This window comes from Vibrio sp. SCSIO 43009 (assembly GCF_023716525.1).
Classification (GTDB): domain Bacteria; phylum Pseudomonadota; class Gammaproteobacteria; order Enterobacterales; family Vibrionaceae; genus Vibrio; species Vibrio alginolyticus.
In genome coordinates, this window is sequence record NZ_CP071842.1 from 2,363,695 (window position 1) to 2,421,365 (window position 57,671).

Genomic DNA, 57,671 nt, shown 5'->3' on the forward strand with positions numbered 1-57,671 from the left:
TTCCCTTTTTGCAGAGAAACCAATAGAGATACTTATAGACTCCAAATCACTACATAATTTGCCTTTCACGTCTATTCTACTGAGCTCTCTCATTGCTCTAGTTAACTCGGCTTGCGTAGGATAACCCAGCAATATGAACTCATCCCCTCCAATTCGATAACATCTTCCCGACCAGACATAATGAATTTTTAGCGCCAGTAGTTGTAAAACTTCGTCCCCAGCGCGATGCCCATAAGTGTCATTGATTCGTTTGAAATGATTAATGTCTAAGTAAAGTATGGATAGATCTTTGTTTACTCCTTTTCGATACTTTACTTGCAACGCACGACGATTCCTTAACCCTGTTAAGTTGTCAGTGTTCGATTGACGGTAAAGATAAAGCGAAACACAAATAGCAAACAATAATACAAAGATAAACACAGCTTGTGTTTGCGTCGCTAATCGAATCTCATATTCAAGTGCGGTACGCCAATCTGGACGTACATCGTACTGAGCAATGATCTTATCAACTTCTAACATCGCTATCGCTCGACTGAAGAAAGGCGCAAGCATGGCTCCTTTTTCATTCGCGACCAATCCAACAGAGAGTTGTGACTCATAAAACTCGCCAATAGCGGTATCCTGCTCTATCGGAACCAATTCACTGAGACGTAAAAAATGATTGAGCATCGCCGTATCCATCGGAATGTAATCGACTTCTTCATTTAGTAGCCCCTGAATGAGCTCTTGTTGGGTACGATAACGTTTGAGTTCTTTTAGCGGTAACAGTTGCGTCATCATTTGATCGAAAAAGTCATCCTTAACTACGCCAATCCGCTCAGATATCAACTGTGAAACATGAGAGTATGTGCTCGGTTTGTAACCTAAACGCTTGACCATCACCGATGCTGGCGCGTAATGGGGCTTTGGAAAGTAGCTAAATGCGCGCCGCTCACGGCTGACCGTTAACGGCGCCAAAATTTCGAAATTACCTTGGATAAACTCATGGTACATAGAACCCCAGCTTTCACCAGGCTCACTAATGATCAAGCAGTTTAAAGCCAAGATCTCACAGCTTCTCAGGACTACATCAGCCGTCATCCCTTCGACACTACCATCTGCGTTGTATACAACATATGGAAAGATAGATTCGAGCTTAATCCGTATTGGTTCATTAAAATCAAGGGGCAATAAACGAATAGAATCACGCAACGCTGCTCGCCTTAATTCAAATTGATACTGGGAAATTTCTTCGCGAAGCTGCTTTTGCACCGCTTCCCCGTGAATAAACGTAGCGAACGTGTCCAACTCCTCAAGATGATGATCTTTTTTACTGATGATGGATACGGGCTTTATCGAAATCTGATCATTGAGCATCTTGGCGTCAAACCCCTCCATCAGCATCGGCTTGAGCTGGTTAATGGCATCGACAACGCCGTCCACAGCACCTGAACGTAGCAGTGTTACTGCTTGTTCATGACCTTGATAAGAGATCTGTTCTAGACCAGGGTAGTGTTGTTTAAGTAATTGGGCATAAACTGTATCTTTGGGGACGCCAACACGCGAAATATCACTCAACGTCGAATCTTTTAAGCCAAAGAGGTAGGTATATTCGATATTTGTTGGGCGGGAATAACTAAAACGTTGAGCACGTTCTTGTGTGTAAGTGATATTCGCAGCAAAGTCCGCTTCCCCATTCGCTACTGAATTTAGAATGGCATCAAAGCTGGAGTAGTTCACGTATTGAACGGTAAAGCCAAACTCCTTTGAAGCAGCATTGAAAAGAACACGAGTGACGACATCATCCGCTTCAGTCGCGACTTTATAATGAGCAATTAAAGGGGCTTCGGCTTTTACATTCAAACTCAAGAGGCAACATGCAAAAAGCAACAGTGTTCGAGCAAAAGTTGTCATGACAAACTTATCTTAAATCAACCACTTATATTGTGGTTATTATTATTGGAAGTGTAGTAAATATGAAATGAAGAACATATACTAATCTCCATTTTGTTCCACAACCAATTCGATACTCTGCCGCACATGTCACTTTTTACCTGACTAAAAACTCATAATTCAGCCTGTTCATCGCTACTACGTAAAATATAGTCAGTCATCCAAGCCGTCCCTAACAAACAGATCCAAACCACGAAAACAGGGTTTGGCACATCCGTGGTCGGGCTGACGACTAAAGCGGCAAAACCCACAGTCGGCAATGTCCAACATAATAATTTGCTCCAACGAATGGTATGTTGAAGCTTCGCAAGTGCTTCCATTGACGCTAACATTCCCGTCAAACTTAACGCCATAAGAACGGCGTACGGTAGGCCTGCAATCCACAATGGGAGCAACAAAAACAACGGCCACCAGCTGTGTTTATTGGATGGCGTCCAATGCGCAGCCGACCACCACATCGCCATAACCGCAATGGTTTGAACCACTGTAACCCAAGCAGAACCATCCAGCTTACCGCCTTGCTGTGTGACCATAAGACCAACTTGCAGTGTAAGTACAATAAGACCAGCGGTGAGCAACACACCTAAAGAGCTTCTACGAGAAAATACCACCATTAAAAGTGGGAAAAGGATCAAAACACCAACCGACAAAGCAATTGGCTGCATTGAGAGTGTCGCACCAAAAGCCATCATCGCGCCCAGTAATACTAAGCCAGCGAACCCACCTTGTGGCAGAACCCACAGCGCGGGGATCATAAGTGCAAGAACGGGAATGTCACCCTCGCTCAAACTCATCGCCCGAACGCAGACAACAGCGAGTAAGGTCGTAACGAAAAATTGAAGTGTCGATAAAATCATAGCGCCTCCTGGCTTCCCCACCTACTTGGTAACTCAACGGCAAAAACTGGGATTGAAAGTCGTTGAGAGGGTCTAGATTCAAGCTTAGCTTGCGTTTGCTTCATGCTGTTTAAGGCTCATCAACCAACGACACTAAAGAACAGAAAATGTAATTCTTCAAAGTGAGTCGCTGACAACACAAGGGTTAAGAACCGTTAGCAATATACAAGTCCAATGGTTTACCATTCCTTAGTAATCCAAAATAGACACTTTTGAGTATGGACCAATTTTTAGCGCAAATCTTTGCTGTAATTCACCAAATTCCAAAAGGAAAAGTCTCCACCTATGGGGAAATTGCAAAAATGGCCGGTTATCCGGGCTATGCGAGACATGTTGGTAAAGCACTGGGTAACCTACCAGAAGACAGCAAACTCCCCTGGTTTAGAGTGGTAAATAGCCAAGGAAAAATATCTTTAAAAGGCAGAGACTTAGAGCGACAAAAAAAGAAATTAGAAGCAGAAGGGATTGAAGTCTCGGAAGTTGGCAAAACTTCACTTAAAAAATACAAATGGCAGCCTTAAGCTGCCATTTTTTGTTCTCAGTACGTCGTATTAACGTGTTCCAACTAGACGAATATCTAATTGGTGAGTTTGTGCTTCATCTGTAATAACACCGTTATGTGTGTCGCTGATAAAACGCAGCTTTCCATCTACCTCAATGCGAGCACGAACGCTGTAACGATGGTTTGGTTTGATTTCATTGCTGTCGTAACTCAACTCAAAAGAAAGAGGAACTTGCTTACCTTCTGTTTCGAATGTCTGTTTCGCCAACACTTTTGCTGGCGCATCCGCCAAGGACACATCTTCTAACGCAATAGTAACCACTGCGTTTGGTGGCAAGGCAATCCGCTCGCGATAAGCCACTGTACCTGTAATCGTCTTCATTGACGCCTCTGTAGATTCCATTTCTGTATTTTGAGAAGTTTGGCAACCCACTAACGCAGCCCCAAAGAGTAGAGAAGTAACAAGTAGTAGTGTTTTTTTCATATATTCCTCGAAAAGAGCATTAAACCGAAGCAATTATAGGTGTGGAATATAAAACTGTCTGCTTCCTGTCATTTTATTTGACAATAGTTTGACTGAGTTAGAATTTATCAAACAATTGATTTTGTTTCATAATTGGAACAATACTATTTCTAAGTTACTCAATAGTTCTTAACTATGCCACTTCACAAGAGTGAGGCTGTTGAGGTAACTTGGAATGAAAGACAACGGTGAGGAGACACAATGAGTAAACCACTACGAGAATTGCTCAGCCTACTACAACTCGAAAAATTAGAAGAAGGCTTGTTTCGTGGCCAAAGTGAAAACCTAGGTTTGCCTCAAGTTTATGGCGGTCAAGTAATTGGGCAAGCACTTTCTGCTGCGCGCTACACCGTTGAAGAAACACGCACGGTACACTCCTTCCATAGCTATTTTTTGTACCCTGGCGATCCAGAAAAACCTATTATTTATGACGTAGAAAATCTGAGAGATGGCCGTAGCTTTAGCACTAGACGCGTAAAAGCAATTCAAAATGGACGCCCTATTTTTTACCTAACCGCATCCTACCATGGCGATCAACCTGGGTTTGATCATCAAAAAGAAATGCCAGATATCCCTGGTCCAGAAAACTTTGCCTCAGAGAGTGAGCTCGCAAGCCATATTGCAGAATTTCTACCCAAACGCTTACGCAAAACATTTTGCGGGGAAAAGCCAATCGAAACTCGCCCCGTTACGGTTATCAACCCTTTGAAGCCCAAAAAAGCAGAACCCAAACAGTACCTTTGGATTCGTGCTAATGGTGAAATGCCAGAGAATCAGCTAATTCACCAGTACCTTCTGGCCTACGCATCCGATTGGGGATTCCTTGTGACAGCAATGCATCCACATGAAGTCTCATTAATGACGCCTAACTTTCAAGTGGCCACCATTGACCACTCTATCTGGTTCCATCGTACGTTTAAGATGGATGAATGGCTTCTATATGCGATAGAGAGCCCAACGGCGAGCAATACTCGTGGGTTGGTCCGAGGCGAAATATACAACCAGCAAGGTCACTTAGTGGCGACCGCCGTGCAAGAAGGGGTGATGCGCTACACGAAATAGCTCGTGTTCGTTACACGAAAAAAGGAGTGCTGTTCCGCACTCCTTTTTTAATGGGTATCAAACGATGATTAATTTGGTTGATACTTCATGTTAACAACCGACCATTCGTAAAGTGATTTCGGGTAACCATATTCGCCTTTCCCGTAAATGACATTTGGGTCGGCATAGAATCCACCTTTATTCGTTGCTAAAAATTCACGAACCCCACGACGGTAAGTAATCACAGGTGCTACTAACTCATACTCTACCTTTTCCATCTTCGAGTCATCAATTATTAAGAACCGAGTCATACGAATCGTGCTGCCGTTGGTGCAGTACCCTGGGTCATCATAGTCAATTGCTTCAAAAGGCTTGAGATCATCTTCGAACAGCTCTGATGCACATCCATCAAATCGAGCTAAGTGTACCCACGCTCCTTTTATTAGAGTTTGGTCATCGTTACCCACCGGCTTGAATGCAAGTAGTGCAATCTTACCTTTGCCGTATAATTTCAATTCTTCGTCCGTTGGCTCACGCACTGAACGAACGTTCATCAAACCAAACTCACTTTCTTCTAAGTTAGAAAACTCACGTGCATTTAGCGTGCTAAACAATACTGTTTGTTCAGTTTCAAGCAATGTATATTGATCCGCAACACCTTCATCTGCAAAGCTTAGATACAGCTGGACTTTCTTACTTTCCAACGCTTTGTAATCTCGAGATTCTCCTTCCGAAACGTCGAGAGAAATCCAACGTCTTTTTACTGGTGGGAGGTCAAGTAACGTCAGCTCTTCCTTATCAACATCTAATGAAGCGACTCCTTTAATTGTTGAGCTAGATATTTGATAGCTGCGGTTTCCTATTGGTGTACCAAAGTCTAGCTTAACCTTTTTAAATGGTTCAAATTCCACCTTCATTGTAGAAGCACTTAAACCAGGGTGATTCGCTTTGTTAATAGTGCCATTTACGACGATTGTTTTAGCTTTGTAGTTGCGCCCAGTAAGGGTAACCTCTAATTGGTACGTGCCTGCATGCAGGATTTTCAAACGCCCTGTATCAGGAGAAACTAGCTCGACCACAGGGTCTTTTTGGTTAATAAGACGGTAACTTGCCTTCGCAGTCCCACCACTCATCACTGGTGAGATAACACTACCAACGGAGAATTCTACCGTTGGGTAAGTAACCGATACAGGGTTTGTGCCTTGTTTAATCGTGACCGAGAAACTACTTTCACCCGGATCCACTTTGTCGTCCCCCGCATCCGAAACAATAATTTTTGTGCTACCCGCGTTAAGAATTTGCATGGCACCCGTTTGGCTGTTTAAGGAAACTACATCTGTTGCTGCGTTGTCTGCAAATCGGTACGTAACTTCCCCAACCGTACCAGAGATTTTCGGCGCAACAAATGTTTGGCCAACCTTCCAAATCTCTTCCACATCGGATTGAACTTCAATTCGGCTCGGCGCACTCAAAATTGTCACGTAGACTTTTTGATCAGGACCAACAGTATAATTCGCGCTCTCTTTTCTGCGCACAGTTAGCGTCGCTTTACCCGCTTTATACACATGGAGACGTCCTTCACTAAAACCACCGACAACATCTGGTGCGGTGTTATCTACAATCTCAATTTGCTCGTCAGCACTCAAACCAAAATCACGGTGAAGATCAAAACTGTATTTGTTGCTGTATACAACGTCATAATCGTGCGTTGCCATGGGTTGGCCTTCAGCCTTTGCAACTTTAATGACGACATTAAATTGAATAGGTTGGTAGAACTCCCCACCATCGTCTTCAAACTTAAGGTCGTACTCACCCGCAGTCACTACCTCCAACTTGCCGTCAGTCATTCGTAAGCCATTAGGTAAGCTGCTAACTAGATTTACGTTACCTTTTTGCCCTTTAAACGCCAGAGGGATTGAAAGATTTGGTTGATAGGTAAGCGGCATTTCAATGTCTTTTATAACGGGATGAGGCGCGCGATTAACTTCAAGATCAAAACGAGTTTTGCTTGCAGGATAATTACGCATGTCATGCTCGTAAATTTCCACTTCAGCAGCACCAACACCTTTGATCAGTAATGCTTCACCATTTTCAGTTTTAGCAACAACGTCTTCACCACGAATGATTCTCAGCTCATAGTCACCGTAGGCGTTCGTCACCTTAGGGAAAATTCGTCCACCTTCCTCATAAGTTGTGACGATATCCGCTGCCCTGATTTCTTGACGCTTACCTTGTTTTATATCCACAAAAAATTGCGCTGTTTGCTGTTTATCTAGAAACGCGTCGCTGTAAGTTGCAGTCGCTTCAACCGTTAATTGCCCAACATTATGAACAAGAAGCAAACCCGTTTCAGGGTCTAGCAACTCGGCCACCTTGCTGTCTGGTACGCTATTTATGATTTTGTAAGAAATACGTTGCGTTTGAGCTTTATCTAGACGCACTGGTTCTAACGTCAACCCTTCTCGATACTCGTCTTCAAGCAAAGCGAACTGTAATTGCCCCGGAGCTACTGCATGCAGTTTAACCGTAGCGCGAACTTGTTTCGGCAAGTAAAAGTCGTTACCTGAATCAGTAATCAGCACCGATGCCTGACCAACTGAACCTAATGAATATACCGAACCGTTCTCATCAACACGAATCAAGTTATGACCACTTTCTACCTCATAACTCAGTTCGCCTTTTTGGCCACGGACGATCAACGCTTTTCCTTCTGACTCAATCGCATTGAAATTCAGATCACTCACTGAAAGTTCAGTATTGATGCCTCGCTCTACAGTCACAGAAAATCTTGCTTCAGAAGATTCATAAGCAGAGCTACTATCTGTAGCAAGAATAGTCGCCGTTCCTGGGCGCAGAATTTGTAGTATTCCTGAGTCATTAATTTTCACGACATTTTGCGGATTAGAATCAATGACTTGGTAAGAAACCGACCCATGTACATTGCTCAGTTTTGCTTCAGTAACCGTTCCCACTCCTTCAAACTTCAATACCGTGTCTTCCACTTTTAATTGCGGACGGTTCTGCTTTGTTACCGTAGTTGGTGTCTTCGTATTGTTCGGCTTAGAGTCTCCCCCACCGCCACAGCCAGCGAGTAAAGCTGCGAGAAAAAGCAAATAGTAATTTCTGTTCATTTTTAGTAATACTTTGTTACATACAAGATGGAGCGATAATAATACGATGTTTTATTAATCACTATCCCCATTTTTGAGTACTTTATTAATTAAGTAATTGCTACTGTATTAATCCTAAAAACAAATACTCAAAAATAGCGACCAAATTACATGAAAACACAAAAAGCAAACGTTTAAATCAAACTCTTCCATTAATTTAGTAAAAATTAATATTCAATAAAATAAAACATGAAAAAGAAAGAGAAAAAATTTCGTTATTTTTTCTTTCATTATGATATATAGGATTAATGGACTGTAAAAACAAATGGTTAATGAAAAATAGAAGAGAGAATAAATATCGTTTATATTTATAAAATATCTGGTAGGAAATAGTTTTAAAAGCATAATCAAACTACCTTTTAACATTTAAAATACTAAAAGGTAGAATTAACATTAGATAGAATTCTTATAGGGCGAGTTATTTTAGGATTGGTAACTCTGTTGTGTATTTAATGGACTCCATAGCAAATGTTGAAGTCACATTAGATAGCCCTTTTACACTATTAACTAACCGCTTATAGAATTCGTCAAAACACTTCATATCTTTGACTAGTACTTTCATCATGTAGTCATACTCGCCAGCCATACGATAAAACTCCATTACCTCAGGAAAGTCACTCACAGTTGTAACAAAATGGTGATACCAACCTTCGGAATGATCAATCGTTTTTAACTGAACAAATGCAATGAAAGATAGCTCGAGCTTTTCTGCACTTAACAACGCCACGCGTTTTTCGATGTAGCCCTCTTCTTCCAACCTTTTCAAGCGCTTCCAGCATGGTGTTGTAGTAAGATTGACTCGCTCAGCCACGTCATTTAATGACAAGGTGCTGTCGGTTTGTAGTAAAGCAAGCAGCTGCTTATCTATTCGATCTAAACTCATTTCTATAAAACCCATAAAATGTAGAAAATTTTTCTACAGATATCTTTATTAAGAGTAACAATAGCAAAGTTTTTCTCGGAAATTATAGATAAATTATCCCTATCTAATACTTATCTATCGATTTCCCAAGGAGAGACGCCATGTGTACTGACCACAATTGGATCAACAATGCAGTGCGTAAAATTGAAGCAGACTTCCAACGTTCTGCTGATACTCACTTATTTAAACTCGAACTACCTTCTCTTGATGGTATCGATATCTATCTAAAAGATGAGAGTACGCACCCTACAGGCTCTCTTAAGCATCGATTGGCGCGCTCATTATTTCTTTACGCTATTTGTAATGGATGGATTGGTCCTGAAACCACTGTAATCGAGGCGTCCTCAGGCAGCACTGCCGTTTCGGAAGCGTATTTTGCGCGTTTACTTGGCTTACCGTTCATTGCCGTCATGCCGAAAACCACTGCACGTAAAAAGATCGAACAAATTGAATTTTACGGTGGTAAAGCGCACCTTGTTGAACGATCAGATCAGATTTATGACGAGTCTCGACGCTTGGCTCAAGAACTAAATGGTCACTACATGGACCAGTTTACTTATGCTGAACGCGCTACTGACTGGCGCGGTAACAACAACATCGCGAACTCTATCTTTAGCCAAATGGAGTTAGAAGATCACCCGATTCCTAGCTGGGTAGTGATGAGTCCTGGAACAGGCGGCACATCAGCAACCATTGGCCGTTTTATTCGTTACCAAAAATACGACACTAAGCTTTGCGTGGTAGACCCTGAAAACTCAGTGTTTTACGATGCTTTCCAGTCAGGAAATCACTCATTGAAAGGCGATACTGGCAGCAAAATTGAAGGTATCGGGCGACCACGTGTCGAACCAAGTTTTATTGCTGGTGTCATTGATGAAATGCGCAAAATTCCAGACGCAGCCAGTGTGGCAACCGCCCATTGGGTATCTCAGCTGATTGGGCGTAAAGTCGGCGCATCAACAGGCACCAATCTTTACGGTGTGCTGCAATTGGCTTGTGAGATGAAACAACTCGGTGAGAAGGGTTCTATCGTGACGCTTCTATGTGATTCTGGAGAGCGTTACCTAGATACGTATTATGACTTAACATGGGTAAAAGAGAACATCGGCGATATTCAACCTTACTTAGCTCAACTCGAAGTCATTCAAGCAAAAGGTTGCGTTGAGCCAGCTTGTTGCGGCTCAACTAACGCTTAACGTGCAAACTGGACTTTAAAAAACAGCCCAACTTCATGTGGGCTGTTTTTATCGCTGGGTTTTACTTTTTCTGGCGCGCTTCAAACGCAGCCAATTGTTCTGGCGTTGCCGCTGGTTGATGATTTTGTTTCCATTCATCGTAAGTCATGCCGTAAACACGTTCGCGAGCGTCATCAATATCTAAATCCAAACCGAGATTTTCAGCCTCAGATTTATACCATTTGCTAAAGCAGTTGCGACAGAAGCCCGCAAGGATCATCAGGTCGATGTTTTGTACGTCTTTGTTAGCATCTAAATGCGCCAATAAACGGCGAAATGTCGCCGCGTCTAACTTATCTTGTTCTTCTTGAGTCAAGTTTTTGTATTTGAATTCAGCCACTTTCCTTTCCTTCTCTCTTATTTAGCTAGCTTTCGTCACCATATCTAGTTAGTCGGTAGTCATGAGTAAGAAGTATGCTTTAGCGCAACAATTCCCATTCTAAAATCACTACCTTTGATAAAAGCTGATATGATAATTACCATCCATCCTATTGATTAAATTAACATTTAAACAAATCATTACAACGGTCTTTTACCAAGGTTATCGTCTAGTTATGAAAAACGCCATTCTATTATTGTCTGCCTTGACCATTAGCGTGCCAACTTTAGCTGCTCAAGAACAAGCTCATCAATCTTATTTTTATCTGGGTACTGGTAACGTTGGTTTTGATACACCGTATTTCGGCTCGGATAGAGACAATGAGTGGTCAACACCACATATCACAGTTGGCTGGGGTTACCATATAAACCAATACCTCGCGTTTGAAGGGGTTCTGCGCTATTCACAAAATGAACTTAAGAACGATGCTCTAAAAACTGACTTAGATCTTCACTATTACCAAGCAGGTATGTCTGCTGTTGTAACAAGTGATAACTTAGGCGATACGCCGCTGTCACTGTTTGGTCGCGTAACTGCGCTTGGCACTCAAGCTGAAATGTATGTTCCAAACGAACAAAAAGTCACAGATGATTCAGGCGCGCTATTCAACATCGGTGCTGGTGTCCATTGGGATATGAGCAAAGATATCTGGTTACGCGCAGAGTACATTTATAATGTCGCGGATATGGGTTTTGAAGATTTTTACGACAGCTACGAAGGTGTACAAATCAGCCTAGGGAAACGCTTCTAATCGAACGCTTCCGAGCTAACTTTAAACCGATAAAGAGAAGCCGAGGTTATTACCTCGGCTTTTATGTTTTAACGTTTGATTTAAGGGTGCGCTATACGGCCCTTCGTATCATGGCTAATTGCTTTGTTTAACTCTGCTTCTACATGACCTGGTGCTTGTGTTTTCGCCGAAATCAATCGGTACATTGCCGGGATAACAAACAAGGTCACCAATGTCGCAAACCCCATCCCGAAAAAGATTACCGAACCCACGGCAATACGGCTCTCATAACCCGCCCCTGTCGATACGATCAACGGAATTGCGCCAGCAAGTGTGGTAAACGCAGTCATCAAGATTGGACGTAGACGTCGCGCAGCTGCATCAATGATCGCTTTTTCAAACCCAACGCCACGATCACGTAGCTGATTGGCAAATTCTACGATCAAAATACCGTTTTTCGTCACCATACCAATCAACATGATCATGCCGATCTGGCTATAAATGTTCATACCTTGGCCCATAATAACTAAACCAAGGAAGCCACCAAATACACCCATCGGCACCGTAAACATGACCACTAACGGGTTTACGAAGCTTTCAAACTGAGCCGCCAACACGAGATACGCCACTAGCAGTGCCAATGCAAACACAACAGCAACACTCGCTTGGTTCTCTTTAAAGTCTTTCGACTCCCCCGAATAACTCACCGAAATGTCACCCGGTAAGTTGTCGATGGCTTCCTGGTCTAGGTAATCCAGCGCATCTCCTAATGTATAACCTTCCGACAGGTTGGCAGTAATAGTGATGGACTTCTGTTTGTTGTAGTGAGAAAGACGAATAGAGGCCGCCACTTCTTCAATTTTTGTGACCGCATCTAACGTCACTAGCTGACCGCTATTCGTGCGCAGATAAATCTGACTTAAATCTGCAGCATTATTAAAGCTATTTTCATCACCGCGAAGATACACATCGTACTCTTCGCCACGCTCAACATAAGTCGTTTCGCTTTTACCACCGAGCATGATTTCTAGGGTGTCAGAAATGTCTTGAACACTGACTCCTAGCTCTGCGGCACGCTGTCGGTCAACTGTAACCAATAACTCAGGCGTTTTTTCCGAGTAATCTATCTCTGCTCCTTCCATCATTGGTGATTCTTCTGCTTTGTTCTTTAGCATTTCAGCCCAAACAACGAGCTCATCGTAATCAGAGCCGCCTAATACGAACTGAACTGGCTCACTCGAACCACCTTGGAAACCTGGCATAAATGGGAACACTCGAACATCTGGGATACCTGCCAATTCTTTACGTACTTTGTTAAGGGCTTGCTGAGCCGTGATATCACGTTCGTTCCAATCTTCTAGAATCATGATCACAAAGCCTGTCTGGTCTCCTGCCTGGCCACCAAACGCTGGCGTTTGGATGCTGAATGACTTCAGATAACCTTGCCCTAGTAATGGCATCAATCGGTCTTCGACAATATCCATATTGGCTGACATACGATTGTATGACGTAGCATCTGCACCGCGCACAAACGCGAATATCACACCGCGATCTTCTTGTGGGGTCAGTTGGGCCGGTACCTGATTCATCAAGAAATAGCTACCGCCCAAACAAGCTAGAATCACCAGCGGAGCAGCCCAACGTACTTTCAATGTGCCTTTCAATAATGCGCGATAACCACTCTCAAGCTTGCTAAACAAGCGATCAACCGCTTCATTGAATCGATTTGGTTTTACATTCGCTTTCAAAATCTGACTACCTAATACAGGAGTCAGCGTCAGGGCAATCAAAGAGGAGAATATGACCGACATAGCCAGCAATACAGAAAACTCTGTAAATAGTAGACCTACCATGCCATCCATAAAGGAGATCGGTAAGAACACCATCACCAGCACTAATGTTGTTGCTATAACAGCAAAACCAACCTCTCTTGTGCCTTTATATGCGGCGAGTAATGGCGATTCACCGCGTTCAATATGGTGGAAGATATTCTCTACAACCACAATTGCGTCATCCACCACCAAACCAATCGATAATATCAACGCCATCAAGGTGATCAAGTTGATAGAAAACCCAAAGTAGTACGCGGCAATGAACGAAGAAATCAGAGAAACAGGTACCGTAACCGCAGGAATTAAGGTTGCACGAGCTTGGCCGATGAAAATGTACAACACCAAAATCACCAAGCCGCCCGTGATAAATAGCGTGCTGTACACCTCTTCGATTGAACGCTCGATAAATACTGTCGCGTCGTAATCTATCGCAAGACGTGTACCTTCTGGTAAGAACTTCTGGATGTTATCGACTTCAGACCTAACCAGCTTCGCAACCTCTAACGGGTTTGCGTCTGACTGCGGTACCACACCAAGACTGATGTTTACTACACCATCACTTTTGAAGGTTGAGTTTTCGTTTTCTGCACCAATGAAGACATCTGCTACATCTTTTAAATAGATAGGTGTATTGTCGCTTGCGCGTTTAATGACAAGATATTGAAAATCTTCAGGCGTGTTATAAGTACGAGCCGTACGCACGGACATTACCGTTGAGTCGTTGCGAACTTCACCACCTGGGCTTTCTAGGTTCTCACTTCGCAAAGCTGATGTAATGTCCGAAGCTGTAACTGAACGTCCAGCCATTAGTTCTGGCTTAAGCTTCACGTACATTACCTTGTACAAACCACCGGAGAGATCAATGGAGCTAACCCCAGAGATCAGGCTAAAGCGGTCCATCAATACACGTTCGGCATAATCGGTTAATTGAGTACGGTCCATCTCTGCAGAACTGAGATTGATATAGAGCGACGCCTCTCCCGAGCCATTGTTCTTATAAACAATAGGGTCATCCGCTTCATCAGGTAGCGAGCGCTGAGCACGAGCCACAGCATCACGCACGTCGCTCACACCTGTGTTGAGATCGTAACCTAATTCAAACGTGATCGTGATACGCGACATGCTGTTACGAGTAGTGGAGCTAATTTCATCAACTCCACTGATCCCAGAAAGCTGGTCTTCCAAAACGGAGGTAATTTGGCTTTCAATAATAGTCGCCGATGCACCCTCATAACGCGTACTGATAGAAACGACTGGGCTTTCTATATCAGGCATTTCACGAACGGCTAATTTGGTGAATGACACAAAGCCAAACACACACAACAGCATGCTCAGAACCAACGCCGCGACAGGGCGTTTAACTGAAACGTCGGACAGTAACATTAGTTTTCTTCCTCATCCGATTCACTGTCATTGCGTGTCACATCCGTGGTGTTCGCTTTTAGTGGCGCGACAATTTCTTTCACTTCGACACCATCACGCATGTTAACAATGCCTTGAACCACAATCTTGTCACCAATCTCAACACCAGATTCGATCACCACCTCGTTACCAACACGAGCACCTAGCGACACTTCTTGACGAGTAGCTTTGTTGTTTTCATCAATTACATATACAAAACGTTTAGTTCCGGAGTATTCAAGCGCTTGAACAGGAATGATTGGCGCCTTAATAGCAGGAAATGCTAGTGAAGCGTTCATCAACATGCCCGGCTTCAATTGATTTTCTGGGTTATCAAACTCAATACGCACGCGAAGATTCAGTGTTTCGGCGCTGATACGCGTATCAATACCTGTGACTTGACCAGTAAAGATCTGGCTACCCCATGCACTGGTTTTAGCGATGACTTCCATACCAATAGAAAGCATCGATAAATAGCGCTCCGGTACTTGTAAATCCAGTTCCATGACGGAAAGATCATCCAACGTCAAAAGTTCAGTACCCGCACTGACCATTTTGCCGCGGCTAAAATCGATAAAACCAACAGTGCCAGAAAATGGAGCAGTAATATGGAGATCAGCTAAATTGGCTTGAGCAGCATCAAGCCTCGCTTGTGCTATTTCAACACTGGCTTTTTGTGCATCGATTTCAGTTTGAGTAATCGCATTCCGCTTAACCAAACGTTGGAACTCTTTTAACTTACGCTGTTCATCTTTAAGGTACGCCTTTGCCTCAATCAAAGCGGCTTGAGCCTTATCGTCATCTAACTTAATTAATAGCTGGTCTTGCTGGACATTTTGATTCGCTTTAACAGCGATTTGATTCACTTTTCCGGCGACTTCCGATGCGACAACGACAGACTCCGCTGCCTTTAATTTGCCGATAAGAGTTAAGGATTGATTGATCTCGTGCGTTTCTACTTGTTCAGTCACAACGGTAACCGCTGAGCCTCCTCGCATCGCAGCGCAAACCGATGGAGAACTCAGTAATATAGAAAGCGTTAAAACAGATAACGATAACGTGGCTTTCATGCTCATGATATTGACTTCTAAACGAATAAACTTATGTCATTAAACTGCTTACAGTTTATCAGTAGATACGGTGTTTAACGTCAAGTAGTGTAAATTCAAGTAAAAAGCGCGCTTCTCTTCTGTTCAAAGGACAAACAAAACGCTGACTTTCTACCATCTTTGCCCAAAAAGACAGCATTCAACGTAAAAACGTAAGAAAAACGCTTTACAGCCTGAGCGAGTTTGCTATGATTCGCTCCGCACTTGGGAGATGAGTTGGGAAAACATCTTACTAAGTATAAAAATCCTCTGGAGGGGTTCCCGAGTGGCCAAAGGGAGCAGACTGTAAATCTGCCGGCACTGCCTTCGATGGTTCGAATCCGTCCCCCTCCACCATATTCTTTCTTATGTTTTTCCTTTAAACGTGAGAACAACTTGGAAGCTAGGTTGGGAAACTAACTTTTAAGTATAAAAATACCCTGGAGGGGTTCCCGAGTGGCCAAAGGGAGCAGACTGTAAATCTGCCGGCACTGCCTTCGATGGTTCGAATCCGTCCCCCTCCACCATATTCTTTCTTATGTTTTTCCTTTAAACGTGAGAACAACTTGAAAGCTAGGTTGGGAAACTAACTTTTAAGTATAAACACCCTGGAGGGGTTCCCGAGTGGCCAAAGGGAGCAGACTGTAAATCTGCCGGCACTGCCTTCGATGGTTCGAATCCGTCCCCCTCCACCATATTCTTTCTTATGTTTTTCCTTTAAACATGAGAGCAACTTGGAAGCTAGGTTGGGAAACTAACTTTTAAGTATAAAAATACCCTGGAGGGGTTCCCGAGTGGCCAAAGGGAGCAGACTGTAAATCTGCCGGCACTGCCTTCGATGGTTCGAATCCGTCCCCCTCCACCATATTCTTTCTTATGTTTTTCCTTTAAACATGAGAACAACTTGGAAGCTAGGTTGGGAAACTAACTTTTAAGTATAAAAATACCCTGGAGGGGTTCCCGAGTGGCCAAAGGGAGCAGACTGTAAATCTGCCGGCACTGCCTTCGATGGTTCGAATCCGTCCCCCTCCACCATATTCTTTCTTATGTTTTTCCTTTAAACGTGAGAACAACTTGAAAGCTAGGTTGGGAAACTAACTTTTAAGCATAAAACACCCTGGAGGGGTTCCCGAGTGGCCAAAGGGAGCAGACTGTAAATCTGCCGGCACTGCCTTCGATGGTTCGAATCCGTCCCCCTCCACCATATTGAAGAAGCCAGCTCATTGAGCTGGCTTTTTTCGTTTCAGGATCTTGATAGCATAGTCCTACTACAACGAACCTTTCACTCCTAACCGAAACTCTTCTCGATTGAATACCTATCACAGTAAATAAGTGATCAGAAATAGCGTAGGGAAAATGCTTGAGAACAAGGCGCAATTTTTCGATAAGTAGTTATTCTACAATCAAAAATTGCAACGTAGTTATCGAGTATTTTAACAAGCTAGAATGACCAGTTATTTACTACGATTGGTATAACCTATACTCAATCTCACTAAAGCAACCAACCCCATGTGAAACTCCACAAACAAAAGGCTGAGGAGCAGATCTTTACCCTACAAACAATGTACTAGCTATTTTGATTTTGTTAGTTCGTATGGCCTTAATATAAATGTTCAATATAACTAGGAAAACACTTGAGTACTTACTAGAAAAAGTGGGCTCGCAAAATTACCAAACGGACTCAATTAGTGATGTTTGTATAAAAACACGTACAAGAAATATAAATGATAGATACAAAAAATCCCGCAGGGGATGCGGGATTTTTACTAGTGACTAAATTGGTTTAAAGGTGACTAGCCTTGAATGCCAACGATTAACCATGGCGCATTAGGCGCAGTCAAGTCACGCTCTAGGTGCCAGATATCTTCGATTTCTTCTTCAACACCTTCTACTGTGTCACGGTAACGACCGCTAAACTGCAGACTAAGCTGTGCTTTATTTGCATCGTAATCAGCACGGACGATCTCCGCATCAACGTACATTACGTCAGTATGCTGCTCACCGTCGAGCTTCGCGCGCTCTGCTTTTAGGTCTTCAAACAAGCTTGGAGAAACATATTCTTCAATAGTTTCTAGCTGGTTGTGATTCCACGCACCTTGCAGGATTCGATAGTGTTCACGAGAACCATTAATGAACGCTGCTTGGTCAAAACCCGGTGGGTAGTTATGTGGTACGTCTGTTTGAGCGCCAAAACCACCAAAGCCACCATTATTTGTGTTTGGTTGTTGCTCAAAGTTTTGCATGTTTGGTTGCTCAAACTTAGACGCGTTGCCACCAAATGCAGGCTGTTGACGATGCTGGTTCATACTGCCCTGCTTCGCACCTAGCATACCGCGCATTAGTTTAAAGATGACAAAGGCAATCAAACCAATAATTAGGATATCCATAAACTGGATACCTTCAAAAGCACCGCCAAAGAATGCAGCAAGTAGACCACCAGCAAGAAGTCCGCCTAGCAGACCACCCATAAGGCCTTTCTTACTTGAAGACTTTGTCGTCTGATCTTTACCGACCGTATTGGTGTTTTGTTGCTGTTGTTTCGGTGCTGGTGCGGTTTTGTAGCTCTTACCGAAAGACTTACTGCCACCAAACTTCTTCGCTTCCGCGATAGGCGTTACAGCAACAGTAAACATCAACAAAGCAACAATAGAAAATAAACGTTTCATCGTTATCCTTAAAGTTAGCTATCTAAGATAGTGCCCCATTTTCAAGACGAAACAATCGTTGTTTCAAACAGTAGCACGCCAAAGATGATTTTTAAGTCATCATACTCTGTATACCGATTGATGAAAATAGCTTATAGAAGCTGACATGTATCAGAATATTGCCAAAAATGCAGACTGCTCACACTGCTTACAATTCAGCTGAAGGCGCTTGATCAATGTAAAAAAAGTATGGAATAAGTTCACTAATACTCCAGATTGTTTTACTTGAATTAGAATCAGTGACACAGCTCAGAATCCTACACCTTGAGGGCACTTGGACACATTGCCTTGTTGACGGTTAATAGGTAGCTGACTATCATATTGAACGATGTTCAATAAAGTAGTTTGAGAATATGGCACGCAGAAACGATCACACCCGAGAAGAGTTAGTGAATTTGACGTTAACAACGGTCAAAAACTTTTTAGATGAGAATTCTTACCACGAACTCAGTCTTCGTAAAATCGCTAACATGATTGGTTACGTGCCAAGCACATTGGTAAATGTTTTTGGTAATTATAATTTGTTGTTGCTTCATGTTGTCGCTCAAACTTTAGATGAGTTATCTCAAGAAGCACGCAAAGCGACTAATGACAGCAAAGACTCCCATCAAGCGCTTTTTGAACTCGCTTATTGCTACCACGATTTTGCTCAAAAACACCCATACCGTTGGCAGTTAGTGTTCGAACACAATATGAATGGAGCAGAACTTCCGGAATGGCATGCCAAACGTATCGATGGTATGACGGGAATGCTAGAGTCACTATTGGCTCAAATCGCACCACATCGTACTGAATCCGAAGTGATTCAAGCGAGTCGAGTCCTTTGGTCTGGCGTACATGGCATTACTTTACTCAGTGTTGATGATAAGTTTTTCTCTAGTGAACCGATTGATGGCAAAGAATTGATCAGTAATCTTCTTTCTAACTACCTCACGAACTGGTAACAAAGGATTATCCATGTCATCCGACAGACAGCCGTCCTTACTTACGCAGAGAAAGTTCCTGCCCTATTTCATTACTCAGTTTTTTGGCGCTTTCAACGACAATATTTTTAAAAACGTTTTGCTGTTGTTTGTCGCATTCGCTGGCTCCAGTGCACTACCTATTTCGAGCAATTTGTTCATCAACCTTGCGGCAGGCTTGTTCATTCTACCGTTCTTTCTGTTCTCTGCTTCCGCTGGCGTATTAGCCGACAAATATGAAAAGTCATGGTTTATTCGTAAGGTCAAACTATTTGAAATAGCCATCATGCTGTTAGGTGCCATCGGATTCATAACCGAAAGTTATGGTGTGCTTTTATTGCTACTGTTTTTAATGGGCACACAGTCAGCATTTTTTGGCCCAGTTAAATATGCCCTTTTGCCTCAAAAGTTAAATGCTAAAGAGTTAGTGCCCGGCAACGCTCTTGTTGAAGCTGGTACCTTTATCGCCATCCTTATTGGCACCTTAGGCGCTGGGATTATAGCCTCTGCAGACAACGCAAAATACCTCGCCGCATTTTGTGTCGTGATCTTCGCATTGTTAGGCTACTTGTCGAGCCGCTCAATCCCCTTTGCTGCAGCCAGCGCACCCAATCTCTCTTTTCGTTGGCAACCATACAAGCAAACCAAACACACGCTCTCTATCGCCAAATCCGATCGAGTTGTTTTTCAATGCATAATGGCAATAAGCTGGTTTTGGTTTTTAGGCGCCGCATATCTAACACAATTCCCGAATTTCACTAAGATTTACCTAAATGGCACCGAGAGTGCGGTGTCTTTCTTGCTCGCTCTATTTTCCATTGGTATCGCGCTAGGGTCGCTACTTTGCAATTGGATCTCAAACCATCGTATAGAAGTCGGTGTTGTGCCAATTGGTGCCTTTGGCATTACGGTATTTGGGTACCTAATGGCCACTTCCATTCCCAATGATCTACCTACTTTCCATAACTTTGTAGACTTCTTTAGATATGAGCCTTTTTGGCCATTATTTTTCTACCTATTGATGATTGGTGCTTCGGGCGGTTTGTTTATCGTGCCTCTTTACGCATTAATGCAGCATCGAGCAAAGGAAACCGAACGTGCTCAAGTCATCGCAGGGCTCAACATCTTTAACTCTCTGTTTATGGTCGGCAGCGCTGTCTTAGGTATTGTGTGCCTAAGTGTAATCAAGATGACAATTCCTCAACTGTTTGCATTGTTAGCCATTTTAAATTTCTTAGTCGCCGCTTACATCTTTTTGCAAATTCCTATTTTTGTTGTTCGCTTTGTCATGTGGATGCTTACGCACACCATCTATCGAGTTAAGCATAAGAATCTACACAACCTACCCGAGCATGGTGGGGCATTGATTGTATGTAATCATGTAAGCTACATGGATGCATTGCTACTTAGTGCAGTATGCCCAAGGTTGATTCGTTTTGTGATGGAGGAAGATTACGCCAACCTACCTCCATTAAGGCGCTTTTTACGTCGAACTGGGGTAATTCCAATTTCAGCGAGTAACAGAAGCTCTATCAGACGTGCATTTAACGATGTGGAAGCCGCGCTAAGCGAAGGTCATATCGTCTGTATTTTCCCTGAAGGAAGATTAACTTCAGATGGTGAAATGAATGAATTCATGCGCGGTATTGATATCATTCTACGTCGTAGCCCAGTACCCGTCATACCTGTTGCACTTAAAGGCTTATGGGGAAGCTATTTCAGCCGCGCAAAAGGTCGCGCATGCTGTGGCTTACCGACTCGATTTTGGTCAAAGCTAGAAATTGAGGCAGGACAACCGGTGCCACCAAATGAGGCAACGGCAAAAACAATGTTCGATAAAGTGCATCAACTCAGAGGCGACTGGCGATAAAATACACTTGAACACATGTTTAGGATAACTGAACATGTGTTCAAATCATTAAGACAAACTGACCACACCCAGTGCGATATACTCTCCCTTTCATTCACAACAGCGAATAAAAACCTTGAATAGAAACTACCTCCTGTTTGGATTGGCGTTACTTTTTTGTTTAACCCCCCTTGCCTCCTCTCCCATTGCTCTAGTTATCGGTTTTCTACTCGCAAGTTTTGGTTTTGTGCCTTCCGAGCTGCCCATCGCTTCTTTTACTAAAAAGCTGCTGTCTTACTCGATTATTGGCTTAGGCTTTGGCATCAACTTTGAGCAAGCACTTGCAGTCACATCGGATGGTATCGGCCTGATCATCGCCACTATTACAGGCACACTGATCATGGGCACTCTCATTGCCAGGGTACTTAAATTGGAGCGAGTAACCGCTTACTTAATCTCATCAGGTACTGCAATTTGTGGTGGTAGCGCAATTGCTGCTGTGGCACCGGCCATTAAAGCGAAAGACGAGCAGATTGGATTAGCACTGGCAACGGTATTTGTCCTGAACTCCATTGCACTCTTTGTGTTTCCTGTGATTGGACATGCTTTAGGGCTAGATCAACACACGTTTGGCACATGGGCTGCGATTGCCATTCATGACACATCTTCTGTTGTCGGGGCTGCCTCGGCCTTTGGGGAAGAAGCACTAACGACGGCAACAACATTGAAACTCGCGCGCGCTTTATGGATCATTCCTGTTGCTTTGATCAGTGCCGTCATCTTTTCAAGAGGCCAAAAAGAGAATGGAAAGAAAAAACTAGCTATCCCTTATTTCATTTTTTGGTACTGTGCAGCTATCGCGTTTAGCGACTTATTTCCTCAATTTGAAATGGTCTATCACGGCATTTTCATTGGAGCAAAGCAAGCGTTGGTTGTATGTCTGTTCTTGATAGGTTGTAGCATTTCAATTTCAAAACTAAAGTCTGCTGGAGCTAAGCCACTGTTGTTTGGTGTGACTCTGTGGGTGTTAATTTCGACCACTTCTCTAAGTTGGTTACTGTTTTAGATATTGGTGGTCTGCTTATCGCGTTGAGGGGACGGCATTTCCCGTTTGCTATTTTTGTATATAACGACCAACGCAATAGCGATCAAAAATGCCGTTAGCTCTGCAAGAGAGCGGGCTAGCCCTTCACTACTTATCGCGATACCAATTTGTAGTGCTACTGCCGCAATTAAAACTAGCTTTGCCATCCTGAACCTTATGCATTTTCTCTCCACGAAGAAGCATAATTATGATTCAGAGTTATAAAGATACGAAATTCTCTTTATGACTAATACATAGCAAAATTGACTAATGCTGAAGTGATGACAGTAGCCACTCTTTCACGGCCTTACGTGAAATTTTGATCCCACCTTCTAGTAGAGTTAGTGGCATTACATGGTATTCCACTGGCCATTTAAACTTCTCTAACTTTGATTGCAAGTGCTGGTCATACTCCGACTTGCTGCGCAATCCATTGGTCTGAATCACAGCTACTGGTCTATGACCAAACTCCGCGTCTTCGACTGGAACCACTATACTCTGCACTACACCATCAATTTGGTTCAAAGCGGCTTCAATCTCTTCACAATGGATATTCTCACCACCAGAGATAAACTGATTGTCGGCACGGCCGATTATCTTTAATTCATCACCTTGCCACTCGCCAAGATCTTTGCTGTCAAACCAGCCTTTCTCATCCAGAAATGGGGTAACATGTCCTTGATGGAAATACCCTGCCGCTAATGTCTTACCGCCAATAAAAATGCGTTGGTCAACTAATTTTATCTTACGGTGCTTCAATACATGCCCAGCATTACTGGTGCAGTCAATTCTCTTTGCGGTAACGGTAGAGGCCGCCTCCGTCATCCCATAACCTAACCATGTCTCAATGCCTTGCCCTGTTGCTCGTAGTGCCAACTCGTGATCAACGTGGCTGCCGCCCAGTAGCACATGTGTCAATGACAAATGTGCATCATCATCCAATAACCGTTTTAGCTGAGTCGCAACCAAAGAAGCGTGTGATACGCCCTGAACATCATCAACAAGTTTCCCTGAACCGACCTTTAGTGTTGCTCCGACATATAGCCAACGATAGACAATCGCTAATCCAGAGACGTGATACAGCGGAAGCGATAATAGCCAAGCATCTTGCTGAGTGAAAATGAACTCCTGCAACAAGCCCTCTGCAGACGCAAGATGCTGTCGATGTGTATGGACCACAGCTTTAGGCTCCCCTGTAGAGCCAGAAGTAAATACTACTGAAGCTAGCCGGTCATGATGATAGCTATCTTCAGTCAACGAATCACTCTCTTGCTGTGATACTACAGGCGGTGAAAGCAATGTTGCCTTGAGTTTTTGTATATCATGTTCAGAAAAGGTCGAAGCGCACTCCTGAGAAAACCAGATAAACCGAGTTTGATCAGGCCTGTAAAGTGCAGCAAGCTTACCCTGCAACTTATCTAGTGGTTGTTCCATGGTCAGCGCAGCGAGCGCGCCTAACTGTTTGGAGGCAAGATAAAACAACAGTGTTTCTACTTGGTTCTTGCCAACCAAAGTCAGCACATCCCCCCGAGTTACACCCAAGTCATTCAAATAGTGAGTGTATTGGTCAATACGCTTCGAGAGTTGTTGCCAGTTTAATACTTCTGTTGATGTCTTGAGTGCAATAGAAAAAGGGCTCGTTTGAGCCCAATATTTCCATGGTGCCTTCGCAATATTGTCTACGCAGAATGCCACACAATCTCCTGGTCTTTTAGAGGAAGAACGGGAAGTTCACACTTAGGCCAGCCCTGCTCTAGCTGAGCTTTGAATAAGCCAATCGTATCCAAACCTGGAACTTCATCAGGCAGCTGCCATTGGGCAAAGCGCGCTAATTGAGTTAAACCGAGACTGGATTCAATGCTCGAGCTAATCACTGCTTTCATCCCCAGTGACTTCGCTTTCTCTATCAGTGTAATACAAAAATCCACTGAACCAATGAGTGTGGGTTTGATGATGATCGTTTTCACACCAGTTAGATCTTCAAGACGGAAATCTTCACGACGAACCGCATCTTGCAATGTTTCATCCCAAGCGATAGCAATACCAGTATTAATCGCAAAAGAGAGACTATCGCCAGGAGAGCGGCACGGCTCTTCTAGAAACGTGATTCGTTGACGCAGAGACGGGGCAATGTACTTAGCGAACTGCTGCGCTTTTTCTGGTGTCCAAGCGCGATTGGCATCGAGTCGAAGCGTTAATTGAGGGATTGATTCAAGAAAAAGGTTCACAAGCATGCCATCGCGAATTGGCTCATAAAGTCCAACTTTCACCTTAGCGACTTTCTCACCTTCCATTTCGTTCAGCTTTGGAATGAGCTCATCTGGGTCGCCAGTGCATAGTGGCGCTGTTTGGTATTTACCTTGTTGTGGTAAACCACCAGCTAATTCAAGTTGTGCCATCGATAAACCAAACGCAACCGACGGGTACATATTGGCATAATCCACATCCAACTCTGCTACCCAACGCTCCGCCTGTTCTTGTAGCTGAACACCCGCATCTTCGGTGCTCTCTAAGCTAAAACCAGGAAGAGGAGCGACTTCTCCAAGCCCTGTTTTACCATCTTCGGAAAGCGCAACAACATAACCAACACGTTCGGTTAGCTTGTTGTTACGTAGGATGACACCACTATCCATGGGCAAGCTATAACGATAAATTTTCGCTTCACGCATAATTCAAGTCCTATGTAATGCCGTATATTTGAGCGTTCTGACGAGCAATCCCACCAGCCTCCCAGAGGGCGAGGCGCTCAGGAAAAAAGGAACAGAGGAGCTAAAACGCTCCTCATTTAGACGGATTATGGGTTGCGAGGGAATTTATCGAAGTCTGGGCGACGCTTCTCGTTAAAGGCGTTACGACCTTCTTGGCCTTCATCTGTCATGTAGAACATCATCGTTGCGTTACCCGCTAACTCTTGCAGACCCGCTTGACCATCACAATCTGCGTTTAATGCAGCTTTCAGGCAGCGCAATGCCATTGGGCTGTGCTGTAGTACTTCACGACACCAACGAACGGTTTCTTTCTCTAGATCCGCTAGTGGTACAACTGTGTTTACTAGGCCCATGTCTACTGCTTCTTGAGCATTGTAGAAACGACATAGGAACCAAATTTCGCGAGCTTTCTTTTGGCCTACGATGCGAGCCATGTAAGATGCGCCCCAACCTCCGTCAAATGAACCCACTTTAGGGCCTGTTTGACCAAATTGAGCGTTGTCAGCTGCAATCGTTAGGTCACACATCATGTGCAGAACATGACCACCGCCCACAGCCCAACCAGCTACAGATGCGATCACTGGTTTGGGACAAGTACGAATATCACGTTGGAAGTCCAATACGTTTAGGTGGTGTGTACCTTGGTCGTCTTTATAGCCGCCGTAGTCGCCACGGATCTTCTGGTCGCCACCAGAACAGAATGCGTCTTCACCTAGACCTGTCAGAATGATCACGCCAACACCAGAGTCGTAGCGTGCATCTGCCAACGCATCAATCATCTCTTTTACCGTTTGAGGACGAAACGCGTTACGCACTTGAGGACGTGCAATAGTGATTTTCGCGATACCATCTACAGACTTGTGATAATGAATGTCCTCGTATTTCTCGCTGCAATCTTTCCATTGAACCGGAGCGTAAAGTTCTTCTTCAGAAATGCCTACTGTTTTAGCCATGGTGATTCCCATTGTTCTCGTTACTCTCACCAAAGTGAGACTGAATTATTTGCTTGATATGTATCGCAAACTGTTTGGGCTGCTCTTGATGGACGTTATGACCAGCGCCTTCAACTTGTCGATACGCCAACCCGCTACGTTGTGCCAGTTGGCTAAATTTTTGGTCTTTCTCACCACACAAGTAATACACTGGTATGTTCTGCTTTTGCAGTGAGGGCAACAAATATGCCTGTTTGGCTAACGATGTCGCCATCAACGTATTCGCCACCGCTGAGCCAAGATTATCACTTCGCTTCGCAATGAATGTTTGTCTTTGCTCATGGTTTAGTGAAGAAAACACCGCTTGTTGGTACCAATCGTTCAAAACACGTTCAAGTGGTTCAGTTTTGAAACGCATTGCCCAGCGAGCATCATTCTCTAATCTCACCTGTTTCTCTGACTCAGTTTGAAGCCCGAAGTTTCCCCCTTCAATAATCGCGCCTGCAATATTGAGATCTGGAAAGCATTGATGGGCAATACCATGCATCGCAATGCGGCCGCCCATAGAGTATCCAATCAAAATAAGTGGTTGTTGTGAGGGAAATAATAAAGATAGTGTGGAACCAAAAAGTTTGCAGCAATCATTTAAATCGCAGCAAAAAATAGATTGGCTGCGTCCGTGACCAGGAAGGTCAACCGTCACACGCTCATATTCGGGTAATGCATTTAAACACGCGAGCCAATCGGCACCGCTACCGAGTAAGCCATGCAAAAACACCAAAGTGGGCAACGTTCTACTTTGGTGTTTTTCTAATACAGGGAAACGTTCAAAGTAAAGCATTTAGACTCTTATTAAATGCCTTGAGTGTCTCAGCAGCTTGGTTAGATGGGGTTTGAACCTCGACCAACAACGTTCCTTGGCGGTGACATAAATGCTCTTTTACAGATGATTGGAATTGCTCCAGTGTAGAAACATGCAAATACGCCAAACCAAACTGCTTTGCCGCGTGTTCAAACTGATAACCATGAGGCATTTGATAATATGTCGTCCTGCGCTCTGGTGGTACTGGCAACATATCAAAAATCGCACCGCCGTCATTATTAGTAACAACAAGTACCGCCGGCAGTTTATTGTGAGAAAATAGCGCCAGAGAATTGAGATCATAAAGTGCTGCTGTGTCACCAATATACACCAGTAACGGATTACCTCTTGCCCGTTGCACGCCTGATGCCGTAGCAAACAAACCGTCAATCCCTGACGCGCCTCGATTAGTGAAAACCTCTACACCATCCAATTTTCCGTACATATCAACAAGCCGAACAAACAAGCTATTACCCAAGAAAACATCTACGTTCTTTGTGCGCTCGTTGATGTCTGCTGCCAACGCAATTTCGTCAACGGCAGACGCTGAATCAGATAGGAAGGCTTCTTCGATACGTTGATGAACTCGCTTAACGTCATTCGCTAACCTATCAGCCCACCCAGCAAATATTGACTTCTCAAAGCTAATGCGAGAAACCCACGCTTTAGGAGGCTCAACCCAGTGCATTTGCGCCAGATGATTTTGGTTATTCCGGTCCATACAAGGTGAGACATACCAATACTGAACGTCTTTATCTTGTTGACTCTGCGAAACTTGTTTATCAATCCAATGATTCAAACGTTTTGAGATGATTCGGCTACCAAATTGGATAATAAGTTCACAAGATTCAAGCTCGTTTGCGAACTCGGGAAGTTGAAGCCATACATCGTAATACGCCCAATCCGAACTGAGACCACTTTGCGGGTCTGCAAGTACTGGCCATCCCATCTTTTGTGCAAATGCCTGCGCCGACTTCGCTTGTTGAAGCGGTAAGCTGCCAATCACAACCAAGCCTTTTTTGTCCGAAAAAGACGGGATGCTCGCCTGTGACAAATGGCTAAAACGCTGAGTATAAGTGCCGCTTCCTTTTCGCCATCCGGCGACCGAATCTAAGTAGGTTTGATAATCCGCTTTTGCGCCGTTGGAATACAAAGGCTCTGGAAATGCACAATTAATATGAACGGCACTACCCTGCAATTGCTGAGTAAACATCACTTCGTCAACAGAGGTCAGCAACCAGTTAAGCGACGTTGCTAAATTTGGGCTTGGTAAATTCAAACTGGCCGAAACATGATGTGAAAAAATACCCAATTGATTTATCGCTTGGTTTGCACCACAGCCGACAAGTTCTACTGGACGATCTGCTGTCAGCAGCACCAGTTTTTCACCAGTAAGTTTGGCTTCGGCAACCGACGGTAATAAGTTCGCCACTGCCGTACCAGAGGTAACGATAATTGCCACGGGTTCCTGAGTAGCTTTCGCTAAACCAAGAGCCATAAAGCCCAATCCACGCTCATCAAAATGAGTATGAATGGAAAAGTCGGACTGTTCTGCCGCTTCTAAAGTTAAAGGCGTAGAACGAGATCCGGGAGCGATACAAACATGCTTAACGCCAATTCGCTGAAGCTCAATCAATATGGTTTCTGACCAAACTCGATTGAGCACCGCTTGGTCATGACTCATGATGCGACTCCCAATGGCGGATGATCAGAAATCAGCGTAAGTAACGTCGACATTTTCTTATCAAGTTCTGCCCACTCATGTTCTGCAATGGAGCCTGGAACAATCCCTGCGCCCGCAAACAGTTGTACTTGCTCACCGAGCACAAGCGCACTTCTGATTGCGACACAAAACTCTGCACGCTCATGGCTAATGTAACCCATAGAGCCTGCATACCAGCCGCGTGCAAACGGCTCATTATCAAGAATAAACTGCATGGACTCTTGTCGGGGTAAGCCAGCAACCGCCGCTGTTGGCTGAAGCGCCGATAACAACTGAACACCATTTATCCCCGCTCTTAGACTAGCGTGAATATTTCGCTTAAGGTGCTGCACTTTTCGTAGTCTGACCAAACTCGGTTCAGCTTCCACTTCAACCATTTCAGAATGCGGTGATAGACGATCAATGATGTCGTCCACCACATACTGGTTTTCGTTGAGGTTCTTTTGGTCTTGGGATAACCAATTCGCCAACTCCATATCTTGAGTGGCATTGTCCCCCCGACCAATCGTACCTGCTAACGCTTCGGTATGTAGCTCATGCCCTACGCGAGAATACAAACGTTCTGGCGTAGACCCCATAAAACTGTGCTTACTGTCTAAGCTCAGCATGAAATGGAAGCTATGATGGTTATTTAAGTAACTTGCTTTAAGTAGCTGTGCAGCACTTAATGTGTTATCAAGCTGCACGGTAGAGCGACGCGCTAAAACCACTTTCTTAAAATCATCATTCTCTATACCAGTCAGAACCTTATGAACTAACTCATTCCATTGAGGCTGACTTGGCGTATGAACAATAGAGCGGATGTGAGACGAAATTGGAGCTAAGGTTGCGACCTCACAAACCAGTTTATTCAACCCAGCTAGAGTTCGCGCTTTGTCTTCTGAAATATTAACTGCGAGAGACCACTGTTGGTCAAAACGAATTAACTCAATTTGAGGCAAAAAGAAAAAAGAAGGCATACAGCGGCGATTCTTCTCATGCTGCCCATCAAAAGAGCGCCCGCCCCAAACTCTTTGCCCTTCACCTAGAATGGTATAAGCAGGACCTGGCTCAACAAAAGCGTGCAATTGCCCTAGTGCAACGACCTCTTCACGTGTATCGCGGGACTGCCAATAAAACTTAGGGAAAAGTGGTTGTGCATCAAGCCAATCAATAAATGAGAAATTGGGTTTCTCGCTAAGGGGCTCGACCAGACGTGTTTGATTGCCTTCCGATTGCTGAACTCGCTCGATAATTCTCTTTACGGCTTGATGGAACTGTGACAAATCAACCTCGTTGTATGTGAGGATAAATGGTAACTGACGGCTACTCTAAGTTTAGACCCAAAGCAAATCAAGGTCGTATGCGATCTTTTGCAAAATCCTGTGATAGCAAGCGAGCAAAACTTAACCAGCAGACAGATTATTTACAGATATATATTCTAATAAAAAACAAATTATTGTATTTTAATAAAGAAATTAACGAATTTTTAGGAATTAAACAATGCAAAATATCGGGATGTCGTCAAAACTCGACAATGTCTGCTACGACATTAGGGGTCCTGTACTCAAACATGCTAAGCGCATGGAGGAAGAAGGGCATAAAATCCTAAAGCTAAACATTGGTAACCCTGCCCCATTTGGTTTTGACGCCCCTGATGAGATTTTAGTCGACGTGATTCGTAATCTGCCGACTTCTCAAGGCTATTGTGATTCCAAAGGTATTTACTCTGCTCGTAAAGCAGTGGTCCAACACTATCAGCGTAAAGGTATACGCTCGCTAGATGTCGAAGATGTGTATGTAGGTAACGGCGTGTCTGAGTTGATCGTAATGGCCATGCAAGCGCTATTAAACAATGGCGACGAAATGCTGATCCCAGCACCAGACTATCCGTTATGGACAGCTTCAGTTGCACTATCTGGTGGTAAGCCGGTTCATTATCTATGTGATGAAGAGGCTGACTGGTACCCAGACCTTGAAGACATCAAAAAGAAAATCACACCAAAGACACGTGGCATTGTTCTGATCAACCCGAACAACCCGACAGGTGCGGTATACAGCCGTGACTTCCTACTTGAAGTCATTGAGATAGCACGCCAGCACAAACTGATCATTTTCGCAGATGAGATCTACGACAAAGTGTTGTACGACGGTGCAACACATACCTCAGTCGCCACACTCACTGAAGACGTGCTAGTCATGACATTCAATGGCCTTTCAAAAGCCTACCGTGTTTGTGGTTTCCGTGGTGGCTGGATGTTCCTAACGGGGCCTAAACATCTGGCTCAAGGGTACGTGAATGGCTTGGAGCTGCTTTCATCGATGCGTTTATGTGCAAACGTACCAATGCAACATGCCATTCAAACCGCGTTAGGTGGGTACCAGAGTATCAATGAACTGATTTTACCTGGCGGACGCTTATTAGAGCAGCGCAACCGAGCGTATGAACTGATCAATCAAATTCCTGGTGTTTCTTGTGTCAAACCTAAGGGTGCGATGTACCTCTTCCCGAAAATCGACACTAAAATGTACAACATCAAGAACGATCAGCAGATGGTTTTAGATTTCTTAAAACAAGAGAAGGTCTTACTGGTGCAAGGTTCTGGTTTTAACTGGCCAAAACCAGACCACTTCCGCATCGTGACACTACCGCACGTTGAAGATCTAGAAATCGCCATTGGACGTTTTGAAAGATTCCTATCAACCTACAGCCAGTAATGAATCACTGGTAGTAATTAGTGCTGATCTCTCATATGCTTAGAGGAACTCCTAGTGAGTTCCTTTTTTACACCAGAAACGGAGAAAGCCATGAAAGAAAGCCATTTTTTCGCCCACCTGGCTCGAATGAAGCTGATCCAACGCTGGCCTTTAATGCGGTCCGTCTCACCAGAAAACGTTTCAGAGCATAGCTTACAAGTTGCTTTTGTCGCTCATGCCCTTGCCCTAATTAAAAACAAAAAGTTCGGCGGTAACCTTAATCCAGAGCGCATCGCGATTCTTGCCATGTACCATGACTCCAGTGAAGTATTAACGGGTGATCTTCCGACTCCAGTGAAGTATTACAACCCTGAAATTGCCAAAGAATATAAGAAGATAGAATCAGCAGCGGAGCAAAAATTACTCTCAATGTTACCGGAAGAGTTCCAAGATGATTTTGCTCCCTATCTTCTTTCTCACTCTGCACACGAAGAGGACGCAAAAATCGTTAAGCAAGCCGATTCCATCTGTGCCTATTTAAAATGTCTTGAAGAACTAAGCGCCGGTAACCATGAGTTCGCTCTGGCAAAAAAACGCTTAGACGTCACTTTGCAAGAACGCAAAACGCCTGAAATGGATTACTTTCTCAATACCTTTGCCCCAAGTTTCGAATTATCGTTAGATGAAATCAGTTAGCTTACGGAGATAATCGTGTCGTTTGAATTACACCCGCAATGGCAAGAGCGCCATGATGATGAGCATAAAATCCGTCGAGACGACCATCGGAGCCCGTACCAACGAGACCGAGCACGCATTCTTCACTCGGCTGCATTTCGACGCCTACAAGCAAAAACCCAAGTACACGGCAATAGCTTGGAAGACTTTCACCGCAGTCGGTTAACACACTCCTTAGAAGCGTCGCAACTCGGGACCGGTATCGTCGCCCAGTTAAAGAAAAAACAACCAGAGTTCCGTGAACTATTACCATCAGACAGCTTAATTGATTCATTATGTTTGGCTCACGACATCGGGCATCCTCCATACGGTCATGGGGGAGAAGTCGCTCTAAACTACGTAATGCGCGAACATGGCGGCTTCGAGGGGAACGCCCAAACCTTTCGTATCGTCACTAAGTTAGAGCCTTATACCGAGCATTTCGGAATGAATTTATCACGCCGCACGCTGTTTGGTTTGATTAAGTACCCTGCCCTCATTAGTCAAACACGCTCCGTCAAGTTGCCTCAACCAGCCGAGCATCAACGTAAACTAAAAGCAAAAGATTGGAGCCCAGCTAAAGGCATTTATGATTGTGATAAAGACTTATTTGATTGGGTAATTGCACCGCTTTCTGACAACGACAAGGCATTGCTTAGTCTGATGCGTTCAACGCCAGAATCGGAGTTTGAGCACAGTAAAACGCGTTTTAAATCAATCGACTGCTCAATCATGGAGCTAGCAGATGATATCGCCTACGGTGTTCATGATTTAGAAGATGCAATCGTACTTGGTATGGTGACACGTCAGCAATGGCAAGAAGGCGCAGCAAGTCAATTAGCGGACTGTGGCGACCCGTGGTTTGAAGCTCATATCGATTCCATCGGACAGATGCTATTTAGCGGTAAGCACCATGAGCGGAAAGATGCCATCGGTGGTATGGTTAACGCGCTACTGACCAGCATTTCAATCAAAACGGTGGATGAGCCGTTTAATAACCCTTTACTTTCTTGGAATGCGTGTTTAGAACCACAGATGGCACGTGCACTTGACGTACTCAAGCACTTTGTCAGCACCTTCGTTATCCAAGTCCCGCAGGTCCAGATCGTTGAGTATAAGGGTCAGCAAATTATTATGGATATTTTTGAAGCGTTAACAGCAGACCCAGAGCGCTTACTACCCGTTCATACAAAAGAGCTGTGGTGTCAGGCGAAGAGCGAAAGCAATAAGATGAGGGTCATCGCCGATTACATTTCTGCAATGACCGATGGTCACGCACAAAAGCTACACCGCCAACTTTTCTCTTCCATCGTTCTTTAGTAACACTCAACCTTTCAAATAATTCTTTTCAAAAACGCCCGGAGGCATCTGGGCGATTTGGAATTCGATCATATTTTCAAAGGCATGCATAAGCGGTGTAAAGTCTCGCTCGGGTTCAAGCAAGCGAAGCGAATGATAACCTGCCTCGACTGTCGATAAGCTATTCTCAGAGGGCGCCTTACGAATGGTGTAGTGCCCTTGTAGTTGCTTAGGCAACTGCACGGTTGGGAGTGGATGTAAGTTGCTTGAGAGTTGCCACATTTTGTACGCTTTTTTCCACGTACCATCGAGCAAAATCAAACGTATTTTCTTAGATACACTATGACTCGCTTGAGTGATTTCAGAAATGCATCGTGACCCTTCTGATGGGTAAAGAACAAAATGTTGATATGACTCATCCGCTAATAAGTGATTTAAGACATCATCACAAGAAAAGTCCTCTCCTATCAAACAAATACAGTTATCTAAACTCAAATTGAGAATCCGTGCCGTACCAAGCGGACGATGTTCTTCACTCGTGTGCTGAAGAATGATAAGTTCTACCTCGCTTGCCAGCGGTACAATCCATTGGCAAATACACGCTTTTTGCGATTTTCCACAACGAGAACAATAACGAGACATAGAGTGAACCTTTATACCTTGCTGAGTATTATCAGCGTGATCTGTTTGATACTTCAATTTGAACCAATGGCAAGCCTAACCGAGTGGCACAGCTACAATATACGCCATGGTGAATGGTGGCGAATCGTAACAGGAAATCTCACACATACCAACTTTGCGCACTTAGGAATGAACCTCGCCGGATTGTGGATCATTACTTTTATTTTTCGCCCAAGCACTCGTAACTTCCTTATCGTTTTTTCAATCTTATGTGCATGTGTTGGTGCGCTGAATTTGTTTACCAACATGTCGGTGTACGTGGGTTTATCCGGCGTATTACACGGATTGTTTGGATTTTGGGCGCTCAGAGAAGTCTTTGAAAGTAGAAGAAGCAGTGTGTTGTTAGTCGGAGGGCTAATCGCCAAAGTAGCATGGGAGCAGGTCTATGGCCCATCAAGCAGTACTGCTGAGCTTATCGGTGCAAACGTTGCTATTGATGCTCATATGTTTGGCGCACTCGGTGGGTTAGTAATGGCTTTACTGGAAAAAGGCCTTCGCCGTCGTTTATTCGGATAAAAAATCCCGAACCACGAAAGAGGTGCTGGTTCGGGAAAGCAGTAATAGGGAAGCAGATATTGTTCTGAATTCAAACTCAATATCTGCAATACATCAAGCTACAGTAAAATGCGGTCTTCGTTTTTCTTAACTGTCGCTTCACCAATGCCTTTTACGCTCTTCAAATCTGCTGCCGTTTTAAAAGGGCCATGTTCCTCGCGGTAGTCCACTATACTCTGCGCTTTCTTCTCACCTATACCTTTCAACATGGTCGCAATTTCTTCAGCAGTGGCCGTGTTGATATTTACAGTAATTTCAATTCCTTCATATTTGTCAGTGGCTGAATCCGCAGCCATGCTAAAAGGTGCAAAAACAAATAAGCACAATGTCAAAATCCATTTCATATTGAACATACAATCTCCAAAATAGTAGGCTAAAAACAGTCATCGAGAGCGAGTCACTATCAAGTTTGCAATGGAAAGCAATATGGTTATGCATTTAACAAACTGAGATGACCCGGAATTCACAACGGCCGCTATCACTTAAACGCGCACTAATTTAAGTAATGCCTATTGATGATTGAAGTTCATAAAGACAAAAATAAAACGGACCGCTTATGCGGTCCGTTTTATTCAACATACAAATTACACTAATTGTGCTTAGTTGCTCACAACAAAGTACTCAATGTCAGTATTTGCACGCAGTACGGCTAGTACAGATGATAAGTCTTGCTGAGAAGATGCACGCTGCATTTGCATCGCAACTTGATCTTCTAACTCACTATCTAGCTCTGCGTTTACAGCATCAAGCTCGATGATAATGATGTTACCTTCAAGATCTTTAGACTGACCGTATACTGGTTTACCATCGACTGGTTTTGCCATCGCGAATACCGTTGTTGCCAACGGAGAACGACGATCTACTGTCTCTTGTTCACCAAAGGCAAGATTGTTTTCAGCAAGCACGTTCGTCTTACCTTCTTTCAATGCCGCAACGACTTGTGTTCCAAGCTCCATCGCTTCTTGCTCACCTTTAACACGAGATAGCTCTGCAACAACCTGATCTTTCATTTCTTCTAGTGGAAGAACTGTCTCGTCACGCGCATCTTCAACACGAACAACGATAATATGCTCAGGCGCAACTTCGATAGCTTCAGAGTTTAGGCCATCTTCTTTAACTTCAGGGCTTAGGATAGCTTGCATTACCGCAGGGCTACGAAGCACTTCAGGTGCATCAACCTGAGAAATAAAGTCCGTTGTCTTCACTTCTTGGTTAACCGCTTGAGAAGCATCATACAATGAGTCTGGGTATTCAAACGCTACGCGCTCAAGCTCATTTTGCAACTCGTAGAATTGATCGATAGCTTGTTGGTCAACCATCTCTTGTTTGATTTCAGCAGCGACTTCTTCAAATGGCTTCGCCACAGAATCTTTTAGCTCTTCAAGCTTGATAATGTGATAGCCAAAGTCCGACTTTACTAGACCTGACGTATCGCCAGGATTCTTCAGTGCGAATGCCGCTTCTTCAAAAGCAGGGTCCATCACATCACGCTCGATCCAACCTAAGTCACCACCGTTTTCAGCGCTGCCAAAATCGTCAGATTTCTCTTGAGCAAGCGTCGCAAAATCTGCACCCGCGTTTAGCTCATCTAGGATAGCTTGCGCTTTTGCTTCATCGTCCCCTTCTACAAGAATGTGAGCGACACGGCGTTGCTCTTCTGAAGAGTATTTGTTTAAGTGCTCGTCGTAGTACTTTTTCACCTCAGCATCAGAAACATTAACTTGTTCCTTTAGCGCTTCAGCTGACAGTTCGATGTAAGAGACTTTAACCTGCTCTGGACGTGTAAAGTTGTCTGGGTTTGCTTTGTAGTACTCTTGAATTTCTTCGTCGGTCAATTCAATATTTTTCGCAAACTCCGCTAAGTCGATCTGAATCGTGCGAATATCACGAGTTTGAGTGAACAGCTTGCCTTCTGCTTGTACTTCACCCGGCAGAATAAATTCACTGTTTTGTAGCGCATTCAGCAGTTGCTCACGAACCAATTCACGACGCATGTACTCAGCAAAAGAGTCTGGCGAAAAGCCTGCACGACGCAAAGAAGCTTGATAGATCTCTTGATCAAACTGACCATTAGATTGGAACTGAGGCATGTCTAGAATCATGCTACGCACTTGAGTGTCGCTGATTCGCAGACCTAAAGCTTCAGCTTGTTGGTCAAGCAACACGTCATTGATCATTCGATCTAAAACGGATTTGCGGAAAGATTCAACATATGCAGGGTCAGCCAGCATTTGAGAGAAGTAGTCACCCAACTGAGCTTGCATACGGTTACGCTCATTTTGGTATGCCATCTCGAACTCACCACGAGGAATCTCAGTGTTACCGACTTTCGCTGCAGAGTTGTTGCTACCACCAACGATGTAGCTACCTACACCTGCAAATACGAAAGACAGGATGATAAGTCCAAGGATAATTTTGACCGCGATGCTATTCACGCCTTCGCGTAGTCGATCCATCATAATTTAACTGCTCTCCACAATTGAAGCCTACTGCTTCTATCTAATAGAAATAATGGCGCAATAATATCAGAAAAAGAAATGCGCATCAGTATGATGCGCATAATTTAAGAAAGTTCGGCTCGAAGTTTGTAAATTTTTGTTCGAAACTTATTGTTTGAGCAAAAGTTAAGCAAATGGCCGGTTACAGAAATAACGCCGTGATTAATTACAAGCGTCTTTCAGTGCTTTACCAGCTTTGAAAGCTGGTACTTTTGCTTCTGCGATTTGGATTTCTTCACCAGTTTTTGGGTTACGACCAGTACGTGCAGCACGAGTACGAACGCTGAATGTACCAAAGCCAACTAGAGCGACTTGATCACCAGATTGAAGAGTTCCGCTTACTGCTTCGATGAATGCATCTAGAGCACGACCCGCTGACGCTTTAGAAATATCTGCATTTTCTGCGATTTGTTCTACTAACTGAGTTTTATTCACTGTAATTTCCCCTTTGTGTCATCTGTGATTATTTTTGTGATGACTTTCGTTCCATTGTTAAGAAAATATGCTCCACCCCTTATTCATCAAGGGCTGGCAGCTATCGAAACTAACTTAGCGCCCAAAAAAAACGCTGACAAGCCTTTTTGGGCTTATCAGCGTAAACTTTTACTTATTTTTGCTACACATCACTATTTTTGAGACTCAAACTCAACGCCCGTCGGGTCTCGCTCTAGTGCGACTTTCAGTACTTCATCAATCCACTGTACAGGGATAACTTCCAGATCAGCGATAACATTATCAGGAATCTCTTCCAAATCACGCTCGTTATCTTTTGGAATTAGCACTGTCTTAATGCCACCACGGTGTGCCGCAAGTAACTTCTCTTTTAGGCCGCCGATAGGTAGAACCTCACCACGCAGTGTGATTTCACCCGTCATCGCTACTTCTGCTTTCACAGGGTTGCCTGTCAGAGAAGAAACCAATGCCGTACACATTGCTGTACCCGCACTTGGGCCATCTTTTGGTGTCGCGCCTTCCGGTACGTGTACGTGAATATCTTTCTTCTCGTAGAAGTCAGTATTGATACCTAGCTTTTCTGCACGAGAGCGAACCACTGTCATTGCTGCTTGGATAGACTCTTGCATCACATCACCAAGAGAACCCGTTTGTGTCAGCTTACCTTTACCTGGCATTGATTGAGTTTCAATCGTTAATAGATCGCCACCCACTTCTGTCCAAGCTAGGCCAGTTACTTGACCAATTCGGTTACTTTCATCCGCTTTACCGTAATCGAAACGTTGAACACCTAAGTACTCTTTTAGGTTGTCCATCGTCACCGTTACTGACTTGATGTCCTTATCCAGCAAGATGTTCTTCACCGCTTTACGGCAGATCTTAGAAATCTCACGCTCTAAGTTACGGACACCCGCTTCACGCGTGTAGTAACGAATGATGCCAATAATCGCAGAATCTTCAATGACGATCTCATCCGCTTTCAAGCCATTACGCTTCACCTGTTTATCAACAAGGTGACGTTTTGCAATGTTCAGCTTCTCGTCTTCGGTGTAACCAGATAAACGAATAACTTCCATACGGTCTAACAACGGACCCGGGATGTTCATCGAGTTCGATGTCGCAACAAACATAACGTCAGAAAGATCGTAATCCACTTCTAGGTAGTGATCGTTGAACGAGTTATTCTGCTCAGGATCCAGAACCTCTAGTAGAGCCGATGCCGGATCACCACGCATATCTGAAGACATTTTGTCGATTTCATCCAATAAGAACAGCGGGTTCTTCACACCAACCTTCGACATCTTCTGGATCAATTTACCTGGTAATGAGCCGATATAAGTACGACGATGACCACGAATTTCCGCTTCATCACGCACACCACCCAACGCCATACGAACATACTTACGGCCTGTAGCTGAAGCAATTGAACGACCAAGAGATGTTTTACCGACACCAGGAGGACCAACAAGACAAAGGATAGGACCTTTTAGCTTGTTGATACGGTTTTGAACCGCCAGGTATTCAAGGATACGTTCTTTGACGCGTTCTAGACCGTAGTGATCTTCATTAAGAACCTCTTCTGCTTTCGCTAAGTTTTTCTTAACTTTTGAGCGCTTAGCCCAAGGAACGCTGACCATCCAATCGATGTAGCTACGAACCACTGTTGCTTCAGCAGACATTGGAGACATCATCTTAAGCTTTTGCAGCTCTTGCTCTGTCTTTTCACGTGCCTCTTGAGGCATTTTTGATTCGTCAATCTTCTTCTGTAGCGTTTCGAACTCGTCTGGTGCGTCTTCCATCTCACCAAGTTCTTTCTGAATCGCTTTCATTTGCTCATTCAGATAGTACTCACGCTGAGATTTTTCCATTTGCTTTTTAACGCGACCACGAATTCGTTTTTCAACTTGCAGCAAGTCGATCTCTGATTCCATCTGGCCCATCAGGAATTCCAGACGCTCAGTGACGTCAACAATTTCAAGCACTTGCTGCTTATCCACCAACTTCAACGGCATATGAGCCGCAATGGTATCCGCTAAGCGTGCGGCTTCGTCGATACCATTAAGTGACGTTAGCACTTCTGGTGGAATCTTCTTGTTTAGCTTAATGAACCCTTCAAACTGATTAATCGCGCTGCGAACAATCACTTCTTGCTCACGCTCATCCAATTCTGGCGTAACAACAAATTCAGCTTCCGCTAGGAAGAAGTCACTCTCTTTAAAGTGATTGATTTTTGCTCGCTGCTGGCCTTCGACCAATACTTTTACTGTGCCATCCGGAAGCTTCAAGAGCTGGAGAATGGTGGCTACCGTACCTACGTCAAATAGGTCGTCAACCGTAGGCTCGTCAGTATCCGCTTGCTTTTGTGCCACAAGAAGAACTTGTTTGTTGGTTTCCATCGCCGTTTCTAGACAGCTAATCGATTTCTCACGACCAACAAACAATGGAATAACCATGTGTGGGTAGACCACTACGTCACGTAGAGGTAGTACCGGGATCTCGATACGCTCGGAACGTTCCAAGTTCATATAATTCTCTCTTCCGCTTTCACGTTTAACGTATTACTTAAGGCAGTATATGGGGGCTAATTGTTTGGATTCAATAAGAGAAATAAAAAAAGGAGGTAATTACTTACCTCCTTTTTCATTATGGCTGAATTTACTCTGCTCCAGCTGCCTGATTGTCTGCGTTACTGTAAATAAGCAGTGGCTCTGACTCGCCATTAATGACGGACTCATCAATCACGACTTTACTAACGTCTGTTGCAGATGGTAATTCGTACATGGTTTCAAGTAGCACGCCTTCAAGAATCGAGCGTAAGCCACGAGCACCTGTTTTACGCTCCATTGCTTTTTTCGCGATAGCGCGCAGCGCATCTTCACGGAATTCAAGTTCAGCGTTTTCTAGCTCAAACAATGCTGCATATTGCTTGGTCAGTGCGTTCTTCGGTTCACATAGGATCTGAATCAACGCTTCTTCATCAAGCTCAGTCAGTGTTGTTGTTACAGGTAGACGACCAATGAATTCTGGAATGAGGCCGTACTTCACTAAGTCTTCAGGTTCAACTTGAGTAAATAGCTCACCTACCGTCTTCGATTCATTCTTCGAACGAACTTCAGCACCAAAGCCAATACCTGTACCTGTTGCAACACGCTGCTCAATCACTTTGTCTAAGCCAGCAAAAGCACCACCACAGATGAACAGGATCTTAGATGTGTCCACTTGTAGGAATTCTTGCTGAGGATGCTTACGACCACCTTGAGGTGGAACCGATGCAACCGTACCTTCGATAAGTTTTAGTAGCGCCTGCTGAACACCTTCACCAGATACGTCACGCGTAATAGATGGGTTTTCAGCTTTGCGTGAAATCTTATCAATTTCATCAATGTAAACGATGCCGCGTTCCGCTTTAGCTACATCGTAATCACATTTTTGCAGAAGCTTTTGGATGATGTTTTCAACGTCTTCACCTACGTAACCGGCTTCGGTTAGTGTCGTCGCGTCTGCCATTGTAAATGGCACATCCAAGAATCGAGCTAATGTCTCCGCAAGTAGTGTTTTACCGCTACCTGTAGGACCAATTAGAAGGATGTTACTCTTACCAAGCTCCACACCTTCGCTCGTTGTATCACCATTGCGTAAACGCTTGTAGTGGTTATATACCGCAACTGCGAGCACTTTTTTCGCGTAATCTTGCCCGATCACATAGTCATCAAGGTGTTCACGGATCTGTTTTGGCGTTGGTAACGCTTCAGATTCTTTCTTAGGGAGAACATCCTTGATTTCTTCGCGAATAATATCGTTACATAAGTCGACACACTCGTCGCAAATGTACACTGACGGACCTGCGATTAGCTTGCGAACTTCGTGCTGACTTTTGCCGCAGAAAGAACAGTACAGCAATTTACCGCTGCCACTTTCTTTGCTTTTATCTGTCATTCGCTAACCTCTTAGCCTTTACTCTTCATGAATGAGTGTATATCAATTTTTGCCAAAATGCGCTGGCAAATTACTCGCCACGGTGGCTTAACACTGCATCCACGATACCGTATTCCACAGCCTGCTCTGATGACATGAAGTTATCACGATCAGTATCGCGCTCAATGACTTCAAGAGGTTGGCCTGTATGTTCTGCTAACAACTTGTTTAGCTTCTGTTTAATCGTCAGGATTTCCTGAGCATGGATTTGGATATCAGAAGCTTGACCCTGGAAACCACCCAATGGTTGGTGGATCATTACACGAGAGTTAGGCAGTACGTAACGCTTACCTGGCGCACCACCTGCAAGCAGGAAGGCACCCATTGAACATGCTTGACCCATACATACTGTGCTCACATTTGGCTTAATGAACTGCATGGTGTCGTAAATAGACATACCTGCTGTTACGCTGCCGCCTGGTGAGTTGATGTATAGGAAAATATCTTTATCTGGATTTTCAGATTCTAGGAAAAGTAGCTGAGCCACGACAAGGTTTGCCATGTGGTCTTCCACTTGACCCGTTAAAAAAATCACGCGCTCTTTCAGCAGACGTGAGTAGATGTCGTAAGAACGTTCGCCTCGGGAAGTTTGTTCAACCACCATTGGTACTAGCGCGTCCATAATTGGCGACATTGCATTTTTTTCTTGGTAGCTCATATTCTTATGTCCCTAAAATAAATGGCCCGGATGATGACTATCATACGGACCATTGTTAGCAGAATAGTTAACGTTAAGTCAACCTTCTACGCAAGATATTGCTTATTAAGCAGCAGGTTGTTGTTGGTTAAGTAGCTCGTTGAAGCCTACTTCTTTCTCAGAAACCTGTGCTTTAGCGATGATCGCGTCGATTGCTTGCTCTTCTAGAGCTACGTTGCGCATGTTGTTCATCATTTCTTCGTTTTGCTCGTAGTAAGCAATAACTTCTGATGGATCTTCGTATGCAGTAGCCATTTCTTCGATTAGCGCTTTAACTTTCTCGTCGTCCGCTTTTAGCTCTTCAGATTTGATTACTTCACCTAGTAGAAGACCAACAACTACGCGACGTTTAGCTTGTTCTTCGAACAGTTCACGTGGAAGCTGAGCAGCAGCTTCTGGGTTACCACCGAAGCGTTGTGCAGCTTGTTGACGTAGAACTTGGATTTCTTGCTCGATAAGCGCTGATGGTACGTTGATGTCGTTTTGCTCAACTAGACCGTCAATCGCTTGCTCTTTGATGCGGTTCTTAACAGCTTGCTTAAGTTCGCGTTCCATGTTCTTACGAACTTCAGCTTTAAGTGCTTCAACACCACCTTCAACAACACCGAACTTAGCAACGAACTCGTCGTTTAGTTCTGGTAGTTCACGAGCTTCAACTTTGTTCACTTTGATTGCGAACTTAGCTGCTTTACCTTTTAGGTTTTCAGCGTGGTAATCTTCTGGGAAAGTCACGTCGATGTCGAATTCCATACCAGCAGTTTTACCTGCGATACCGTCTTCGAAACCAGGGATCATGCGACCAGCACCCATTTCTAGAGGGAAGTTCTCAGCTTTACCACCTTCGAACTCTTCACCGTCGATAGAGCCAACGAAGTCAATGCTTACGCGTTTGCCATCTTCTGCTGCTTCTTCAACTTCAACCCAAGTTGCTTGTTGCTTACGTAGAGTATCGATCATCTCTTCTACGTCTGCATCTTTAACTTCTGTTAGTGGTTTTTCAACAGTGATGCTCTCTAGGCCTTTAAGCTCAACTTCTGGGTAAACTTCAAAAGTTGCAGTGAAAACTAGGTCTGAACCTTCTTTGTTCTCTACAGGAGCGAAAGTTGGAGCGCCAGCTGGGTTGATTTTCTCTTTAACGATAGCTTCGATGAAGTGGCGTTGCATTACTTCACCAAGAACGTCTTGACGTACTGCTTTGCCGTACATCTTAGCAACCATTTTTAGAGGCACTTTACCCTTACGGAAACCATCGAAACGACGGTTTTTAGCGATGTTGCGTAGTTCAGCTGTTACAGCGTCTTCGATGTTTGCAGCTGGAACAGTAATGTTTAGACGGCGCTCTAGGCCCTCTAGCGTTTCAACAGTAACTTGCATTATATATAAACCTCTAAAGTGGCTCGGTTTTCCGAGCGTATGAGCGAAACTCAGAGGAGCTTACGCTTCATCCTTGTGTAGTGTTCTGTCCGAACACCTAATTTAAAATCGAGTATCGATACTGGTTGTCAGTACCGGACTAATCAGTGATATCTTCGATAAAATAACCAAAGGTATCTCCTATTAGCCTCAGGACAGAATTTTTAGACGCGACATTCTAGCGATCTGTCGCAACCCTGTCGAGCCAATAGCCACTATGTGGACATTGTCTGCGCTAAATTCTCGAATGCTGACCCATTTTTTCTTCAAAAATGCGATTCAGACACCGTCTAAGCATCGCCAGCATATCTAGAATGGGGACAATAGCGACTTTTTCAAGAGAATCGACCGGTTTTTTTATCGAAAAGCCTAAAAAGAGATCTTGCTCTTGTTTTACTCCACAGAGTTGAAAACTAAATCCCTAATCCTTCCTACAAACTATTAACATTTTCTTACGTGACCAAAGGAAGTTGTAAGGAGTGTAAGGATGTCGCAAAAAAAACGGATTCTGCTGACATTTTTTGCTTTCTATTTCCTGTCCGCAATTATCGGTGGCCATTGGGTTTGGCAGACCAGTTATCAATCTCTACTTGATAAACACCAATCACAGCTGGAGCAATTTTCTGGCCATATAAAAAATAAACTCGATAAGTACGCCCATATCCCAAATCTTCTCGCTAAAGATGATCCACTTTATCAAGCGCTTCTGCACCCCAACAACAGTGCGCAACTGGAAATCACTAATCGGTATTTAGAATCCGTTAATGGCGTGATTGAAGCAGCGGACACCTACTTAATCGATCAATGGGGTACAACGATCGCCGCCAGCAACTGGCGTAAAGAGCGCTCCTTTATCGGGCGAAATTTTGCATTTCGCCCTTATTTCAAACAAGCCATTGTAGGCAAAAGAAGCCAATACTACGCACTGGGCTCAACATCTGGTAAACGTGGCTACTACTATTCTTATCCCATCGTATACGCTGGCGGTGTACTTGGTGTCGTCGTGGTGAAGATGGACCTAAGTAAGATAGAGGACAACTGGCAGCAACCTAACAGTGTTTTTGTCGCCAGCGACCCATACGGAATTGTTTTCATGAGTAGCCGAAGTGAATGGCTACTCAAAAGCTTACAGCCACTGACAAAAAAAGAGAAAAAGCAAGTTTGGGCAAGCCAACAATATCTTGATGCGCCAATTGAAACGCTTGGATTAGTGGGTAGTTTGGACGAGGTGCATTCTGAGCTTAAACAGGGTTACCCATACAATAAAGGAACCTTGGTGGTCTCTTCGCTGCCCCTTCCCGAACTCAAACTGACTATTCGTGTGCTGTCTCCTAAACAGTCGATCGTTTGGTTCACCATGGGTTACATCTTTGTACTCACTCTAGCATTCATGGTTTTGTTTTTAATTGGTCAGCTTATCTATCACCGTCAACAGCGTCACTTGCAACTTGAACGAATTCAACAAGAAGCAAATCAAAAGTTGGAATATCAAGTCATGGCACGGACTGCCGAGTTGCAAGCGGAGATCGCACAGCGTATCGATACCGAGCAAACTTTACGCGTTACTCAAGACGAATTGGTGCAAGCAGCGAAACTCGCGGTGTTAGGACAAATGTCGGCCAGTATCAGCCATGAACTGAATAATCCACTTGCGGCAATTCGTAGCTTTTCGGAGAACGGCAAGCTGTTTCTAAAAAAAGAAAAATATGAGCGAGTGGAAGATAATCTCACTCGCATTTCTGCTCTCACTGACCGTATGGCAAATATCAGTCAGCAACTTCGCTCTTTCGCCAAAAAAACCAGTGGTGACGAGTTGGCTCAATCTCGACTGTTCCCTGTGATTGCCTCTGTAAAAGAACTGATGAAGCCCGCATTTAAATCAGGGCGCGTCACGTTAGAAACAAATTTGCCAGAGCATGATGTTGAAGTGCAGATCAATATTATTCAACTGGAGCAAGTGTTGGTCAATTTACTGACTAATGCGATAGAAGCACTCAAAGAACAACAAGACAAACAGGTAGAATTATCTGTAGAACACGATGAGCACACTGATTTAGTTTGGATTCATGTTGATGATAATGGCCCAGGACTTGGCTCTTTCTCACTTTCTGATTTATGTGAGCCGTTTCTAACCACTAAACTGAACGGTTTAGGTTTGGGTCTCTCTATCTCGCAACAAATCTTAGCCAGTATGAATGGAAAATTATGTGCCCATAATCGAGAACAAGGCGGCGCTCGATTCTCATTGTGTTTACCTATCACTTCTTACAACACTGAACCATCAAAAGGATAAGATCATGTGTCAGGTGTTTTTTATTGATGATGAGGCCGATCTCAGAATCGCTATAGAACAGACCTTTGAACTGGCGGATATCGACGCCAAGTTTTTTGTGGATGCAGAATCGGCTTTAATAGCGATGCAGCAAGGAGAAGAAGCTGGCGTCGTGGTCACTGATATCTGTTTACCGGGCATTTCTGGTATGGATATGCTAACAACTTTGACTCAACGCGATGCAAACTTACCCGTCATCATGATCACTGGACACGGTGATATTTCCATGGCAGTGCAAGCCCTTCATCAAGGCGCTTACGACTTTATTGAGAAACCTTTTGCGCCAGAGCATTTGGTTGAAACGGTTAAGCGGGCGATTGAGAAGCGCAAACTAACCAATGAAAATGAAAAACTGCGCCTGTCACTTAAAGCCAGTAAAACCCTTGGTCCACGAGTTATTGGTGAAACCTCTAGCATCCAAATATTACGAGAGACCATCACCCAAATCGCCGATACCGACGCCGATATTTTATTGTTTGGTGAAACCGGTACAGGGAAAGAGTTAATCGCTCGTTCTTTACATGAGCAAAGCTCTCGCCGGAACCAAAACTTTGTCGCCGTAAATTGTGGAGCGGTTCCAGAGAACTTAATTGAGAGTGAACTCTACGGCCATGAAAAAGGCGCATTCACTGGCGCCGAAAGCCGTCGTATCGGTAAATTTGAGTTTGCACAAGGCGGCACACTTTTCTTGGATGAGATCGAGTCGATGCCTATCCAAGCCCAAATTCGTTTATTGAGGGTATTACAAGAGCGCGTGATTGAGCGTGTCGGTTCCAATGAATTATTGCCTTTAGATATTCGAGTGATTGCCGCAACAAAGGTCGATTTAAAACACGCAGCTGAAGAAGGTACTTTCCGTCAGGACCTCTATTATCGGCTCAATGTCGTGACCCTGGATCTCCCGCCACTACGCGAACGAAAAGAAGACATTCCCGCCCTCTTTCACCACTTTCTGTTGGTAGCAGCTTCACGTTATGGCAAAAGCTCACCTAGTTTGTCACCCCAAGATCTAGCGCAACTGATGAGCCATGACTGGCCTGGTAATGTTCGAGAACTCAGAAATGCTGCAGAACGTTTTGTACTATTGGGTAAGTTAATTCAGTTGGGAGAATCGAACCCAGTTGCTAAGTCTTCCTCAAGCCTTGCAGAGCAAGTGGCGGAGTTTGAGAGAGCAGCCATTGAAGGCGCTTTATTAGAAAACAACGGTAGTATTAAACAGACAATGTGCCAATTAAATGTGCCAAGAAAAACCCTTTACGACAAGATGCAGCGTTACCAAATAAATAAAGACCTTTACAAATAAAACACGTTCAGATAATTGGCATTATATTCAACTTGAATCATAATTTTTAACAACAGGTTTATCATGGTTGTTACAGATATGAACGAAAAAGTGAGAATACCGATTGTTACAGATACCGTGCTCGTAGACGGTTGCTATCAAGAAGAGAGAAGACTCGGTGAAGAGCGTCGTAAAAATAAAAAGAGGTGGCGACACTATGAACGTCGAATTAATTCAGACCCGCGCAAAACTTGTTACAAATCAATAGATGAAGAGGTGTGAATTCTCACACCTCTTTCTACTTTCTGGCTTCCATTACTTGGTAATGATCTCCGGCCCCATCAAGGTAGTAGGCAACCAAGTCGATACCCATGGTACATATGTGACGATAATTAGGAACAAGAACATCACTCCAACCCAGGGTAATGCTGCCTTCACTACGTTCATCATCGACATTTTGGCAACACCAGCGGTCACAAATAAGTTAAGACCCACGGGCGGCGTTATCATTCCTATCTCCATATTCACCACCATCATTATGCCCAAATGAATTGGGTCTATACCTAATGCAATCGCAATTGGGAACACGAGCGGCGCAACAATGATCAACAAGCCTGATGGCTCCATGAACTGACCACCAATCAGCAACAAGACGTTCACCACAATCAAGAAAGTGATGGGTCCGAGACCAGCCGAGAGCATCGACTCGGTGATCATTTGCGGGATGCGTTCTTCCGTTAAAACATGCTTCAAAATTAAGGCATTAGCAATGATGAACAGCAGCATGATGGTGAGTTTGCCCGCTTCATACAGGGTGTGTTTCGTGTCTTTATGAACAAAGGTTTGGAAGATTTTAACGAGCGCAGGTTTAGTGTTTTTCTTGTCTGCAAATGGCCCCATGTCTTTGTATACAAAGTTAGCAATAAAGAATGAGTACACAGCAGCAACCGCAGCGGCTTCTGTCGGCGTAAAGATACCGCCATAGATACCACCAAGAATGATGACGACCAACAACAAGCCCCAGCTTGCATCCTTGGCGGCATCAAAAGTTTCTTTCCAACCGACAAAAGGTTGCTTTGGAAGGTTCTTGATTCTCGCGGCAATGTAAATCGCGATCATCAACATGACACCCGCCAGCAAACCGGGAATCACACCACCAAGGAACATACGTCCAACTGACACATCCGTTGCGGCTGCATACACCACCATCACAATCGAAGGTGGGATCAAAATCCCTAGCGTACCTGCGTTACAAATTACCCCAGAGGCAAACTCTTTTGAGTAACCGTTTTTGATCATACCTGCGATAACAATACTACCTATGGCAACAACCGTTGCAGGTGAGGAACCTGACAACGCGGCAAACATCATACACGCTACAACCGAAGCCATCGCCAAACCGCCGCGGAACCAGCCTACAATGGCAATGGCGAAACGAATGATCCGCTTTGCTACGCCACCCGTCGACATAAAGCTTGAAGCCAATATAAAGAATGGAATAGCCAATAGCGTGTAGTGGCCCGCGAATGCATTAAACAGCGTTTGAGCAACTGACGCTAAAGAGGCATCCGAATGCATTAAAAGGAAAAGAACACTGGAAAGGCCCAGCGAAATAGCAATTGGCACGCCAACCAGCATAAAGCCAATTACCATCAAAAATAGAAATAAGATATCCATGGCTTATTGCTCCTTGTTTTTAGCGTCTTGCGAGGCCTTTGGAGCCATTACGTCTTCAGCGTCACTCATCTCAGCTTTAAGAGATTCGAGCTCTTCCTCCGCTTCATGTCCTGCAATCAAGCGATCGAGCTTACCAGTAGCGATTTGCCACGTGACTTGAACAAATCTAAACGTTAGTAGCGCCATTCCAAGTGGCAAAGCGAAGTAAGGAATAAAACGTGGCAGCTTTTCATAACGCTCTCCCTCATTTAACCAGTCGGCCATGAACTGGAGTATTTCAGGCATCGGAATATCGTCCGTTTCATACCACGCTCGGTCGGTAGCGAACGGATACCAGTAGTTCCAAGCGCCAATTAACAGCAAAATAGAGAAGGCTAAGCAACACATTGCTGCAAAAAGCGCCAGGGCTTTTCGTTTACCTTCCGGAACGATGTTAATAATGACATCGACACCAATATGAAAGTGTTTTTTCACACCATAAGATGCGCCAACCAACACCATCCATGCGAACATGAAAACGGTGAGCTCAAGCGCCCAAAGAATATTGTCGTTAAAGACATAACGAAAGATGACATTGGCAAAGGTCAGCAAGGTCATGGCACCCAAGAAGAAAGCAATCAAAGTCTCTTCAATGGCATCGGTGATTCGTCCAGCCTTGGCAAAAAAAGTCTGTTCCATAATTACATCACGTCGTCTGTAGGGGGAAAGAGCCCCCTCAGTTTGAGAGGGCTAAATGTGCTAGCTGTTATTATTTTTGGTTAGACGCCAAAGCGGCTTCGATTAGGTCAGAACCAATGTCTTTTTCGAACTTCTTCCATACTGGTTGAAGTGCAGTGACCCACTCTTGGCGCTGTTCTGGCGTTAGAGTACGAACCACACCACCGGCTTCGATGATATTGTTCTTATTCGCAAGGTTTACTTTGGTTGACTCAGCATTACGCTGCGCAGTTACCTCTTGAATAATGGTATTTAACTGCTCGCGCTGATCATCTGGTAGGTTTTTCCAGAAGTCGTTTGACGTCACAACTAAGTAATCCAGAATTCCGTGGTTCGTTTCCGTAATGCCATCTTGAACTTCGAAGAATTTTTTGCCGTAAATGTTTGACCAAGTATTTTCTTGACCATCAATAACCTTAGTTTGCAAGCCGCCGTAAACTTCTTTGAACGACATTTTTTGTGGGTTAGCACCTAGCTGCTCAAACTGAGCAACGAGTACATCAGACGCTTGAACACGGAACTTAAGTCCTTCAGCATCAGTTGGAGAAATGAGCGGCTTGTTGGCTGACATTTGCTTCATGCCGTTATGCCAAAACGCAATGCCTTGTAGGCCACGACGTTTCATTGAATTTTTCAGCTTTTCACCCGCTTCCGAGTTTTGGAAACGGTCAACCGCGTCGACATCATCGAACAAGAAAGGAAGATCGAAAAGGCGGTACTTCTTGGTGAATTTCTCAAACTTAGAAAGAGAAGGAGCAGCGAGTTGAACATCACCATTCAGTAGCGCTTCCAACACTTTGTCATCATCATAAAGTGTTGAGTTAGGAAACACCTGCATACAGACTTTACCGTTCATCTCTTCGTTGACGCGCTTTTCAAGTAACGAAGCCGCGATGCCTTTAGGGTGTTTGTCCGCGTTCGTTACATGGCTAAACTTGATGACCGTTTCACCCGGGTCACAATTTGCGGCAGCATTAAAACTGGTAACAGCAAGTGCAGAGACAGATAGTAGAGTTAGAGGCTTAAACATTATTATTCTCCTTGTTGAATCACATCCCATCCCGTCCATGAGTAACTAGGTGTTAGGCGATGGGTACGGATGTTCAACAAAGAGCAATTAATGGACCATGTTAAAATTTATATTCATTTCAATAAATTAACAAAGCCCATTAACATGAATCAGAAGTGTAACGAGTGAATTCCACCCAAGAAAAAGATACAAATGGGTGGGAAATGACCCATTTATGAAGAACAGCTTATCTCCATTTTCTTCCCCCATTCCGGTGGCAATTTCGCGTAATCATCAAACTCGGGTTGCTCATCAAATGGGCGTTTTAACAGTTCGGACAATCGGTGTAATTCGCTAAAGTCCCCTTCTTCCGCTTTATCAATCGCCAACTGAGCCAAGTAGTTACGCAAGATGTATTTGGGATTGGCTTGACGCATCTGTTTGCAACGCTGTTCGGTTGAAATCAGGCCCCCTAGTTCATCAACCTCTAGCTCACACCGAGCTAAATACAGCTCAAGCCAAGCTCGCGCTGCTTCTCGGTCGAGAAATAAATCGATTACGGCTTGGGAAGGCGCATTATCAAGGTTTGAAAGTGTTCTGAAGAAGCGAGTGTAGTCCGTTTTGTTCTGGTGAAGAAGCTCAAACATAGCTTCAAACAAACGCCCGTCTTCCGCTATCTTAGTTTTTAAGCCCAACTTCTCACGCATGAGGCGGCTGAACTGCTGGCTTAAATGAACTTCAAATTGACTCAACGACGATTCTAAATCTTCTCGTTCAACGAGTGGCGATAGCGCATGCGCCAGTGCTGACAGGTTCCAAAGCGCAATTCTAGGCTGTTGATCAAATGCGTAACGACCCTGGTAGTCTGAATGATTACAAATGTATCCCGGCTCATAATCATCAAGAAAGCCAAACGGACCATAATCAAAAGTTTGCCCAAGAATTGACATGTTATCGGTATTCATCACACCATGCGCAAAACCAAAAGCTTGCCAATATGCGATCATCTCGGCTGTTTTAGTCACGATGGCGTCAAACATCGCGGCATATGGTTTCTCCGCCGATGCACAATCAGCAAAGTGCCACTCAATCACCTTATCCGCCAACAGCTTCTGCTCCGCTAACTGGTTGGTGTAAAAGAAATGCTCAAAGTGACCGAATCGAACATGGGTTTCAGCCATTCGAAGTAACAAAGCGCCCGATTCCGTTTTTTCTCGATAAACAGGTGTATCACTGACCATCATACCGAGAGCACGTGTCGTGGGAACCCCAAGGCCCGCCATGGCTTCACTGCACAAGTACTCACGGATAGTTGAGCGTAATACCGCTCGCCCATCTCCCATTCGCGAGTAAGGCGTTAGCCCTGCACCTTTGAGGTGAAGATCAAACCAAGTACCATCCTGATGCTCAATTTCTGCCAACAGTAATCCACGTCCATCGCCCAAATCTGGGTTGTAAACGCCAAACTGATGGCCTGCATATTTCATCGCAAGAGGACGAAATTGTTCGAATTCACTTAGCCCAGAAAAAACCGCCAATAACTCATCGTTTTGCTCTTCTGGTAAACCAAACTGCTGTGCAAACTCACCATTCCAAGCGACCCAGCGAGTGTTGTCCAAGGGTTGTGGCTCGACCAACGTATAGAACGCTGACGGTAATTGACTAAAGCGATGGGTGAAATTGACCCGTTGCCAAATGGACATGTAGGGTTCCTTAATAAAAAGAAGTACTGTTGTGAGTATACGTGTGAATGTCCCTGTCATTCAGCCATGAAATGGGCATGGGTATTTTGCGTGAATAACGCGAAGGCGGCAGGAAGGTATCAACCTGCCGCAGACCGTCTCCTAAACGGAGGTAGCATGTAAAAACGATCAAAGGGTTAAGCGGAAAATTCTTCACCCGTTTTTGGTGGCTGTGATGGCGTATCAAAACGAGCGCGTTCGATATCCACTACCGTTTTATAGCTCAACGATAACAATGCCAGCTGGTACGCGCCAAAAATACCATAAGCCACACCGACGAGGCTCAACATAAAGAGATTCGTAAAGTGGCTAAAGATCAGCTGACTGAGCAAGCCCGCACCCAATGGAATTAGTCCCATCAAAATGAATACTTGTTTGTTGTATGGTCTGCTCTGATTCCACGAACGACGCAAACTGCGCGGCTGATGATCCATTGCAGTCGCTGGCAACACAAATGACCATCGCGCCATTACCCAATAGCCAGGAATGCTTGCAATCGTTGTGATAATAGCCATAGCAACAAAGTCGGCTTCACCACTTTCTGCAATGTAGATAAACGACAACACAAAGATCGGGATACCAATAACGAGCATCATCATCAGTCCAAACAGTATCCACCAGCCTATGAAACGGAATTCTCGAGCTGACAAACGAAATACATCCAACGCCGAGTGCATGTAATCGCCGACTAAATAAATTCGATGCACACGCACAGCCGCCATAGCAGCAACAAGTGGGTACAAAATAATTGTGACGAAATAAAATCCTGCGACATTGCCTTCTTGAACGTTCGCTTGATCTTGCCCCGTCATTTCAGGATACATAAAAGCAAAAATTGAGTGCACGATAATCAACGGAATACAAGCAATAACAATTGCGAGTAGATTCCTTCTGACCATCACTGCCGCTTCTCGGCATATTTCCGAAACAGAAAAGCCCTCGGTAGACATATAACATCCTTAGTTCATAAAAATCGGCCCCTAGGGTAACCGCAGAGTAGAAAAATCGCTTTAAAAATAATGAGAAACACATCTCATAAGATAATGAGAACGAAACCAAAATAGATCAGATAAAAAATAAGCCACTCAATGTGAGTGGCTTATACCGCAATTCAATACCGTTTTAGACGCGACGTCGCCAGCCTAATGTTGCAAGTAACATCAAAGCCCAATAAGAAACACTGCCGCTACCTTCAGAGTTCTTGAATGTCGTTGTCTTCAAAGAAGCAACAACCGTCACGATAACTTCACCCGTAGCAGTGGCACCATGACCGTCTGAAACCGTATATTGCAGCTTGATGCCGTCAGTAGGGCTATCCGGTGCTTGAAAACGGATTTTGCCATTCTCTACACTCGCACTTCCCACACCCGTTACGTTCTGCACACTTTCTACAACCAGTTTATCGCCGTTCACATCCGAATCATTGCTCGCTGCATCAATCAGAATACTTTCACCAACGGCAACGGTCGCCGTATCTGCAAGCGTAACTGGCGCTGCGTTTTTCATGGTTAAATCGACGGTAGCACTGGACGTTTCATTACTAGGGTCAGTCACGGTTAAACGGAATGTCAGAACCTCACCCGCTTTTGCACCTTGAGGCACCGTAAAGCTTGTGCTAACACTGGTTGCATTGCCAAGAGAAACTGAAGTGCCAGCCAACTGCTCCCATTTATAACTCAACACATCACCATCAGCATCCGTACTATTTAACGCAGACAACGTGACTCGCTGCCCAACCGTCATGTCTTTATTATCAACATCAATCACGGCCACTGGCGCTTCGTTGCTGCCAAGCACTTCCACCTGCACATTCACGATTGAAGATGAGTACGCACCATCAACCGACAACAAACGATATTGGAAAGTGTCCAGACCAACGAAGTTAGCTTCAGGTTGGTACTGGTTGCCAGAGATGGTGCCGTGCTCAGGCTTCTGCACAATGTCCACATTGAACTGATACCCTACCGCCATGAAATCATTGTCCATCAGGTTCAGTTTGATTGGCGTATTTTTATTGGTTTGTAACGAATCAGATTTCGCTTCAACCAAGTTGCTCGCATCCACATTTAATAATGCTGCAAACGGAATATAAGAGAACCCGGCTTTTTCTAGACCAAACGTGCCAATCTCACTGTAATCACCAGTCCACATTACAGGTAGGGAGGCTTTTTCAGTTTTTAGCAAGCGGCCGAAGTCAAAGTTTGCATCAAATTGACCGCCTTCCAATTCAACGACCAATAAATGCTGACCCGCACTCAATTGGCTTGATTGAGGGAATAAAATTCGAGATGACTTTTGGAAGTTACCTTGCTGTAAAAGCTCAGCGTTGTTTTGATTCAATATTAATCGATAGCCAATGTTTCCAGAAAATGGGAATCGCCAAACTCGATAAATCATGTCACTTTGAGCGCTATCTCTTTGCGCGTAAAGTTGAAGGCCATCAAGCTCTGTATCACTATTCAAGTCCAGTGACACCGCCAGAGTGTTACTCCCACTCGCGTACACATAACCTTGATGAAGAGAGTTCAGCCATGCTGATTTATTTGGTTCGTTTGTATGCTCAAGAGAAAAGCTACCGCCGTTGGTGTTGCTGGCAATGTTGGAAATACGAACCCCAGTATCAAACCCTGTGATCGCTCTCAGACCCGGGGTCGATGTATCTGAAATGACATCGCCACCATTAGGGTACAAATCGTCAGCGTCACTCCTACCATCATTTTCTAACTCATTCAGACCATCAGCCTGCATGATTTGAACCTGCATCGCGCCAACATCATTAAAGCGGTTCTGGACATTGACCGACGTCGCCAGGATACCTTCAGCCGCCAATGCTCGGTCGTAACCGCTAAAGGTGCGATTTTCCAAGTAAACACGTGGGCCAAACTCTTTCAAGTACGGGTCGAGATACACCAGCTTGACATCGTCGTTGTTCACAGAAATAGGCGCTGGACTTTCATGAGTTACCGTTGGTACAACAAAACCAGCAGCGTGTTTGCTCCATGCACTCATGTTCACCGGAGTGTCACCAGCGTATGAATCTCCCGGTTTCTGCGCCCATGAACCGCCACCCATCACGCCCCAAGAGCCGATCGAGGCATCACTGTTCCTTGCGTACAAATCCGGTAAGCCAAGCATTAAGTGGCCAAGCTCGTGTACGATCACGCCCAAGGTCGCTTGATGATCAACTTGATAGTCAGCGAACACACAATAGTCTGTGATCTTTTTACCATCTAGTGTGACATCATCGTGAGAGAATTTGTGCGGCCAAATAGCAGGACGGTTGAGAACCCCTGTTGAACGATCGCCCCCCGCAAAAATAAACATGACAGAGAGTTCTGACGGTTCTACGGTACCATTTTGATTGCTGTCGTAGGCCGAAAGATTAAAGTATGGATCCAGTTTTTGATAAGCCTCGGTGAAAACCGCATTCAACTTGGCGGTGCATGTTTTATCAGTCGAACTAGAGTGACAGTTAGGGTGGCTTTGTGCCACAGTCACATCTATCACACCGTCATTGGCGGTGCCGTAACTCTCAAGTGCAGGAACAACTTTGAATTTACCTTGAGAGTTTTTATCAAAGTAATCCACAACGCTTTGACCATTGGTATTAAATACGCGTTGCTCAAAATCATGCACCATTGCTTGGTCATCAAACGAAACTTGCACAACCAATAGGGGCTGCTGCTTCACCGTTGAACTGCTCATCGCCTGGTAACCTTGCGCCGAACGCAGTAGGTTTTTTCGTGCCATCGGTTCAATGGTTTTTAGAGAAGATAATTGCGGTTTAACTTGTAAATCCGGGCGAAACCTCGCCGACTCAGGTGGCTCACTCGACTGCGTTTTCACCACACCTGTCGAGATCAATATTGGCGTGTCTGACTCGCGCTGAATCTGCGCGAAAAACCAAACGCCGTCTTCCTGAAGTAAGGCATTGCCCTGCTTATCTTCAAACCAGTGGAAATCTGCCGTTCCACGTAGAATTGCCTCACTGGAGCTACCATCGCTCAACGCAATAGTATGCCAAACCGGTGATGGCGGAGTAGTTGCCATGCTCTTCCCTGCAAGAAGCGCAGTTAGCATAGCCATGGCGAGTGTGTTGAATTTCAAAGTACGACTCCATCTTTTCGATTCGTTAATTAATACCAAGCACAACAAGCACAAAGTAACCCTATGGGCATAGAGTAAGACTGAGTGACTATTGACGAAGGCTGGTATCAATTCGCTCAGATAACACGACGTAGTTTGGTGTCACACTACAAAAGCGTCGGATTCCAAAACGCTGTTATGAGCGTAGCTTCTGAGAATATAAATTGAGTGAATGAATAGTATCGAAACGAAAGGAAGAAGAAATGAACTTCTACGAATTTGTAGGTAAAACTGGGCAACATTCCACATATTCTATAAATGTACGAGCACTGCTATTAATCAATGCTCGTAATGGTCGCGCGGCCATTGTTTAACGCTATATTAACCTGTAAGAACGGCGTCTTCTGGGTATTTGACCAAGGTAGGTTCAGGACGTGCCAACATGTAGGCAAGCGTGAGCGGCCCAATACGACCAATGATCATCACCACGATCATAATGTATTTACCAGGTTCAGAAAGTTCCGCAGTCAAACCGGCGGTGAGCCCCACTGTGGCAAATGCGGAAATGGTTTCAAACATAACCTTATCAAAGCTGGCCTTCTCGGTAAGCATCAATAAAAACATTGCGCTTGTCAGGATGGCTCCGCTCACAACGATAATTGCCAATGACTTAGTCACAGTTTGCCAATTTATGGTTCGCTTAAACATAACCACATGTTTCTTTTGGCGTAAAAAGGTCCACGTAGCCATAAACGCAACAGCAAATGTGGAAACTTTAATACCGCCCCCCGTTGAGGTGGAACCCGCTCCAATTAACATTAGAACAATCATGACCAGTAAGGCTGGCTGGGTAAACAACGCCAAGTCAACACTATTAAACCCTGCCGTTCGAGCACTCGCAGATTGAAAGAATGCCGCCAACCATTGCCCTGTTGCAGGTAAAGACGCCATTGTGTTTGGGTTGCTTCGTTCAAGTAACCAAAACAGCATCGTTCCGACTAAGAGCAATATCGGTGTCGCAATCAGCATGATTTTGGTGTGAAGATGCCAAAAGTGGAAACCTTTGCGCCAGTTTAGCCAGATGTCACCCACAACAGTAAAACCAAGCCCGCCAAAAATGAATAGCCCCGCCAGTGTAAAGATAACCAACGGATCATTCACAAAGCTCATCATACTGTCAGAAAACAGCGCGAACCCAGCGTTGTTAAATGCAGAAATTGCATGAAACAAGGCGTAAAACATACCAGTCTGCCAGCCCATTTCAGGGACCCAGCGGATAGAGAGAAAAATAAACCCGATCGTTTCTGCAACAAGCGCGAAAACAACAATCCGCTTTACTAGTCGGTTTAGATTGACTTGCCGATCTTGCCCTAATGCTTCTTTCGCCAG

Annotated in this window: 45 protein-coding genes, 6 tRNA genes and 1 pseudogene (2 of these 52 only partly in view); 20 read left to right on the top strand and 32 right to left on the bottom strand. The window is 44.3% G+C overall.

Going from position 1 to position 57,671, the window contains the following annotated elements; genetic code table 11:
* Together J4N43_RS10920 and J4N43_RS10925 are read right to left on the bottom strand one after the other, a co-directional pair.
* Window positions 1-1,893, bottom strand: the 5' portion of a protein-coding gene (locus J4N43_RS10920; protein WP_151514634.1) for a GGDEF domain-containing protein. 111 nt of this gene lie to the left of the window's left edge; 1,893 of the gene's 2,004 nt are visible here — the first part of the coding sequence; its start codon is at window positions 1,891-1,893; its stop codon lies beyond the left edge, outside the window.
* 152 nt (window positions 1,894-2,045) lie between these two features.
* Window positions 2,046-2,789 (bottom strand): VP0952 family biofilm-associated protein, encoded by a 744-nt coding sequence (locus J4N43_RS10925; protein ID WP_005389942.1) that lies wholly within the window; start codon window positions 2,787-2,789, stop codon window positions 2,046-2,048.
* A 257-nt stretch (window positions 2,790-3,046) separates the two neighbouring features.
* Between J4N43_RS10925 and J4N43_RS10930 the strand changes: the two genes are divergently transcribed.
* Window positions 3,047-3,349, top strand: coding sequence for a DNA base-flipping protein (locus J4N43_RS10930; protein WP_033905036.1), 303 nt, complete (start codon window positions 3,047-3,049; stop codon window positions 3,347-3,349).
* A 30-nt stretch (window positions 3,350-3,379) separates the two neighbouring features.
* Here J4N43_RS10930 and J4N43_RS10935 read toward each other — a convergent pair whose 3' ends face one another.
* Complete coding sequence (locus tag J4N43_RS10935; protein ID WP_005378572.1) at window positions 3,380-3,814, bottom strand: YbaY family lipoprotein; 435 nt, start codon at window positions 3,812-3,814, stop codon at window positions 3,380-3,382.
* A 240-nt stretch (window positions 3,815-4,054) separates the two neighbouring features.
* On the opposite strand from J4N43_RS10935, the gene tesB reads away from it, so the two are divergent.
* Window positions 4,055-4,915, top strand: a complete 861-nt coding sequence (gene tesB, locus J4N43_RS10940; RefSeq protein ID WP_033905035.1) for an acyl-CoA thioesterase II — start codon at window positions 4,055-4,057, stop codon at window positions 4,913-4,915.
* 68 nt (window positions 4,916-4,983) lie between these two features.
* Here tesB and J4N43_RS10945 read toward each other — a convergent pair whose 3' ends face one another.
* Complete coding sequence (locus J4N43_RS10945) at window positions 4,984-8,025, bottom strand: hypothetical protein (RefSeq protein WP_053349421.1); 3,042 nt, start codon at window positions 8,023-8,025, stop codon at window positions 4,984-4,986.
* 457 nt (window positions 8,026-8,482) lie between these two features.
* Window positions 8,483-8,947 (bottom strand): Lrp/AsnC family transcriptional regulator, encoded by a 465-nt coding sequence (locus J4N43_RS10950; RefSeq protein ID WP_025998626.1) that lies wholly within the window; start codon window positions 8,945-8,947, stop codon window positions 8,483-8,485.
* Window positions 8,948-9,087: 140 nt separating this feature from the next.
* Between J4N43_RS10950 and J4N43_RS10955 the strand changes: the two genes are divergently transcribed.
* The gene (locus J4N43_RS10955) at window positions 9,088-10,182 is read left to right on the top strand and encodes a PLP-dependent cysteine synthase family protein (RefSeq protein WP_158159592.1); all 1,095 of its coding nucleotides are present in this window, start codon (window positions 9,088-9,090) and stop codon (window positions 10,180-10,182) included.
* 61 nt (window positions 10,183-10,243) lie between these two features.
* Here the strand turns inward: J4N43_RS10955 and J4N43_RS10960 are convergent, their stop codons facing one another.
* Window positions 10,244-10,561 carry a DUF1244 domain-containing protein gene (locus tag J4N43_RS10960; protein ID WP_005378586.1) on the bottom strand — a complete coding sequence of 106 codons (318 nt, stop codon included), beginning with the start codon at window positions 10,559-10,561 and terminating at the stop codon, window positions 10,244-10,246.
* A 214-nt stretch (window positions 10,562-10,775) separates the two neighbouring features.
* Here J4N43_RS10960 and J4N43_RS10965 point away from each other — a divergent pair, with 214 nt between their 5' ends.
* Entirely contained in the window at window positions 10,776-11,351 is a 576-nt protein-coding gene (locus tag J4N43_RS10965; RefSeq protein ID WP_053307492.1) for a porin family protein, read from the top strand.
* Window positions 11,352-11,431: 80 nt separating this feature from the next.
* Here the strand turns inward: J4N43_RS10965 and vmeF are convergent, their stop codons facing one another.
* A complete protein-coding gene (gene vmeF / locus J4N43_RS10970; RefSeq protein WP_158159591.1) occupies window positions 11,432-14,545 on the bottom strand; it encodes a multidrug efflux RND transporter permease subunit VmeF in 3,114 nt (1,037 codons plus the stop codon).
* Window positions 14,545-15,639: an efflux RND transporter periplasmic adaptor subunit gene (locus J4N43_RS10975; protein ID WP_005389959.1), complete on the bottom strand. Its 1,095-nt coding sequence runs from the start codon at window positions 15,637-15,639 to the stop codon at window positions 14,545-14,547. Before J4N43_RS10975 ends, vmeF begins: the two co-directional genes overlap by 1 nt.
* 284 nt (window positions 15,640-15,923) lie before the next feature.
* On the opposite strand from J4N43_RS10975, the gene J4N43_RS10980 reads away from it, so the two are divergent.
* From J4N43_RS10980 to J4N43_RS11005, 6 genes are all read left to right on the top strand, one after another.
* Window positions 15,924-16,008: transfer RNA gene (locus tag J4N43_RS10980), tRNA-Tyr, on the top strand.
* An 85-nt stretch (window positions 16,009-16,093) separates the two neighbouring features.
* Window positions 16,094-16,178: transfer RNA gene (locus tag J4N43_RS10985), tRNA-Tyr, on the top strand.
* Window positions 16,179-16,261: 83 nt separating this feature from the next.
* Window positions 16,262-16,346 (top strand) — tRNA-Tyr (locus J4N43_RS10990).
* 85 nt (window positions 16,347-16,431) lie between these two features.
* Window positions 16,432-16,516: transfer RNA gene (locus J4N43_RS10995), tRNA-Tyr, on the top strand.
* 85 nt (window positions 16,517-16,601) lie between these two features.
* Window positions 16,602-16,686 (top strand) — tRNA-Tyr (locus J4N43_RS11000).
* An 84-nt stretch (window positions 16,687-16,770) separates the two neighbouring features.
* Window positions 16,771-16,855 (top strand) — tRNA-Tyr (locus J4N43_RS11005).
* A gap of 589 nt (window positions 16,856-17,444) precedes the next feature.
* On the opposite strand, the gene J4N43_RS11010 is transcribed toward J4N43_RS11005, so the two are convergent.
* Complete coding sequence (locus J4N43_RS11010) at window positions 17,445-18,317, bottom strand: Tim44 domain-containing protein (protein WP_005384268.1); 873 nt, start codon at window positions 18,315-18,317, stop codon at window positions 17,445-17,447.
* Window positions 18,318-18,709: 392 nt separating this feature from the next.
* On the opposite strand from J4N43_RS11010, the gene J4N43_RS11015 reads away from it, so the two are divergent.
* The 3 genes from J4N43_RS11015 (at window position 18,710) to J4N43_RS11025 (ending at window position 22,233) form a co-directional block, all read left to right on the top strand.
* On the top strand, window positions 18,710-19,300 hold the full coding sequence (locus J4N43_RS11015; protein ID WP_005382308.1) for a TetR/AcrR family transcriptional regulator: 591 nt from the start codon (window positions 18,710-18,712) through the stop codon (window positions 19,298-19,300).
* A 13-nt stretch (window positions 19,301-19,313) separates the two neighbouring features.
* Window positions 19,314-21,188, top strand: a complete 1,875-nt coding sequence (locus J4N43_RS11020; protein ID WP_005382310.1) for an MFS transporter — start codon at window positions 19,314-19,316, stop codon at window positions 21,186-21,188.
* A 115-nt stretch (window positions 21,189-21,303) separates the two neighbouring features.
* Window positions 21,304-22,233 carry a YeiH family protein gene (locus J4N43_RS11025; protein ID WP_086013920.1) on the top strand — a complete coding sequence of 310 codons (930 nt, stop codon included), beginning with the start codon at window positions 21,304-21,306 and terminating at the stop codon, window positions 22,231-22,233.
* Here the strand turns inward: J4N43_RS11025 and J4N43_RS11030 are convergent.
* The 7 genes from J4N43_RS11030 to J4N43_RS11060 all read right to left on the bottom strand — a co-directional run bounded on the left by J4N43_RS11030 (window position 22,230) and on the right by J4N43_RS11060 (window position 29,741).
* A complete protein-coding gene (locus J4N43_RS11030; protein WP_005382314.1) occupies window positions 22,230-22,418 on the bottom strand; it encodes a hypothetical protein in 189 nt (62 codons plus the stop codon). The two genes, J4N43_RS11025 and J4N43_RS11030, sit on opposite strands and share 4 nt — an antisense overlap.
* Window positions 22,419-22,518: 100 nt before the next feature.
* Entirely contained in the window at window positions 22,519-23,946 is a 1,428-nt protein-coding gene (gene menE / locus J4N43_RS11035) for an o-succinylbenzoate--CoA ligase (RefSeq protein ID WP_005382316.1), read from the bottom strand.
* A complete protein-coding gene (gene menC / locus J4N43_RS11040) occupies window positions 23,931-24,920 on the bottom strand; it encodes an o-succinylbenzoate synthase (RefSeq protein WP_062730718.1) in 990 nt (329 codons plus the stop codon). The genes menE and menC overlap by 16 nt, the downstream gene beginning before the upstream one ends.
* Window positions 24,921-25,045: 125 nt before the next feature.
* Complete coding sequence (menB, locus tag J4N43_RS11045) at window positions 25,046-25,912, bottom strand: 1,4-dihydroxy-2-naphthoyl-CoA synthase (protein ID WP_009707163.1); 867 nt, start codon at window positions 25,910-25,912, stop codon at window positions 25,046-25,048.
* Entirely contained in the window at window positions 25,905-26,732 is an 828-nt protein-coding gene (gene menH, locus J4N43_RS11050) for a 2-succinyl-6-hydroxy-2,4-cyclohexadiene-1-carboxylate synthase (RefSeq protein ID WP_062730719.1), read from the bottom strand. Before menH ends, menB begins: the two co-directional genes overlap by 8 nt.
* A complete protein-coding gene (gene menD / locus J4N43_RS11055; protein WP_158159590.1) occupies window positions 26,719-28,437 on the bottom strand; it encodes a 2-succinyl-5-enolpyruvyl-6-hydroxy-3-cyclohexene-1-carboxylic-acid synthase in 1,719 nt (572 codons plus the stop codon). The genes menH and menD overlap by 14 nt, the downstream gene beginning before the upstream one ends.
* Entirely contained in the window at window positions 28,434-29,741 is a 1,308-nt protein-coding gene (locus J4N43_RS11060) for an isochorismate synthase (protein ID WP_033906881.1), read from the bottom strand. Before J4N43_RS11060 ends, menD begins: the two co-directional genes overlap by 4 nt.
* Before the next feature lie 217 nt (window positions 29,742-29,958).
* Between J4N43_RS11060 and J4N43_RS11065 the strand changes: the two genes are divergently transcribed.
* The 3 genes from J4N43_RS11065 to J4N43_RS11075 all read left to right on the top strand — a co-directional run bounded on the left by J4N43_RS11065 (window position 29,959) and on the right by J4N43_RS11075 (window position 33,186).
* A complete protein-coding gene (locus J4N43_RS11065) occupies window positions 29,959-31,173 on the top strand; it encodes a pyridoxal phosphate-dependent aminotransferase (protein ID WP_005384283.1) in 1,215 nt (404 codons plus the stop codon).
* 90 nt (window positions 31,174-31,263) lie between these two features.
* Window positions 31,264-31,848, top strand: coding sequence for a 5'-deoxynucleotidase (yfbR, locus tag J4N43_RS11070; protein WP_062730721.1), 585 nt, complete (start codon window positions 31,264-31,266; stop codon window positions 31,846-31,848).
* A 15-nt stretch (window positions 31,849-31,863) separates the two neighbouring features.
* A complete protein-coding gene (locus J4N43_RS11075; protein WP_062730722.1) occupies window positions 31,864-33,186 on the top strand; it encodes an anti-phage deoxyguanosine triphosphatase in 1,323 nt (440 codons plus the stop codon).
* Window positions 33,187-33,192: 6 nt separating this feature from the next.
* On the opposite strand, the gene J4N43_RS11080 is transcribed toward J4N43_RS11075, so the two are convergent.
* A complete protein-coding gene (locus J4N43_RS11080; protein WP_054575199.1) occupies window positions 33,193-33,807 on the bottom strand; it encodes a tRNA-uridine aminocarboxypropyltransferase in 615 nt (204 codons plus the stop codon).
* A 3-nt stretch (window positions 33,808-33,810) separates the two neighbouring features.
* Here J4N43_RS11080 and rrtA point away from each other — a divergent pair, with 3 nt between their 5' ends.
* Window positions 33,811-34,362, top strand: coding sequence for a rhombosortase (rrtA, locus tag J4N43_RS11085; protein ID WP_005382331.1), 552 nt, complete (start codon window positions 33,811-33,813; stop codon window positions 34,360-34,362).
* Between the two features lie 98 nt (window positions 34,363-34,460).
* On the opposite strand, the gene J4N43_RS11090 is transcribed toward rrtA, so the two are convergent.
* From J4N43_RS11090 to J4N43_RS11125, 8 genes and pseudogenes are all read right to left on the bottom strand, one after another.
* On the bottom strand, window positions 34,461-34,745 hold the full coding sequence (locus J4N43_RS11090; protein WP_031777211.1) for a ComEA family DNA-binding protein: 285 nt from the start codon (window positions 34,743-34,745) through the stop codon (window positions 34,461-34,463).
* Window positions 34,746-35,000: 255 nt separating this feature from the next.
* The gene (ppiD, locus tag J4N43_RS11095; protein ID WP_054575200.1) at window positions 35,001-36,860 is read right to left on the bottom strand and encodes a peptidylprolyl isomerase; all 1,860 of its coding nucleotides are present in this window, start codon (window positions 36,858-36,860) and stop codon (window positions 35,001-35,003) included.
* A gap of 201 nt (window positions 36,861-37,061) precedes the next feature.
* The gene (gene hbs, locus J4N43_RS11100; RefSeq protein ID WP_005382341.1) at window positions 37,062-37,334 is read right to left on the bottom strand and encodes a non-specific DNA-binding protein Hbs; all 273 of its coding nucleotides are present in this window, start codon (window positions 37,332-37,334) and stop codon (window positions 37,062-37,064) included.
* A 191-nt stretch (window positions 37,335-37,525) separates the two neighbouring features.
* Window positions 37,526-39,877: an endopeptidase La gene (lon, locus tag J4N43_RS11105; RefSeq protein ID WP_005382343.1), complete on the bottom strand. Its 2,352-nt coding sequence runs from the start codon at window positions 39,875-39,877 to the stop codon at window positions 37,526-37,528.
* 130 nt (window positions 39,878-40,007) lie between these two features.
* Window positions 40,008-41,288: an ATP-dependent protease ATP-binding subunit ClpX gene (gene clpX, locus J4N43_RS11110; RefSeq protein WP_005382345.1), complete on the bottom strand. Its 1,281-nt coding sequence runs from the start codon at window positions 41,286-41,288 to the stop codon at window positions 40,008-40,010.
* A gap of 70 nt (window positions 41,289-41,358) precedes the next feature.
* Entirely contained in the window at window positions 41,359-41,985 is a 627-nt protein-coding gene (clpP, locus tag J4N43_RS11115; protein ID WP_005382347.1) for an ATP-dependent Clp endopeptidase proteolytic subunit ClpP, read from the bottom strand.
* A gap of 105 nt (window positions 41,986-42,090) precedes the next feature.
* On the bottom strand, window positions 42,091-43,398 hold the full coding sequence (tig, locus tag J4N43_RS11120; RefSeq protein WP_005382251.1) for a trigger factor: 1,308 nt from the start codon (window positions 43,396-43,398) through the stop codon (window positions 42,091-42,093).
* A 274-nt stretch (window positions 43,399-43,672) separates the two neighbouring features.
* Window positions 43,673-43,885: pseudogene (locus J4N43_RS11125) on the bottom strand (hypothetical protein).
* A gap of 39 nt (window positions 43,886-43,924) precedes the next feature.
* Here J4N43_RS11125 and J4N43_RS11130 point away from each other — a divergent pair.
* From J4N43_RS11130 to J4N43_RS11140, 3 genes are all read left to right on the top strand, one after another.
* Window positions 43,925-45,730: a sensor histidine kinase gene (locus tag J4N43_RS11130; protein WP_053350464.1), complete on the top strand. Its 1,806-nt coding sequence runs from the start codon at window positions 43,925-43,927 to the stop codon at window positions 45,728-45,730.
* 4 nt (window positions 45,731-45,734) lie between these two features.
* Complete coding sequence (locus J4N43_RS11135) at window positions 45,735-47,072, top strand: sigma-54-dependent transcriptional regulator (protein ID WP_005382254.1); 1,338 nt, start codon at window positions 45,735-45,737, stop codon at window positions 47,070-47,072.
* 78 nt (window positions 47,073-47,150) lie between these two features.
* Complete coding sequence (locus J4N43_RS11140) at window positions 47,151-47,333, top strand: hypothetical protein (protein WP_080276915.1); 183 nt, start codon at window positions 47,151-47,153, stop codon at window positions 47,331-47,333.
* Window positions 47,334-47,366: 33 nt separating this feature from the next.
* On the opposite strand, the gene J4N43_RS11145 is transcribed toward J4N43_RS11140, so the two are convergent.
* The 7 genes from J4N43_RS11145 to J4N43_RS11175 all read right to left on the bottom strand — a co-directional run.
* Complete coding sequence (locus J4N43_RS11145; RefSeq protein ID WP_005382255.1) at window positions 47,367-48,728, bottom strand: TRAP transporter large permease; 1,362 nt, start codon at window positions 48,726-48,728, stop codon at window positions 47,367-47,369.
* A 3-nt stretch (window positions 48,729-48,731) separates the two neighbouring features.
* The gene (locus J4N43_RS11150; protein WP_005384308.1) at window positions 48,732-49,406 is read right to left on the bottom strand and encodes a TRAP transporter small permease; all 675 of its coding nucleotides are present in this window, start codon (window positions 49,404-49,406) and stop codon (window positions 48,732-48,734) included.
* A gap of 70 nt (window positions 49,407-49,476) precedes the next feature.
* Window positions 49,477-50,475 carry a TRAP transporter substrate-binding protein gene (locus tag J4N43_RS11155; protein ID WP_017634784.1) on the bottom strand — a complete coding sequence of 333 codons (999 nt, stop codon included), beginning with the start codon at window positions 50,473-50,475 and terminating at the stop codon, window positions 49,477-49,479.
* Window positions 50,476-50,687: 212 nt separating this feature from the next.
* On the bottom strand, window positions 50,688-52,157 hold the full coding sequence (locus J4N43_RS11160) for a protein adenylyltransferase SelO (RefSeq protein ID WP_053350463.1): 1,470 nt from the start codon (window positions 52,155-52,157) through the stop codon (window positions 50,688-50,690).
* A gap of 176 nt (window positions 52,158-52,333) precedes the next feature.
* On the bottom strand, window positions 52,334-53,146 hold the full coding sequence (locus tag J4N43_RS11165; protein WP_053350462.1) for a hypothetical protein: 813 nt from the start codon (window positions 53,144-53,146) through the stop codon (window positions 52,334-52,336).
* 172 nt (window positions 53,147-53,318) lie between these two features.
* The gene (locus J4N43_RS11170; RefSeq protein ID WP_172677731.1) at window positions 53,319-56,303 is read right to left on the bottom strand and encodes a M6 family metalloprotease domain-containing protein; all 2,985 of its coding nucleotides are present in this window, start codon (window positions 56,301-56,303) and stop codon (window positions 53,319-53,321) included.
* A 360-nt stretch (window positions 56,304-56,663) separates the two neighbouring features.
* Window positions 56,664-57,671 carry the 3' portion of a TrkH family potassium uptake protein gene (locus J4N43_RS11175; RefSeq protein ID WP_053350461.1) on the bottom strand. 360 nt of this gene lie beyond the right edge of the window, so the window shows 1,008 of its 1,368 coding nt (coding positions 361-1,368); its start codon lies off the right edge, out of view; it ends in the stop codon at window positions 56,664-56,666.

Excerpts from the sequence above, each read along its gene's own strand:
- J4N43_RS10925 (WP_005389942.1), bottom strand. The coding sequence starts at position 2,789 with ATGATTTTATCGACACTTCAATTTTTCGTTACGACCTTACTCGCTGTT.
- J4N43_RS10930 (WP_033905036.1), top strand. The coding sequence starts at position 3,047 with ATGGACCAATTTTTAGCGCAAATCTTTGCTGTAATTCACCAAATTCCA.
- J4N43_RS10935 (WP_005378572.1), bottom strand. The coding sequence starts at position 3,814 with ATGAAAAAAACACTACTACTTGTTACTTCTCTACTCTTTGGGGCTGCG.
- tesB (WP_033905035.1), top strand. The coding sequence starts at position 4,055 with ATGAGTAAACCACTACGAGAATTGCTCAGCCTACTACAACTCGAAAAA.
- J4N43_RS10945 (WP_053349421.1), bottom strand. The coding sequence starts at position 8,025 with ATGAACAGAAATTACTATTTGCTTTTTCTCGCAGCTTTACTCGCTGGC.
- J4N43_RS10950 (WP_025998626.1), bottom strand. The coding sequence starts at position 8,947 with ATGAGTTTAGATCGAATAGATAAGCAGCTGCTTGCTTTACTACAAACC.
- J4N43_RS10955 (WP_158159592.1), top strand. The coding sequence starts at position 9,088 with ATGTGTACTGACCACAATTGGATCAACAATGCAGTGCGTAAAATTGAA.
- J4N43_RS10965 (WP_053307492.1), top strand. The coding sequence starts at position 10,776 with ATGAAAAACGCCATTCTATTATTGTCTGCCTTGACCATTAGCGTGCCA.
- vmeF (WP_158159591.1), bottom strand. The coding sequence starts at position 14,545 with ATGTTACTGTCCGACGTTTCAGTTAAACGCCCTGTCGCGGCGTTGGTT.
- J4N43_RS10975 (WP_005389959.1), bottom strand. The coding sequence starts at position 15,639 with ATGAGCATGAAAGCCACGTTATCGTTATCTGTTTTAACGCTTTCTATA.
- J4N43_RS11010 (WP_005384268.1), bottom strand. The coding sequence starts at position 18,317 with ATGAAACGTTTATTTTCTATTGTTGCTTTGTTGATGTTTACTGTTGCT.
- J4N43_RS11015 (WP_005382308.1), top strand. The coding sequence starts at position 18,710 with ATGGCACGCAGAAACGATCACACCCGAGAAGAGTTAGTGAATTTGACG.
- J4N43_RS11020 (WP_005382310.1), top strand. The coding sequence starts at position 19,314 with ATGTCATCCGACAGACAGCCGTCCTTACTTACGCAGAGAAAGTTCCTG.
- J4N43_RS11030 (WP_005382314.1), bottom strand. The coding sequence starts at position 22,418 with ATGGCAAAGCTAGTTTTAATTGCGGCAGTAGCACTACAAATTGGTATC.
- menC (WP_062730718.1), bottom strand. The coding sequence starts at position 24,920 with ATGCGTGAAGCGAAAATTTATCGTTATAGCTTGCCCATGGATAGTGGT.
- menB (WP_009707163.1), bottom strand. The coding sequence starts at position 25,912 with ATGGCTAAAACAGTAGGCATTTCTGAAGAAGAACTTTACGCTCCGGTT.
- menH (WP_062730719.1), bottom strand. The coding sequence starts at position 26,732 with ATGCTTTACTTTGAACGTTTCCCTGTATTAGAAAAACACCAAAGTAGA.
- menD (WP_158159590.1), bottom strand. The coding sequence starts at position 28,437 with ATGAGTCATGACCAAGCGGTGCTCAATCGAGTTTGGTCAGAAACCATA.
- J4N43_RS11065 (WP_005384283.1), top strand. The coding sequence starts at position 29,959 with ATGCAAAATATCGGGATGTCGTCAAAACTCGACAATGTCTGCTACGAC.
- yfbR (WP_062730721.1), top strand. The coding sequence starts at position 31,264 with ATGAAAGAAAGCCATTTTTTCGCCCACCTGGCTCGAATGAAGCTGATC.
- J4N43_RS11080 (WP_054575199.1), bottom strand. The coding sequence starts at position 33,807 with ATGTCTCGTTATTGTTCTCGTTGTGGAAAATCGCAAAAAGCGTGTATT.
- J4N43_RS11090 (WP_031777211.1), bottom strand. The coding sequence starts at position 34,745 with ATGAAATGGATTTTGACATTGTGCTTATTTGTTTTTGCACCTTTTAGC.
- ppiD (WP_054575200.1), bottom strand. The coding sequence starts at position 36,860 with ATGATGGATCGACTACGCGAAGGCGTGAATAGCATCGCGGTCAAAATT.
- lon (WP_005382343.1), bottom strand. The coding sequence starts at position 39,877 with ATGAACTTGGAACGTTCCGAGCGTATCGAGATCCCGGTACTACCTCTA.
- clpX (WP_005382345.1), bottom strand. The coding sequence starts at position 41,288 with ATGACAGATAAAAGCAAAGAAAGTGGCAGCGGTAAATTGCTGTACTGT.
- clpP (WP_005382347.1), bottom strand. The coding sequence starts at position 41,985 with ATGAGCTACCAAGAAAAAAATGCAATGTCGCCAATTATGGACGCGCTA.
- tig (WP_005382251.1), bottom strand. The coding sequence starts at position 43,398 with ATGCAAGTTACTGTTGAAACGCTAGAGGGCCTAGAGCGCCGTCTAAAC.
- J4N43_RS11130 (WP_053350464.1), top strand. The coding sequence starts at position 43,925 with ATGTCGCAAAAAAAACGGATTCTGCTGACATTTTTTGCTTTCTATTTC.
- J4N43_RS11135 (WP_005382254.1), top strand. The coding sequence starts at position 45,735 with ATGTGTCAGGTGTTTTTTATTGATGATGAGGCCGATCTCAGAATCGCT.
- J4N43_RS11140 (WP_080276915.1), top strand. The coding sequence starts at position 47,151 with ATGAACGAAAAAGTGAGAATACCGATTGTTACAGATACCGTGCTCGTA.
- J4N43_RS11145 (WP_005382255.1), bottom strand. The coding sequence starts at position 48,728 with ATGGATATCTTATTTCTATTTTTGATGGTAATTGGCTTTATGCTGGTT.
- J4N43_RS11150 (WP_005384308.1), bottom strand. The coding sequence starts at position 49,406 with ATGGAACAGACTTTTTTTGCCAAGGCTGGACGAATCACCGATGCCATT.
- J4N43_RS11155 (WP_017634784.1), bottom strand. The coding sequence starts at position 50,475 with ATGTTTAAGCCTCTAACTCTACTATCTGTCTCTGCACTTGCTGTTACC.
- J4N43_RS11160 (WP_053350463.1), bottom strand. The coding sequence starts at position 52,157 with ATGTCCATTTGGCAACGGGTCAATTTCACCCATCGCTTTAGTCAATTA.
- J4N43_RS11165 (WP_053350462.1), bottom strand. The coding sequence starts at position 53,146 with ATGTCTACCGAGGGCTTTTCTGTTTCGGAAATATGCCGAGAAGCGGCA.